Origin of the sequence: Microbacterium azadirachtae (assembly GCF_025583665.1) — a bacterium.
Classification (GTDB): Bacteria; Actinomycetota; Actinomycetes; order Actinomycetales; family Microbacteriaceae; genus Microbacterium; species Microbacterium azadirachtae.
On sequence record NZ_CP099706.1, the window covers coordinates 2,601,122 to 2,655,234 of the forward strand.

At 71.5% G+C, this 54,113-nt stretch carries 59 protein-coding genes, 3 tRNA genes and 1 riboswitch (2 of these 63 running past the window's edge); of the genes, 28 read left to right on the forward strand and 34 right to left on the reverse strand.

Features of this window, described 5'->3' with window-relative positions:
• From NFX31_RS12280 to NFX31_RS12290, 3 genes are all read left to right on the forward strand, one after another.
• On the forward strand, nt 1-112 hold the final stretch of the coding sequence (locus tag NFX31_RS12280; RefSeq protein ID WP_175491274.1) for an FHA domain-containing protein. The gene continues 410 nt to the left of window position 1, outside the view; the window shows 112 of its 522 coding nt (coding positions 411-522); its start codon lies off the left edge, out of view; it ends in the stop codon at nt 110-112.
• Nucleotides 113-222: 110 nt separating this feature from the next.
• Nucleotides 223-1,236: a glutaminase A gene (gene glsA / locus NFX31_RS12285; protein ID WP_374700571.1), complete on the forward strand. Its 1,014-nt coding sequence runs from the start codon at nt 223-225 to the stop codon at nt 1,234-1,236.
• A gap of 32 nt (nt 1,237-1,268) precedes the next feature.
• Nucleotides 1,269-2,903: an MFS transporter gene (locus tag NFX31_RS12290; protein ID WP_045249249.1), complete on the forward strand. Its 1,635-nt coding sequence runs from the start codon at nt 1,269-1,271 to the stop codon at nt 2,901-2,903.
• A gap of 7 nt (nt 2,904-2,910) precedes the next feature.
• Here the strand turns inward: NFX31_RS12290 and NFX31_RS12295 are convergent, their stop codons facing one another.
• The 7 genes from NFX31_RS12295 to NFX31_RS12325 form a co-directional block, all read right to left on the reverse strand.
• On the reverse strand, nt 2,911-3,579 hold the full coding sequence (locus tag NFX31_RS12295) for a histidine phosphatase family protein (RefSeq protein WP_091736500.1): 669 nt from the start codon (nt 3,577-3,579) through the stop codon (nt 2,911-2,913).
• Nucleotides 3,554-4,207, reverse strand: coding sequence for a hypothetical protein (locus tag NFX31_RS12300; protein WP_045249248.1), 654 nt, complete (start codon nt 4,205-4,207; stop codon nt 3,554-3,556). The genes NFX31_RS12295 and NFX31_RS12300 overlap by 26 nt, the downstream gene beginning before the upstream one ends.
• A gap of 56 nt (nt 4,208-4,263) precedes the next feature.
• Complete coding sequence (locus NFX31_RS12305; RefSeq protein ID WP_045249247.1) at nt 4,264-4,605, reverse strand: DUF202 domain-containing protein; 342 nt, start codon at nt 4,603-4,605, stop codon at nt 4,264-4,266.
• Nucleotides 4,602-4,964 carry a YidH family protein gene (locus NFX31_RS12310; protein WP_045249246.1) on the reverse strand — a complete coding sequence of 121 codons (363 nt, stop codon included), beginning with the start codon at nt 4,962-4,964 and terminating at the stop codon, nt 4,602-4,604. The genes NFX31_RS12305 and NFX31_RS12310 overlap by 4 nt, the downstream gene beginning before the upstream one ends.
• A complete protein-coding gene (locus NFX31_RS12315) occupies nt 4,961-5,953 on the reverse strand; it encodes a formylglycine-generating enzyme family protein (RefSeq protein WP_262955851.1) in 993 nt (330 codons plus the stop codon). Before NFX31_RS12315 ends, NFX31_RS12310 begins: the two co-directional genes overlap by 4 nt.
• A 120-nt stretch (nt 5,954-6,073) precedes the next feature.
• A tRNA-Ala gene (locus NFX31_RS12320) sits at nt 6,074-6,146 on the reverse strand.
• A gap of 84 nt (nt 6,147-6,230) precedes the next feature.
• Nucleotides 6,231-7,097, reverse strand: a complete 867-nt coding sequence (locus NFX31_RS12325; protein WP_262955852.1) for a hypothetical protein — start codon at nt 7,095-7,097, stop codon at nt 6,231-6,233.
• A gap of 223 nt (nt 7,098-7,320) precedes the next feature.
• On the opposite strand from NFX31_RS12325, the gene NFX31_RS12330 reads away from it, so the two are divergent.
• Complete coding sequence (locus tag NFX31_RS12330; RefSeq protein ID WP_262955853.1) at nt 7,321-8,712, forward strand: MFS transporter; 1,392 nt, start codon at nt 7,321-7,323, stop codon at nt 8,710-8,712.
• Nucleotides 8,713-8,746: 34 nt separating this feature from the next.
• Here the strand turns inward: NFX31_RS12330 and NFX31_RS12335 are convergent, their stop codons facing one another.
• Nucleotides 8,747-9,370 carry a GNAT family N-acetyltransferase gene (locus NFX31_RS12335; RefSeq protein ID WP_045250693.1) on the reverse strand — a complete coding sequence of 208 codons (624 nt, stop codon included), beginning with the start codon at nt 9,368-9,370 and terminating at the stop codon, nt 8,747-8,749.
• Nucleotides 9,371-9,395: 25 nt separating this feature from the next.
• Complete coding sequence (galU, locus tag NFX31_RS12340) at nt 9,396-10,292, reverse strand: UTP--glucose-1-phosphate uridylyltransferase GalU (protein WP_045250611.1); 897 nt, start codon at nt 10,290-10,292, stop codon at nt 9,396-9,398.
• A 104-nt stretch (nt 10,293-10,396) separates the two neighbouring features.
• Here galU and NFX31_RS12345 point away from each other — a divergent pair, with 104 nt between their 5' ends.
• Genes NFX31_RS12345 through mscL form a run of 3 tightly spaced genes read left to right on the forward strand, consistent with a single transcriptional unit; the run spans nt 10,397 to nt 11,732 of the window.
• Entirely contained in the window at nt 10,397-10,987 is a 591-nt protein-coding gene (locus NFX31_RS12345) for a 5-formyltetrahydrofolate cyclo-ligase (protein ID WP_262955854.1), read from the forward strand.
• A gap of 30 nt (nt 10,988-11,017) precedes the next feature.
• The gene (locus NFX31_RS12350; RefSeq protein ID WP_045250613.1) at nt 11,018-11,293 is read left to right on the forward strand and encodes an FmdB family zinc ribbon protein; all 276 of its coding nucleotides are present in this window, start codon (nt 11,018-11,020) and stop codon (nt 11,291-11,293) included.
• A gap of 28 nt (nt 11,294-11,321) precedes the next feature.
• A complete protein-coding gene (gene mscL, locus NFX31_RS12355; protein ID WP_045250614.1) occupies nt 11,322-11,732 on the forward strand; it encodes a large conductance mechanosensitive channel protein MscL in 411 nt (136 codons plus the stop codon).
• 64 nt (nt 11,733-11,796) lie between these two features.
• On the opposite strand, the gene NFX31_RS12360 is transcribed toward mscL, so the two are convergent.
• Entirely contained in the window at nt 11,797-12,012 is a 216-nt protein-coding gene (locus NFX31_RS12360) for a hypothetical protein (protein WP_045250615.1), read from the reverse strand.
• Nucleotides 12,005-15,664: an AAA family ATPase gene (locus NFX31_RS12365; RefSeq protein WP_262955855.1), complete on the reverse strand. Its 3,660-nt coding sequence runs from the start codon at nt 15,662-15,664 to the stop codon at nt 12,005-12,007. Before NFX31_RS12365 ends, NFX31_RS12360 begins: the two co-directional genes overlap by 8 nt.
• Nucleotides 15,665-15,864: 200 nt before the next feature.
• Here NFX31_RS12365 and NFX31_RS12370 point away from each other — a divergent pair, with 200 nt between their 5' ends.
• Nucleotides 15,865-16,422 (forward strand): methylated-DNA--[protein]-cysteine S-methyltransferase, encoded by a 558-nt coding sequence (locus NFX31_RS12370; protein WP_045250617.1) that lies wholly within the window; start codon nt 15,865-15,867, stop codon nt 16,420-16,422.
• Nucleotides 16,423-16,442: 20 nt separating this feature from the next.
• On the opposite strand, the gene NFX31_RS12375 is transcribed toward NFX31_RS12370, so the two are convergent.
• Nucleotides 16,443-18,071, reverse strand: coding sequence for a solute symporter family protein (locus NFX31_RS12375; RefSeq protein ID WP_091479225.1), 1,629 nt, complete (start codon nt 18,069-18,071; stop codon nt 16,443-16,445).
• Nucleotides 18,068-18,415: a DUF485 domain-containing protein gene (locus NFX31_RS12380; protein ID WP_091479227.1), complete on the reverse strand. Its 348-nt coding sequence runs from the start codon at nt 18,413-18,415 to the stop codon at nt 18,068-18,070. Before NFX31_RS12380 ends, NFX31_RS12375 begins: the two co-directional genes overlap by 4 nt.
• A gap of 116 nt (nt 18,416-18,531) precedes the next feature.
• Between NFX31_RS12380 and NFX31_RS12385 the strand changes: the two genes are divergently transcribed.
• From NFX31_RS12385 to NFX31_RS12395, 3 genes are all read left to right on the forward strand, one after another.
• A complete protein-coding gene (locus tag NFX31_RS12385) occupies nt 18,532-19,386 on the forward strand; it encodes a LuxR C-terminal-related transcriptional regulator (RefSeq protein ID WP_045250620.1) in 855 nt (284 codons plus the stop codon).
• 64 nt (nt 19,387-19,450) lie between these two features.
• A riboswitch (guanidine-III (ykkC-III) riboswitch) is annotated at nt 19,451-19,515 on the forward strand.
• A gap of 11 nt (nt 19,516-19,526) precedes the next feature.
• Nucleotides 19,527-19,853 (forward strand): DMT family transporter, encoded by a 327-nt coding sequence (locus NFX31_RS12390; protein WP_045250621.1) that lies wholly within the window; start codon nt 19,527-19,529, stop codon nt 19,851-19,853.
• A 54-nt stretch (nt 19,854-19,907) separates the two neighbouring features.
• On the forward strand, nt 19,908-20,252 hold the full coding sequence (locus NFX31_RS12395) for a histone-like nucleoid-structuring protein Lsr2 (protein WP_045250622.1): 345 nt from the start codon (nt 19,908-19,910) through the stop codon (nt 20,250-20,252).
• Nucleotides 20,253-20,311: 59 nt separating this feature from the next.
• On the opposite strand, the gene NFX31_RS12400 is transcribed toward NFX31_RS12395, so the two are convergent.
• The 5 genes from NFX31_RS12400 to NFX31_RS12420 form a co-directional block, all read right to left on the reverse strand.
• A tRNA-Arg gene (locus NFX31_RS12400) sits at nt 20,312-20,385 on the reverse strand.
• Nucleotides 20,386-20,417: 32 nt separating this feature from the next.
• Nucleotides 20,418-20,915 (reverse strand): HNH endonuclease, encoded by a 498-nt coding sequence (locus tag NFX31_RS12405; protein ID WP_045250623.1) that lies wholly within the window; start codon nt 20,913-20,915, stop codon nt 20,418-20,420.
• 306 nt (nt 20,916-21,221) lie between these two features.
• A complete protein-coding gene (locus tag NFX31_RS12410; RefSeq protein WP_262955856.1) occupies nt 21,222-22,064 on the reverse strand; it encodes a M23 family metallopeptidase in 843 nt (280 codons plus the stop codon).
• Between the two features lie 252 nt (nt 22,065-22,316).
• Nucleotides 22,317-23,132, reverse strand: coding sequence for a M23 family metallopeptidase (locus tag NFX31_RS12415; RefSeq protein WP_258955418.1), 816 nt, complete (start codon nt 23,130-23,132; stop codon nt 22,317-22,319).
• 282 nt (nt 23,133-23,414) lie between these two features.
• Nucleotides 23,415-24,107: an iron-dependent transcriptional repressor DtxR gene (locus NFX31_RS12420; RefSeq protein WP_045250625.1), complete on the reverse strand. Its 693-nt coding sequence runs from the start codon at nt 24,105-24,107 to the stop codon at nt 23,415-23,417.
• 176 nt (nt 24,108-24,283) lie between these two features.
• On the opposite strand from NFX31_RS12420, the gene serC reads away from it, so the two are divergent.
• Nucleotides 24,284-25,396: a phosphoserine transaminase gene (gene serC / locus NFX31_RS12425; protein ID WP_091479229.1), complete on the forward strand. Its 1,113-nt coding sequence runs from the start codon at nt 24,284-24,286 to the stop codon at nt 25,394-25,396.
• Between the two features lie 72 nt (nt 25,397-25,468).
• On the opposite strand, the gene NFX31_RS12430 is transcribed toward serC, so the two are convergent.
• Together NFX31_RS12430 and NFX31_RS12435 are read right to left on the reverse strand one after the other, a co-directional pair.
• The gene (locus NFX31_RS12430; RefSeq protein WP_262955857.1) at nt 25,469-26,200 is read right to left on the reverse strand and encodes a DUF3027 domain-containing protein; all 732 of its coding nucleotides are present in this window, start codon (nt 26,198-26,200) and stop codon (nt 25,469-25,471) included.
• Nucleotides 26,193-26,573, reverse strand: a complete 381-nt coding sequence (locus NFX31_RS12435) for a cold-shock protein (protein ID WP_045250627.1) — start codon at nt 26,571-26,573, stop codon at nt 26,193-26,195. The genes NFX31_RS12430 and NFX31_RS12435 overlap by 8 nt, the downstream gene beginning before the upstream one ends.
• 117 nt (nt 26,574-26,690) lie before the next feature.
• Between NFX31_RS12435 and NFX31_RS12440 the strand changes: the two genes are divergently transcribed.
• From NFX31_RS12440 to NFX31_RS12450, 3 genes are all read left to right on the forward strand, one after another.
• Nucleotides 26,691-26,966, forward strand: coding sequence for a hypothetical protein (locus NFX31_RS12440; protein ID WP_045250628.1), 276 nt, complete (start codon nt 26,691-26,693; stop codon nt 26,964-26,966).
• A gap of 21 nt (nt 26,967-26,987) precedes the next feature.
• Nucleotides 26,988-28,754, forward strand: a complete 1,767-nt coding sequence (locus NFX31_RS12445) for a helicase-associated domain-containing protein (RefSeq protein WP_262955858.1) — start codon at nt 26,988-26,990, stop codon at nt 28,752-28,754.
• A 69-nt stretch (nt 28,755-28,823) separates the two neighbouring features.
• Nucleotides 28,824-30,467 carry a DNA repair helicase XPB gene (locus NFX31_RS12450; RefSeq protein WP_045250630.1) on the forward strand — a complete coding sequence of 548 codons (1,644 nt, stop codon included), beginning with the start codon at nt 28,824-28,826 and terminating at the stop codon, nt 30,465-30,467.
• 14 nt (nt 30,468-30,481) lie between these two features.
• Here the strand turns inward: NFX31_RS12450 and NFX31_RS12455 are convergent, their stop codons facing one another.
• Nucleotides 30,482-31,372 (reverse strand): alpha/beta fold hydrolase, encoded by an 891-nt coding sequence (locus NFX31_RS12455; RefSeq protein ID WP_262955859.1) that lies wholly within the window; start codon nt 31,370-31,372, stop codon nt 30,482-30,484.
• A gap of 110 nt (nt 31,373-31,482) precedes the next feature.
• Here NFX31_RS12455 and NFX31_RS12460 point away from each other — a divergent pair, with 110 nt between their 5' ends.
• Nucleotides 31,483-32,019 carry a TetR/AcrR family transcriptional regulator gene (locus tag NFX31_RS12460; RefSeq protein ID WP_045250696.1) on the forward strand — a complete coding sequence of 179 codons (537 nt, stop codon included), beginning with the start codon at nt 31,483-31,485 and terminating at the stop codon, nt 32,017-32,019.
• Nucleotides 32,020-32,034: 15 nt separating this feature from the next.
• Here NFX31_RS12460 and NFX31_RS12465 read toward each other — a convergent pair whose 3' ends face one another.
• Nucleotides 32,035-32,628: an NADPH-dependent FMN reductase gene (locus NFX31_RS12465; RefSeq protein ID WP_262955860.1), complete on the reverse strand. Its 594-nt coding sequence runs from the start codon at nt 32,626-32,628 to the stop codon at nt 32,035-32,037.
• 88 nt (nt 32,629-32,716) lie between these two features.
• Here NFX31_RS12465 and NFX31_RS12470 point away from each other — a divergent pair, with 88 nt between their 5' ends.
• From NFX31_RS12470 to NFX31_RS12480, 3 genes are all read left to right on the forward strand, one after another.
• Nucleotides 32,717-33,409 carry a response regulator transcription factor gene (locus tag NFX31_RS12470; RefSeq protein ID WP_045250633.1) on the forward strand — a complete coding sequence of 231 codons (693 nt, stop codon included), beginning with the start codon at nt 32,717-32,719 and terminating at the stop codon, nt 33,407-33,409.
• A gap of 3 nt (nt 33,410-33,412) precedes the next feature.
• The gene (locus NFX31_RS12475; RefSeq protein ID WP_091479238.1) at nt 33,413-35,119 is read left to right on the forward strand and encodes a sensor histidine kinase; all 1,707 of its coding nucleotides are present in this window, start codon (nt 33,413-33,415) and stop codon (nt 35,117-35,119) included.
• Nucleotides 35,120-35,255: 136 nt separating this feature from the next.
• The gene (locus NFX31_RS12480) at nt 35,256-35,543 is read left to right on the forward strand and encodes a WXG100 family type VII secretion target (protein ID WP_045250635.1); all 288 of its coding nucleotides are present in this window, start codon (nt 35,256-35,258) and stop codon (nt 35,541-35,543) included.
• Nucleotides 35,544-35,634: 91 nt separating this feature from the next.
• On the opposite strand, the gene groL is transcribed toward NFX31_RS12480, so the two are convergent.
• From groL to NFX31_RS12495, 3 genes are all read right to left on the reverse strand, one after another.
• Nucleotides 35,635-37,254 carry a chaperonin GroEL gene (gene groL, locus NFX31_RS12485; RefSeq protein WP_262955861.1) on the reverse strand — a complete coding sequence of 540 codons (1,620 nt, stop codon included), beginning with the start codon at nt 37,252-37,254 and terminating at the stop codon, nt 35,635-35,637.
• Between the two features lie 118 nt (nt 37,255-37,372).
• Nucleotides 37,373-37,978 (reverse strand): LytR C-terminal domain-containing protein, encoded by a 606-nt coding sequence (locus NFX31_RS12490; protein ID WP_045250637.1) that lies wholly within the window; start codon nt 37,976-37,978, stop codon nt 37,373-37,375.
• Nucleotides 37,979-38,040: 62 nt separating this feature from the next.
• Entirely contained in the window at nt 38,041-38,298 is a 258-nt protein-coding gene (locus NFX31_RS12495) for a DUF3263 domain-containing protein (protein ID WP_262955862.1), read from the reverse strand.
• A 107-nt stretch (nt 38,299-38,405) separates the two neighbouring features.
• On the opposite strand from NFX31_RS12495, the gene msrB reads away from it, so the two are divergent.
• Nucleotides 38,406-38,822 carry a peptide-methionine (R)-S-oxide reductase MsrB gene (gene msrB, locus NFX31_RS12500; RefSeq protein ID WP_045250639.1) on the forward strand — a complete coding sequence of 139 codons (417 nt, stop codon included), beginning with the start codon at nt 38,406-38,408 and terminating at the stop codon, nt 38,820-38,822.
• Nucleotides 38,819-39,352: a nitroreductase family protein gene (locus tag NFX31_RS12505; RefSeq protein WP_045250640.1), complete on the forward strand. Its 534-nt coding sequence runs from the start codon at nt 38,819-38,821 to the stop codon at nt 39,350-39,352. Before msrB ends, NFX31_RS12505 begins: the two co-directional genes overlap by 4 nt.
• Here the strand turns inward: NFX31_RS12505 and NFX31_RS12510 are convergent.
• The gene (locus tag NFX31_RS12510) at nt 39,349-40,308 is read right to left on the reverse strand and encodes a DMT family transporter (protein WP_420847439.1); all 960 of its coding nucleotides are present in this window, start codon (nt 40,306-40,308) and stop codon (nt 39,349-39,351) included. The two genes, NFX31_RS12505 and NFX31_RS12510, sit on opposite strands and share 4 nt — an antisense overlap.
• Before the next feature lie 114 nt (nt 40,309-40,422).
• Between NFX31_RS12510 and NFX31_RS12515 the strand changes: the two genes are divergently transcribed.
• A complete protein-coding gene (locus NFX31_RS12515) occupies nt 40,423-41,055 on the forward strand; it encodes an SOS response-associated peptidase (protein ID WP_262955864.1) in 633 nt (210 codons plus the stop codon).
• Nucleotides 41,056-41,077: 22 nt separating this feature from the next.
• Here the strand turns inward: NFX31_RS12515 and NFX31_RS12520 are convergent.
• A tRNA-Thr gene (locus NFX31_RS12520) sits at nt 41,078-41,150 on the reverse strand.
• A gap of 82 nt (nt 41,151-41,232) precedes the next feature.
• Nucleotides 41,233-42,195: a DsbA family protein gene (locus tag NFX31_RS12525; RefSeq protein WP_262955865.1), complete on the reverse strand. Its 963-nt coding sequence runs from the start codon at nt 42,193-42,195 to the stop codon at nt 41,233-41,235.
• Between the two features lie 281 nt (nt 42,196-42,476).
• Here NFX31_RS12525 and NFX31_RS12530 point away from each other — a divergent pair, with 281 nt between their 5' ends.
• Together NFX31_RS12530 and NFX31_RS12535 are read left to right on the forward strand one after the other, a co-directional pair.
• Nucleotides 42,477-43,580: an ABC transporter ATP-binding protein gene (locus tag NFX31_RS12530; protein ID WP_045250643.1), complete on the forward strand. Its 1,104-nt coding sequence runs from the start codon at nt 42,477-42,479 to the stop codon at nt 43,578-43,580.
• A 97-nt stretch (nt 43,581-43,677) separates the two neighbouring features.
• Nucleotides 43,678-44,982 carry a DUF4032 domain-containing protein gene (locus NFX31_RS12535; RefSeq protein WP_262955866.1) on the forward strand — a complete coding sequence of 435 codons (1,305 nt, stop codon included), beginning with the start codon at nt 43,678-43,680 and terminating at the stop codon, nt 44,980-44,982.
• 16 nt (nt 44,983-44,998) lie between these two features.
• On the opposite strand, the gene NFX31_RS12540 is transcribed toward NFX31_RS12535, so the two are convergent.
• The 5 genes from NFX31_RS12540 to ispD form a co-directional block, all read right to left on the reverse strand.
• A complete protein-coding gene (locus NFX31_RS12540; protein ID WP_262955867.1) occupies nt 44,999-45,640 on the reverse strand; it encodes an NAD(P)-dependent oxidoreductase in 642 nt (213 codons plus the stop codon).
• A 167-nt stretch (nt 45,641-45,807) separates the two neighbouring features.
• On the reverse strand, nt 45,808-46,815 hold the full coding sequence (gene rlmB, locus NFX31_RS12545) for a 23S rRNA (guanosine(2251)-2'-O)-methyltransferase RlmB (protein ID WP_045250646.1): 1,008 nt from the start codon (nt 46,813-46,815) through the stop codon (nt 45,808-45,810).
• A complete protein-coding gene (gene cysS, locus NFX31_RS12550; RefSeq protein WP_262955868.1) occupies nt 46,808-48,220 on the reverse strand; it encodes a cysteine--tRNA ligase in 1,413 nt (470 codons plus the stop codon). Before cysS ends, rlmB begins: the two co-directional genes overlap by 8 nt.
• A 154-nt stretch (nt 48,221-48,374) precedes the next feature.
• Nucleotides 48,375-49,352, reverse strand: a complete 978-nt coding sequence (locus NFX31_RS12555; RefSeq protein ID WP_262957211.1) for a zinc-binding dehydrogenase — start codon at nt 49,350-49,352, stop codon at nt 48,375-48,377.
• A gap of 98 nt (nt 49,353-49,450) precedes the next feature.
• Entirely contained in the window at nt 49,451-50,650 is a 1,200-nt protein-coding gene (gene ispD, locus NFX31_RS12560) for a 2-C-methyl-D-erythritol 4-phosphate cytidylyltransferase (protein WP_262955869.1), read from the reverse strand.
• A 212-nt stretch (nt 50,651-50,862) separates the two neighbouring features.
• On the opposite strand from ispD, the gene NFX31_RS12565 reads away from it, so the two are divergent.
• From NFX31_RS12565 to NFX31_RS12580, 4 genes are all read left to right on the forward strand, one after another.
• Nucleotides 50,863-51,204 carry a PadR family transcriptional regulator gene (locus NFX31_RS12565; RefSeq protein WP_045250649.1) on the forward strand — a complete coding sequence of 114 codons (342 nt, stop codon included), beginning with the start codon at nt 50,863-50,865 and terminating at the stop codon, nt 51,202-51,204.
• A 4-nt stretch (nt 51,205-51,208) separates the two neighbouring features.
• Complete coding sequence (locus NFX31_RS12570; protein WP_262955870.1) at nt 51,209-52,090, forward strand: permease prefix domain 1-containing protein; 882 nt, start codon at nt 51,209-51,211, stop codon at nt 52,088-52,090.
• Nucleotides 52,091-52,178: 88 nt separating this feature from the next.
• Nucleotides 52,179-53,195 (forward strand): ABC transporter ATP-binding protein, encoded by a 1,017-nt coding sequence (locus tag NFX31_RS12575; RefSeq protein ID WP_091479605.1) that lies wholly within the window; start codon nt 52,179-52,181, stop codon nt 53,193-53,195.
• A complete protein-coding gene (locus NFX31_RS12580) occupies nt 53,192-54,010 on the forward strand; it encodes an ABC transporter permease (protein WP_262955871.1) in 819 nt (272 codons plus the stop codon). The genes NFX31_RS12575 and NFX31_RS12580 overlap by 4 nt, the downstream gene beginning before the upstream one ends.
• 61 nt (nt 54,011-54,071) lie before the next feature.
• Here NFX31_RS12580 and NFX31_RS12585 read toward each other — a convergent pair whose 3' ends face one another.
• A protein-coding gene (locus NFX31_RS12585) for a CarD family transcriptional regulator (protein WP_045250651.1) crosses the window boundary here: on the reverse strand, nt 54,072-54,113 show its 3' end. Its footprint extends 441 nt past the window's final position; the window shows 42 of its 483 coding nt (coding positions 442-483); its start codon lies off the right edge, out of view — the gene reads right to left on this strand; the stop codon is at nt 54,072-54,074.

Genomic DNA, 54,113 nt, shown 5'->3' on the forward strand with positions numbered 1-54,113 from the left:
GCGCCGTCAGCCCCCTCGCCCCGACTACGAGGCCGAAGGGCACACCGGCGCGATGCCCGCACCGCCGGAACCTCCCGTGATCGCACCCGAGGACGGGCTCCCCTCCGACTGAGCCGAGGACCCGCTGCTCGGCACGCTGTGCCCTGTCGAGGGCGCTCCCTGTCGCAGGCGCTGTCGCCCGTCGGCGGTCTGCGGAATACTGGTGCCGTCCGAGGAGGCGACGTGTTCCAGACCGACGTGACCGATGTCCCGCAGCTGAGCTTCACCGGCGCCATGCCCGGCGCGGGGCGGATCGACCAGCTCGTCGCGGAGGCGCATGATCGATACTCCGGCCAGGACGACGGCACCGTGGCCGACTACATCCCCCTGCTGGCGGAGGCGGATCCGGCGTGGTTCGGGTTGTCCGTGGTCGACGTCGACGGAGGCACCCACGCAGCCGGGGACGTCGACATCGCCTTCTCGATCCAGTCGATCTCCAAGGCCTTCGTCTTCGCGCTCGCGGCCGACGAGATCGGCCACGACACCATCGTGGAGACGGTGGGCGTGAACAACACCGGCCTCGCCTTCAACTCCGTCGTCGCCGTCGAGCTCAACGACGGCAGCCCGATGAACCCGATGGTCAACGCGGGGGCGATCGCCACGACCGCCCTGGTGCCCGGGGCGCATGCGGACGAGCGCTGGCAGCGCATCCGCGACGGACTCAGCCGCTTCGCGGGGCGTCCCCTCGCGCTCGACGGCGAGGTGTACCGGTCCGAGTCGTTCACGAATCATCGGAACCAGGCGCTGGCCCTCCTGCTGCAGAGTTACGGGCGCCTGGCGATCGCGCCGGACGAGGCGACCGACATCTACACACGGCAGTGCTCGCTGGCGGTGACGGCGCAGGACCTGGCCGTGATGGGGGCGACTCTCGCCGACGGAGGCGTGAACCCGGTGACCGGCGAGCGCGTGGTCTCCGCCGAGACGGCCCGCGACACGCTCGCCCTCCTCGCGTCCTGCGGGATGTACGAGCGCAGCGGGGAGTGGCTGTTCGAGATCGGCCTTCCCGCGAAGTCCGGCGTTTCGGGAGGCATCGTCGCGATCGCGCCGGGCAAGGGCGCTGTCGGCACGTTCTCCCCCCGCCTCGACGAGGCGGGCAACAGCGTGCGCGGGCAGCGTGCGTGCGCGTTCCTCTCCCGCGCGCTCGGCCTCAACCTCTTCGCCTCGGCGCCCCGCGCCGCAGGCCCATCCCCCGCGTGACAGGATCCGATCCCCCTTCGAAGGAGCCGTTCATGACCGCCGCCACCGCCACCGAGCACGTCGAGGAGCGCCGCTCCTGGGCGCCCATGGTCGGGCTCTTCCTCGCCCAGGTACTGATGTCGTTCAACGTCGCCGCCCTGCCGATCTCGCTCGGCGGGATGGTCGAGGACTTCGGCGTGCCGCCCACCACCGCCAGCTCGACGATCGTGGTCTATGGTCTCGCCGTCGCAGCCCTCGTCATGACCGGCGCCAAGCTCGGGCAGAGGGTCGGCTGGGTGCTGATCTTCCGCGTCGTGGTGGCCGTGTTCGCGGTGAGCAGCGTGATGATGATCACCGCCTCGTCCATCGGCTGGGCGATCGGCGGCCAGGTGCTCGCGGGCGCCTCCGCGGCCATCATCGTCCCCTCGCTCGTCGCGCTCATCGCCGAGAACTATCGCGGCGCACAGCAGGCGACCGCCGTCGGCTCCCTCGGCTCCGCGCGGGCCTTCTCCGGCATCAGCGCGTTCCTCATCGGCGGAACCCTGGGCACCCTCGTCGGCTGGCGGCCGGTGTTCTTCATCACGCTCGCCCTCGCGGTGGCGGTGTTCGCCCTGAGCTTCGGGCTGCGCGGCGACCGCGGCAACCCGGCGATCCGGATCGACCTCGTGGCGTCGGTGCTGATCGGCGCCGCGGTCGTGCTGCTCACCCTGGGCTTCAACAACCTCAACGCCTGGGGGATCGTCCTCGCCGAACCCGGGGCGCCCTTCTCCGTCCTCGGGCTCTCCCCCGCCCCGGTCTTCGTCGTGGTCGGCGTGATCTTCGGACAGGCGTTCTTCCTCTGGACCCGGCGCCGGATGAGGATCGGGAAGGTGCCGCTCGTCGACCTGAGCGTGCTCGGCAAGCGCTCGGAGCGCGCCGCGGTGTACGCGATGTTCATCATCGTGGCGATGGAGGCGGCGGTGAACTTCACCGTGCCGACCTACATCCAGGTGGTGCAGGGACGGACGCCGTTCGACACGTCCCTCGCGATGATGCCGTTCAACCTCACCGTGTTCGTGACCGCGACGCTCATCGTGCGCTTCTACAAGCGCTTCGCCCCGCGGACCATCGCACTGTTCTCCTTCACCCTGACCACCGCCGCCCTCGTCTGGCTCTCGATCGTCGTCACGAACAACTGGGAGACGTTCCCGACGATCCTCGGTCTCGTCGTCTTCGGCATCGGTCAGGGATCGCTCGTCACGCTCGTGTTCAACGTGCTCGTCACCGCGGCGCCGAAGAGCCTCGCCGGGGACGTGGGATCCATCCGCGGCACGACGCAGAACCTCGCGAGCGCGGTGGGGACGGCGGTCATGGGCGCCCTGCTGGTCACTCTCCTGAGCATGGGATTCACCCGGGCCGTCGCCGAGCACGACGAGCTGCCGCCGTCGATCATGACGCAGGTCGATCTGGACCAGGTCAACTTCCTCAGCAACGACGCGCTCAAGGCGAAGTTCGAGGAGACGGACGCGACGCCGGCGCAGATCGACGCCGCCGTGGCGATCAACGAGGAGCAGCGCCTGCGCACGCTCCGGCTCGGCTTCCTCGTGCTCGCCGGCATCAGCGCGATCGCCGCCCTCCCGGCGTCTCGCCTGCCGCGCTACCGCCCGGAGGAGATCCCGGCGCCGGACAACCTGCCCGACGAGGACTGAGCGGCGCTCAGGACTCGGACGGCTGCAGCGGCAGCTGCGGGCCGTGGTTCCAGGCCAGGATGGCAGGCTGCTCGCGCGAGTATCCCAGCACCGAGACGGATCCGGCGTCGAGCGTGATCGCGGCGCCGAAGCGCGGGGCCTGGCGCAGGAACACGGCGGTGAGGATCCGCAGGTAGTGGCCGTGGGCGATGAGCGCCACGTCGCCGTCGACCATCGCCGGCAGCACCCGGGTGAGCACCCGCGAGGCGCGGGCGGCGACCTCTTCGACGGTCTCCCCCGGCGTCTCGCCACGGATCACGCCGTGCGTGAACGCGCTCCAGTCATAGCCGAGCTCCGCGCGGATGTCCTTGGTGGTGCGCCCCTCGTAGCCGCCGTAGTCCCACTCCACCAGCAGCGGGTCGACGTCGGCCTCGAGACCGGCCAGCTGCGCCGTGCGGCGGGCGCGCTGCAGCGGCGAGGAGAGCACGAGCCGGAAGTCGTAGCCGGTGACGAGCGCGCCGGCCAGACGGGCCAGCTCCTCCCCGCGCGGCGTGAGCGGGATGTCGGTGCGCCCGGTGTGCCGACCGCTGCGCGACCACTCGGTCTCGCCGTGCCGCAGCAGCACGAGCTTGCCCTGCGGGTTGTCCGGGGCGGGACGGTCGGGCAGCGGGTCAAGGGGCGTCGCGAGGTTCTGCACCCTGCAACGGTACGCTCCCGCGCCCGTCCTCCTCCCGGACGACAGGCGGTCGCGCGGCATCGCGCTGCGCGCGGCGCAGCCGTGTGCAGGCGAGCGGGACGATCCTCACCCCGACGATCATGCTGCGCAGACCGAGCACGATCGTGAGCGCACGCACTCCCCAGGCCGGCAGGAACGCGCAGAGCACCGCGAGCGCGAGGTCGAGAACGCCGAAGACGAGCTCGACCCGGGGCGTCTCGCTCTGCGCCCGCACCACCGCCACCACCTTGGACATGCCGCTGGAGAGATAGACGAGCGCGGCGATCAGGACCAGGCCGTCGTCGGGCACCGCCCCCGCGCACAGGGCGGCGCCGCCCGCCACCGCGAGCAGACCGCTCACGACGCTCAGGATCCGTCCCCGGCCACGCGTAAGCGCGGAGCCGAGATCGTCGATCCCCGACAGCAGGAAGCCGAGGCCGATCAGGAGGCGCAGCCGCAGCAGCACCGCGTCCCCCTCAGCGATCAGCAGCACGACGCCCGAGAGCAGCGAGACCGCTCCCGCCGCGGCGACGAGCCACCACGGCAGCCCACGGAGCCGAGCGGCGAGACGCTCGCGAAGGGTCCAGGCACGGTCATGCAGGGCGGGCACCTGAACATGCTACGGGCGCCAGGACAGTGCCACGAGGGCGAGGACCCGGCTTCGCGTCAGCCGCGCAGCAGCACGAACAGCAGGCAGAGCACGCCGACGAGCAGGGTCGCGGCCGTCAGCGCCACCACCGGCAGGCCGGAGCGCAGCACGACCGGCTCGGTCGAGGTGAGCGCCCTGTGCTGTCGCCGGTACCGCCGATGGGATCCGACCAGCACCACGAGCGCGAGCACGAGCCCCGCGAATCCGAGCACGAGCGCGACCCCGCCGATGACCGAGGGCAGGATGCGCATGATGACCACCGACCCGCCGGCGAGCGCGAGCGCGGTGCGCCGCCACGCCAGGGCGGTGCGCTCGGGCTGCAGTCCGGGGTCGAAGACCCGCTCGGGTTCGCCGGTCACGCCAGGAGCACCCCGAGGAGCACCAGCACGCCGGTCGCCACCACGACCAGTGCCAGCGGGATCGCGATCCACGGCGGTCCGAGCGGGGTCGACTCGCGCAGCGCCCGCTCGGTGCGCATCCACCCGAACCACGCCTGCACCGGGGTGAGCAGCCCCGCGACGATGAGCAGGATCGACGCCGCATGACGGAATCCCGGATGCATGCCGAGCCCCAGCGCCTCCAGCGCGACGCCGCCCGCGAGCAGGGCGAGGGAGGTGCGGATCCAGGCCAGGAACGTGCGCTCGTTCGCGAGCGTGAACCGGGCATCCGGCTCCTCGCCGCGGTCGTAGACACGCCGGGGGAATCGGCTGCTGGTCATGCGTCCTCCGTTCGGAGCGAGACGGTGCGGAATCCCGCGTTGCCCATCGACGAATCCGGGGTGTTCGAGCTGCGGGCCGAATTGCGGTAGCGGTTGCAGTACGAGCTGTGGCACAGGTAGCTGCCGCCGCGCAGCACGCGCGCCGCGCCGAGCGACGGGCCGCGGGGATCCTGCTCCGCCGAGCGCTCGTAGGCGCGCGGGTCGAACCAGTCGGCGCACCACTCCCACACGTTGCCGACCGGCTGGTGCAGTCCGTAGCCGTTGGCGGCGAAGGCCCGCACGGGAGCGGTCGTCAGCCAGCCGTCGTCCAGGGTGTTCGTACGGGGGAAGTCCCCCTGCCAGATGTTCACGCGCCAGCCGCCGTCGTCGGGCTGCTCGTCACCCCACGGGTAGGTCGCCCCCTCGAGCCCGCCCCGGGCCGCATACTCCCATTCGGCCTCCGTGGGCAGGCGGCGGCCCGCCCAGCCGCAGTAGGCGACGGCGTCGTTCCAGCTCACGTGCACCACAGGGTGGTCCGCCAGTCCGTCGAGATCGGAGCGCGATCCGCCCGGGTGCGCCCAGTCGGCTCCCCGCACGCCGAACCACCACGGGGTGCCGGCGGCCGGCCCCATGACGTCGGCATCGGGCGCGGCGACCGCGAGGTGGAACACGGCCGAGAAGCCGAAGGTCTCCGCCTCGGTGCGGTAGCCGGTCGCCGCGACGAAACGCGCGAAGTCCGCGTTGGTCACGGTGGTCGCATCGATGTCGAACCCGCGGAGCGTCACGCGGTGCCTCGGCGTCTCGCCGTCGCCGCGGTTCTCGTCCCCCGAGGAGTCGCCCATGACGAAGGTTCCGGCGGGGATCCGAGCCTGCGCGATGCGGTGTCCGTCACGTCCGTCGAGGGAGTCGTCGACGGGAGTCCCGAGCAGCGGGAGCGCCGTCCGTCCGCCCGGCAGCGCCTCGCGCGCGGGCCCCCCGCATGCGCACTCGGGACCGCAGGATTCACCCATGGCACCATCTTCCTCGCCCCGTGGCGCGCAGGCGAATCGAGCGGCTCGCCCCGCGGCCCGACACACGCGCGGCGGACACGAAGAAGGCCCCGAGCGACTGCTCGGGGCCTTCTGTTCCGGTGGACCCAAGGGGATTTGAACCCCTGACCTCCTCGATGCGAACGAGGCGCGCTACCAACTGCGCCATGGGCCCGAGAACTCCCTCAGCCTATCACGCCGACGCAGACGGGTCCGACTCGGCGGCCGAGCCTGCGCACACCGGGCGTGTCGGAGGGTGTCAGCCGGCCGCGCGCTGCGCGAGCAGACGCCGCACGTGCGCCTCGATCTCGGCGTCGTCGACGTAGCCCATCCGGGCGTACGGCGACTCCCCCGCGGCGGCGGGCGCGGGCAGCTCGACGGGCGCCGGCGGCGCGAGCTCCTCCGCCTTGCGCTGCAGCTCGGCGGCGCGGGCGGCTTCGCGCGCCAGCGTCTGGGCGTCGATCGTGGCGCGTGCGGCGTGCGCGCGGGAGCCGGCGACCGAGACCATCGGCTCGGGCAGGGTGCGCGGGGTCCACGTCCGCGGACCCTGATCGTGCAGCTCGGCCTCGCGCGCCGGCGCGGCGACGGCCGGGGCGGCCTCGACGCGCACGGCACGACGGGCGGCGCGGCGGGCGACGGCGGCCATGCGCTGCAGCATGCCCAGGGCGAGGACGGCGACGACGCCGGCCGCCCACAGCAGTGCCGAGGATCCGCCTTCGACGACCTGCCACACGCCGACGCCGACGGCGGCGAGCGCGAGGAGCAGGAGGACGGTGGCGACCAGGCGTGTGCGACGGCGCGCACGCGCGCGACGGAAGGCGGGGTCCGCATGCGTCGCGGCGAGCTGCTCGCGCAGCCGCTGCAGCTCCGCCTGCTCCCGGTCGGACTGCAGGCGACGCGCGAGCTTCTGCTGCGCGAGGGCCGTGCGGGCGTTGAGCTCCAGCTGCACCTCGCGCGGAGCCTCGCTGGTCTCCGCCAGCACGCGCAGCGCGCGGTTGAGCCGCAGCGCGTTGCGCTCCGCCGCGTCGTACTGGTGCTGTCCGCGCCACGACGGCAGGAAGTACAGCAGCCACAGCAGCGCCGCGACCAGGACGATCACGCCCCCGCTCAGCACCGGCCCGTTCATGCCCTCCACGGTATGCGACACACTGTCTGCGGCGCCGCAGACACGCGCATGCGCCCGCGGCGGACGCGCGCTCGCGCGGGCACGCTCGCACGACCGCGCGACGCCTGCAGGACCGCGCGACTCTGGCAGGACCGGATCCCGGATCTGATCCTGCGGGCGTGCGGGAGTCCTGCAGGCGTCGCCGCGCGGCCCCCGTGTCCGCCCGGGCGAGTAGGGTCGGCACGTGACCCCGTTCACCCCTCTGCACCGGCTCGTCATCGCGGTCGCCGTCCTCGCCTCGTTCGTGACGTTCCTCGACGGCACGGTCGTGACCGTCGCACTTCCCGCGATCAGCCGCGAGCTCGGCGGCGGCATCACCACGCAGCAGTGGGCGGTCGACGCGTACCTGATCACCCTGAGCGCGCTCATCCTGCTCGCCGGATCCGTCTCCGACGCCTACGGGCGCGTGCTGGTGATGCGGATCGGGCTTATCGCTTTCGGCGTGGCCTCCGTCGCCGTGGCCGCCGCCCCCACTCCCCTGGTGCTCATCATCGCGCGTGCCGCCCAGGGCGCGGCCGGCGCGCTGCTCGTGCCGAGCTCCCTGGCCCTGATCACCGCCGTGATGCGCGGCGAGGTGCAGTCCAGGGCGATCGGGGTGTGGACCGCGTTCACCACCGCCGCGCAGCTCGTGGGCCCGCTCCTCGGCGGCCTGTTCGTCGACCTGCTCTCCTGGCGCTTCGTCTTCCTCATCAACGTGCTGCCGATCGCGGTGACGCTGGTGCTGCTGTCCCGCCTGCATCTGCCCGACCCCCCGCGCACGGTGCGGGTCGACTGGCTCAGCGGCGCGCTGTGCGCGATCGGCCTCGGCGGTGTGGTCTACGCGCTCATCGAGCAGCCGCACCAGGGCTGGTCGTCCCCCGCCATCCTCCTCACCGGGATCGGCGGCGCCGCCCTGCTGGCCCTGTTCCTGCTGCGGCAGCGGCGTCCGCAGCCGCTCATGCCGCTGTCGCTGTTCCGGGTGCGCAATTTCGCGTGGGGCAATCTGGCCACCCTGTTCGTGTATGCGGCGCTGTCGCTGAACGGCTTCGTGCTCGGCGTCTACCTGCAGCAGGGCGCGGGGCTCAAGGCCACCGAGGCGGGGCTGGCCAGCCTGCCCATCACGATCCTGATGATCCTGCTCAGCTCCCGCGCCGGCCGGCTGGCCGGGCGTCTCGGACCCCGGCTGTTCATGGCGGCCGGTCCGCTGATCATGGCCGCGGGGGTGCTCCTGCTCCTGCTCGTCGCCGAGCAGTTCGACTACTGGTGGCAGGTGCTCCCGGCGATGATCGTGCTCGGCGTGGGGCTCTCCGTCACGGTCGCGCCCCTCACCTCGGCGATCCTCGGCTCGATCGATGAGAGCCGATCCGGCATCGCCTCGGCGGTCAACAACGCCGTGTCGCGTGTGGCCGGGCTCCTCGTCGTCGCGATGCTGTCCACGATCGTGGGCGGCACGCTGAACCTCGCGGGCTTCCACACGGCCACGATCGTCACGGCTGCGCTCTTCGCGATCGGCGGGATCGTGTCCTGGATCGGGATCCGACGTCCCGCGGCCGAGCCGGCGATGCCGGATCCTGCCGTGTCGGATCCGTCCGCCTGAGCCCCGCGGCCCGGAGCGGCCGAGCGGGAGCGGGTCAGAGCGGCAGATCCGTGTGCGGCAGGTCGGTCGGCGGCACCGCCGCCCAGTCGGCCGGGACGCGCCCCTCGGTCCACCGGTTGAGCACACCGCCCGGCACGTCCTCGCGCACGAGCGAGAACGCGAGGTGGTCGCGCCAGTCGCCGTCGATGTGGATGAACCGGCGTCGCAGCCCCTCGTAGCGGAAGCCGAGCTTCTGCACGACGCGCAGACTCGGCCGGTTCTCCGGGCGCAGACAGATCTCGATGCGGTGCAGCCCGAGGTCCGTGAAGGCGAGATCGGTCGCCATCGCGACCGCCGCCGGGGTGATCCCGTGCCCGGCGAAACGCTCGCTCACCCAGTAGCCGATGGTCGCGGAGCACAGCGAGCCCCGCATCACGCCCCAGATGTTGAGCTGGCCGGCGATGACCCCGTCGTACTCCATCACGAACGGGTAGCCGGTGCCGTCGCGGTACTGCTGCAGTAGACGGCGGATGCTGACCCGCATGTCGATGCCGGTCTGCAGGCCGGGCAGCGTCGCCTCCCACGGCTGCAGCCAGCGCCGGTTCGTGACCAGCTCATGCTGCAGCGGGCGCGCGTCCTTCGGCCGGATCAGCCGCAGCTCCACCGGTCCGTGCCGCATCGGGGCCGAGATGTCCACGAGCCGCTCAGATCCCCTCGGCGAACTCCTTGAGCCAGACGCGCAGGTCCGGCCCGAGGTCGTCGCGGTCGGCGGCCAGCTGCACGATCGCCTTGATGTACTCGAGGCGATCGCCGGTGTCGTAGCGGCGGCCGCGGAAGATCAGGCCGTGCACGCCCGGGCCGTCCGGGTCGGCGGCCAGCTCCTGCAGCGCGTCCGTGAGCTGGATCTCCCCTCCCTTGCCCGGCGGGGTGCGCTCCAGGATGTCGAAGACGGCCGCGGGCAGCACGTACCGGCCGATCACGGCCAGGTTCGACGGCGCCTCCTCGCGTGCCGGCTTCTCGACCAGCCCCGTCACGTGGCGGACGTGGTCCGGTGCGCCCTCGGGGATCCCGTCGACGGCCGCCGTGCCGTACAGGTGGATCTGCTCCGGCTCCACCTCCATGAGCGCGATCACGGCCGCGCCGGAGCGCTCGTGCTCGGCGATCATCTCGGTGAGCAGCGGATCGCGCTCGTCCATGAGGTCGTCGCCGAGGAGCACCGCGAACGAGCTGTCGCCGACGTGGGTGCGGGCGCGGAGCACGGCGTGCCCCAGTCCCTTGGGCTCGCCCTGCCTCAGATAGTGGATGTCCGCCAGGTCGCTGGATGCGACGACGCGAGCCAGGCGGCTGTGGTCGCCCTTCTGGCTCAGCTTGCCCTCGAGCTCGGGGACGGAGTCGAAGTGGTTCGAGATCGCGTTCTTGTTCCGGCCGATGATCACGAGGATGTCCTCGATGCCCGCGGCCACCGCCTCCTCGACGACGTACTGGATCGCCGGCTTGTCGACGACGGGCAGCATCTCCTTGGGCATCGCCTTCGTGGCCGGGAGGAACCGCGTGCCCAGACCCGCCGCAGGGATCACGGCCTTGATGCGTGCCTTCGTCATCTGCTCAGCTTAGGGCGCGTCGCGCGCGTCGAACCCTGCGTACAGCGCGGACGGCGCGGATCGCCTCGCGTCCGCACGTGCGCCCCGCCGGTAGAATCGGGGCCATGCCGGGCGCCATCGACCATGCGAAACGCGCGCTGCGCGCCGACCTGCGCGAGCGTCGCGCGCTGCTGTCCGACGCGCAGCGGGCTGCGGCGGAGGCGGCCCTCACGGCACGTCTGAACGATCTGGTCGCGACGACCGGCGCCCGCTCGGTCTCGTGCTTCCTGTCCACCACGACCGAGCCCGGCACCCGCACCTTCATCCGGGAGGCCGTCGCGCGCGGGATCCGGGTGCTGCTGCCCGTCACCCGCGAGGACGGTCTGCTGGACTGGGCCGTCGCCGGCGACGAGGACGAGATCACGACCGGGCTGCACGGTCTGCCCGAGCCGACCGGCGAGATCCTGAACCCCATGGCGCTCGACGAGGTCGACCTGCTCCTGGTCCCCGCGGCCGCCGTTGACCGCACCGGGATGCGCATGGGCTGGGGCCGCGGGTACTTCGACCGCACGCTCGGCTCGATGCAGAAGTGCCCGCCCGCGTACGCCGTCGTGTTCGACTCCGAGATCCTCGACGAGGTCCCCCGGGATGTGCACGACCAGCCGGTCACCGGCGCGGTCACGCCCGAGCGCACCGTCGTCTTCCCCCTGACCTGACCCTTCCTCACCGAGACCCTGCGAGGCCCCATGCCCACCTACTCCTACGCCTGCACCGCCTGCGGCCACCGCTTCGACGCCGTGCAGTCGTTCTCCGACAGCGCGCTCACCGAGTGCCCCGAGTGCCACGGGCGGCTCCGCAAGGAGTACGGATCGATCGGCGTGACGTTCAACGGCTCCGGCTTCTATCGCACCGACTCGCGGTCCGGATCCGGCTCGTCGTCCTCCTCGGGTGCATCATCGAAGGCTGAATCGACGGCGAGCGCCAAGCCGGCGCCCGCCTCCGCACCGGCCTCGGGATCCTAGGCCGACCTTTCAGGGGAGAGAAAGAACAATGATCAAGGGCTTCAAGGAGTTCATCCTCCGCGGCAATGTCATCGACCTGGCCGTCGCGGTCGTCATCGGGGCGGCGTTCTCGGCCATCGTCGACGCGATCGTCAAGGGACTCATCAACCCGCTCATCGCCCTGTTCTTCAGCGCACAGGATCTCAACCACCTGGTCTGGGAGGTCCCCAACCTGCAGGGCACCACCACCACCTTCGCCTACGGCTCGATCATCGGGGCCGTCATCAACTTCCTCGCCGTCGCCGTCGTCATCTACTTCGCGTTCGTGATGCCGATGAACCACTTCAACCAGCGCCGGGCCGCGAAGGCCGGCGTGACGGAGGAGCCCGAAGCCCTGCCCAGCGAGCAGGAGCTGCTGATCCAGATCCGCGACCTGCTCGAGAAGCAGAAGTCGGCCTGACCTGCATCCTCGACGCCCCGGCGCCCTCGTGGCGACCGGGGCGTCGTCGTCTCGGGACGCACGGTCAGTAGTGCGGCGGCACCTCGCGGCGCATGCGGTCGTCGTTGGGGCCGCCGGTCCCCGTCGCGGGCGCGGAGCCGTCGCGATCGCGCTCGTCGGGTTCGGCGTGCGTCCCCGGTGCGGGGGTCAGCCTCGCGCGCCGCGACCCGCGCACCCGCACGACCCGCTGACGGGAATCGGTGGCGTCGGCCCGCGGCTGCGGGTCAGGATCGTCAGGCATCGTCGACGTCGAGGGGTTGCGTGTCTCCATCGACGCGCGGCGCGTCCAGCGGGACTCCGAGCACGGCGCCGATGCGGCGGGCCACCCCGGCCGGGTCGCTGTACAGGTCGAACGCGTGCACGCGGATGTAGTGCCAGCCCAGGCGCCGCAGCACCTGCGGGCGCAGGCGCAGCGTCTCGCGCAGCGACTCGGGTCGCGACTCCGGATCCGGCTCGATCACCACGGCCTTGCCCGCGTGCTGGGCGACCAGGGGCAGCAGGCCGCGATAGTCGACGTCGACGGCGATGCCCAGGCGGCGCAGCTCACGGGCGAGGGCCAGCGTGAGCGGATCCGCCTGGTCCTCCGCGCGCTCCTCGCGCGCGTGGCCCGCGAGACCGCCGAGGATCAACATGAGCGTGGCGGCGCCGTGATCGAGACGGCCCTCGTCGAACGACGAGGGGCGGATCGAGGAGACGATCACCATCGACCGGCGAGCCCGGGTCATCCCGATCGTGAGCAGGCGGTCGCCGTCGGGCGAGGAAAGGTCGCCGAAGTCGCTGAGAACCCGGCCGTGCTTGGTGACGCCGAAGCCGAGGGAGAAGATCACGCGGTCGCGACTCTCCGCGGCCGCCTCCTCCAGCGTCAGCACGATGAACGGCTCCTGGGTGTCCCTGCCCACGAACTCGGCGACGTCGCTGCGCCCGGCGAAGGCGACCGACACGGCGGCGAACACGCGCTCCGCGTGCGTGCGGCTCGCCGTCACCACCATGAGGGACTCGGTGGGGCGGTGCACCGCGTGCTCCACGACGAGCGTGACCACGCGCGCGACCTCGGCCTCGGGGCTCTCCATCGCGCCGGTGTCGGGGTTCGGGATCCCCACGCCGCCCTCGACGTAGTCGACCGTGAGCGACCCGCGGCCGAGGTACGAGCCGGCCCACGGCAGCGACACGATCTCGCCGCCGTAGAACGCGTCGTTGATGAGCGAGGCGAGGTCCTCTCCCCCCGCGCGGTAGCTGCGGGTGAGCGTGACGACGGGGAGGACCTCAGAGAGGCGCTCGAACACCGACACCTCGTCGAAGGGCTCCTCCTCGTCCCGGTCGTCGGCGGGCACCGTCGCGACCTGGAAGGGCGTCGGCTTCTGCAGCACGGGATCGCCGAACGCGACGATCTGGCGCGCCCGCCGGATCGCGGGCGTCGCCTCGGCCAGGTTGATCGCAGCGGCGTCGACCAGGATCACGGTGTCGAACTCGACGGAGTCGGGCAGTTCGGGCACCTGGTACGGCGACGCGATCCAGACGGGCGCGAGCACCCGCATGAGGGTCGGGGCCGCGGCCACCAGCTCGGCGACCGTGGTGCGGTGCTGCGTGAGCGCGTGGCGGAGGTTCTGCGCCTCCGTCGCCTCGTCGACGATCGCGATCTTCCACTGCCCGCTCAGCTGCCAGGCCAGCAGCGGCCCGGCGGCTCCGGCGTGCGCCTCGTCCACGAGGCGGAAGTCGCGCTCCAGCTGGTCGACGACGGACGTGTTCGCCCCCAGCAGCGAGCGGTTCTGCCGCAGCGCCTGCTCGAGCAGCGACTGCCACCAGGCATATTCGAGCTCGACGCCGACGCGGTCCTCCGAGAGGTGCCGGGTCGACAGGTCGACCAGCAGCGGCTCCAGGCCGAGCGAGGCCAGCTCGTCGCGGATCCGGGCGCGCTCGATGAGGTTCTCGAAGACGTCCGACTTCGCGGCCAGGCCCGCCAGCGTGCGCACGAGCCTCGCCACCGGAAGCGCGGCGAGCGGCTCGCGCCGCCCCAGGGCCGCGTCGAGCTCGGCGAGCTGGGCGTCGACGTCCCGCCAGGCGACCGAGGCGTCCGCGAGGCCGAGCGGGATCTCGGGCGCGACCCCGGCGTCGACGTAGCGCTGCCACTCGGTGCGCTGCGCCTGGATGCGAGAGAGCGCCTCGTGCATGTCGCCGACGTGCGCGCCGGGCCGCACGTACTCCTTGGCCAGCTGGCGGAGCCGGCGGCGATTGGCCCCGGTCATCGCCGGAGCGTCGCGCCGGCTGCCGTGCGCCTTGATGAGCTCGCCGAGAGGACGCTCGAACACGGCCGGCGTGAAGCGGTCCAGGGAGTCCCGGATGCCCCGGAGCAGGCGCAGGTACTCGCCCAGCTCCGCGATGGTCGCGAACGGGCGCATCCGCGTCTGCGCGATGAGCTCGTAGCCTTGCTCGAGCAGGTCGGGGACCGTGCGGGCGTGCAGGCTCTCCGCGAGCGCGTGCACGCGGTGCGCCTCCTCCGTGGAGGAGAACACCACGCCGTACCACGGGGAGTCGTCCGGCCCGAACCGGAACTCGCCCAGCCGCGCGGCCTGCGCGAGCGCCTCGCCGGCGCGGGTGCGGTCCTCGGCGAGGTTCTGCAGCGCGGTGCGTCCGAGCCGGGCCGTCGTGGTCGGCGGCGTCGGGAGCAGCGCGAGCCGGGTCAGCATGCGGGTGGCGTCGAGCACGCTCGCGCCCAGCGCCGGATCCTTCTCGGTCAGGGCGCGACGGTAGTCGCGCAGAACGGTGCGCAGCCGCACCAGGGCGTCGTCGATCTCGGCCAGCTTGGGGGCCGCGGCCTTCTCGTTGCGGCCGATCGCGCGCACCAGATCCCGGCGCACCGACGCGGGAGACACCGCGAAGCCGTCCAGGCCGATGCCGCTCAGCCGGTGCCGCACGCCGTCGAGCGTGGAGCGCCGCGGCGAGACCACGAGCACGCGCCGTCCTGCGCGCACCAGTTCGCCGATCGCGTTGATCACCGTCTGCGTGCCGCCGGTTCCGGGAAGCGTGGAGACGGTGAGCGAGTGCCCCGCGGCGATGCGGGCGAGCACCTGCTCCTGCTCCTGGTCCGCGTCGAGAAGCAGGTTGTCCGACGCCGGGGCGCGGTCGTCGGGCCCCGCCGCCGAGGGTGTCGGGCCGGGGGCGCTGATGCGTTCGCGATCGGCCGCGTGACCGGCGAGGGCGTTCAGCATCGGGTGGTCGAGGTCGTGCGCGTCACGGGCCATCGCCGTGCCCACGTCGGCGAAGGTGGACACGACCATGCGCGGCTGCACCGAGAACGTGTCGACCGACTTCGTCGCCGCGCGCAGCATGTCGATCGCGGGCTGCGGGGCGAACACGCCGTTCTGGTAGGCGAGGGCCGCCAGCCGCGCGTCATCGATCGTGATGCCGAAGTGGTCGCGCGCGATGCGCACCAGCTCGGGGTTGAGGGAGAACTGGCCGTGCAGCTTGAGCTCGTAGTCGGCGTAGTGACGGCGGATCGCCAGCGGGCGCAGCAGCATCGGCGCGGCGTAGTCGACGCCGCCGATGCGCCAGGTGCACAGGCCGACCGCGAGGTGCACCGCGTCGAGGCCGCGCACCGTGCGCAGTTCGGTGTTCTTCGCCGTGATGCGGTCGGCGGCCAGGCGTGCGTTGCGCAGACCCACCTCGTCGCGGAAAAGGTTGGACAGCAGGGTCGATCGACCGGTGATGAACTGCGGCAGGCTCCCCGGATGCGCCCGCGAGATGTCGATGCCTGCTGCCGCGACGTCGCGATACGCGGTGAGCGGCGAGGGTCCGCCGAGCTCGGCCGCCTCCGCCCTCAGACGCGCGCGCTCGGTCGTCGCCGCATGCGCGACGCGCACTCCCGGTTCTGCCACATCGACGTCGCTGGGCGTCACGGACCTGTCCTCCGCATTCTTCCCGTCACGTCGCCACACACGACAAAGACTAGGCGTGTCGGACGGGTGGAACCGTCAGATCCGCTGGGTTTTGCCGGATTCAGCTCCGTTCTCCCTCCACAGCGGGCCTTTTCCGACTTCTTCCCCCCGTTTGCGCGCTCCCCGCCGGCGGCGTCGGCGGCGTGATCGAGGATGGGGGCATGAGCTTCCGCTACGACTTCGCCGACACCCCGTTCGGGGATGCGCTCCTCGTCTTCTCCGATGACGGACTGGTCGCCTTCGATCTGCCGGAGGGCATGCACCGCGACTCCCCGTGGGCGCTCGAGGCGATCACCCGGATGCTGCACACGCTGCCGGAGCCGGATCCGGGAGCGGGCGCGGAGATCGACGAGCTGCTGCGCGCCTACTTCGACGGGGAGCCGATCCGCTTCGACCAGGAGCTGCGCCTGGACTGGCGGCTCGCGAACGGCTTCACCCGGACGGCCCTGCAGGCGGTGTGCGAGATCCCCTGGGGCGAGACCGCGAGCTACGGCGAGGTGGCGGCGCTCGCCGGGAGCCCCGGGGCGGCCAGGGCCGTCGGCACGGCGTGCCGCACCACACCGTTCTCGATCGTCGTGCCCGTGCACCGTGTGGTGCGCGCCGACGGCTCGCCCGGGCAGTACGGCGCGCATCCCGAGCGCAAGCAGTACCTGCTGGAGCTCGAGTCCGACGCCGCCGCGCATCGCCCGCCAGCGGACGGCGTCCGCCCCGGCGTGTAGGCCGCCGGGGCGGACGCGCCTCAGTGCTCGACCGCCTTCTCCGCGCCGTAGCCGGTGAGCGAGCGCACCTCCATCTCGGCCGCGAGACGACGGTCCTCGGTGCCGCGGTCGAGGACGGATCCGAGCCATCCCAGGAGGAAGCCGAGCGGGATGGAGAGGATCCCGGGATTCTCGAGCGGCCAGATCGCGAAGTCGACACCCGGCAGGAACGACGTCGGCTTCCCCGAGAACACCGGCGAAAGCACGATCAGGATGACCGCCGCCGCGAGCCCGCCGTACATGCTCCAGACGGCACCACGGGTCGTGAAGCGCTTCCAGAACAGCGAGTAGAGGATCGTCGGAAGGTTCGCCGAGGCCGCGACCGCGAAGGCGAGGGCCACGAGGAAGGCGATGTTCTGCCCCTGCGCCCCGATGCCGCCGAGGATCGCCAGCACACCGATGACGATCACCGTGCGGCGTGCCACGCGCACCTCCCCGTTCGGGTCTGATTCCCCGTCGTCGCCCCTGCCGCGCTTGACCACGTTCGCGTAGATGTCGTGCGCGAACGACGCCGCCGCCGTGATCGTGAGCCCGGCGACGACGGCGAGGATCGTGGCGAACGCGACCGCCGAGATGAAGCCCATCAGCACCGGTCCGCCCAGGTGGAGCGCGAGAAGGGGCGCGGCGGAGTTCACCCCTCCGGGCGCCTTCGTGATCGTCTCCGGCCCGACCAGGGCTCCGGCGCCGTAGCCCAGCACCAGCGTGAGCAGGTAGAAGACGCCGATCAGCCAGATCGCCCACACCACCGAGCGACGGGCCTCCTTGGCCGTGGGCACGGTGTAGAACCGCATCAGCACGTGCGGCAGACCCGCTGTGCCGAGCACCAGGGCCAGGGCGAGCGAGAGGAAGTCCCACGGATTGGCGCCGTACTTCAGCCCCGGGCCGAGGATCGCGTCCTTGGGGTCGGACGTCGATGCGGCGACGGCGCTCTCCAGCAGGATGTTCAGGCTGAAGCCGTTCAACGCCAGCACCCAGATCGTCATCGCGACCGCCCCGGCGATCAGCAGGCCGGCCTTGACGATCTGCACCCAGGTCGTGCCCTTCATGCCGCCGATGAGCACGTAGACGATCATGAGCACGCCGACCACGGCGATGATGAGCGACTGGCCCAGCCGGTCGCTGATTCCGAGCAGGAGCGAGACCAGGCCTCCGGCGCCCGCCATCTGCGCGAGCAGATAGAAGAAGCACACGGCGAGGGTCGTCAGGGCCGCCGCCATCCGCACCGGGCGCTGCTGCAGTCGGAAGGACAGCACGTCGGCCATCGTGAACTTGCCGGTGTTGCGCATGAGCTCGGCGACCAGCAGCAGCGCCACCAGCCAGGCGACGAGGAATCCGATCGAGTAGAGGAATCCGTCGTATCCGTTGACGGCGATCGCGCCGCAGATGCCGAGGAACGATGCCGCGGAGAGATAGTCGCCCGCGATCGCGAACCCGTTCTGCGGCCCGGAGAAGCTGCGCCCCGCGGCGTAGTAGTCGGCGGCGGTCCTGTTGTTGCGGCTCGCCCTGATCACGATGAACAGGGTCACCGCGACGAACGCGAGGAACACCGAGATGTTCAGGATCGGATTGCTCTGCTCGAGCGTCGCATCGGCGACGGCGCGGACGCTCATGCGTCGCCCTCCGCGTTCTCCAGCGTCTCGCGAATGCGCGCGGACTGCGGATCCAGGCGGCGATTCGCGAATGCGACATAGCCCATGGTGATGGCGAACGTGGTCACGAACTGGCCCAGGCCGAACAGCAGCCCGATGGTGATGTCGCCCCAGACCCGCTGCGCCATGAACTCCGGCGCGAATGCCGCGAGCAGCACGTACACGAAATACCAGACCAGGAACAGTGCGGCGAGCGGGAACACGAAGGACCGGTGATCCTTGCGCAATCTCTGGAACGGTGGGGACTGCTGCACCTGCAGATAGTCGATCGCGTGCGAACGCCGCGCATCAGTGGATTCGGACATGGGGCCTCCTTGCCTCATATCGGTGTCCTGCGACGCGCCCCGATGCGCGCCGAGGTGATAGCGTCGACGCTACGAAAGGCGGGGACGCGGACGTCACCCCCGGAAGTTGGTAGTCGGTGAGCACCTTCGAGACCATCGGATCCGATGCGGATCTCATCGCGCAGGCCGTGCGCGAGCTCATCCGCCGCACCCGGTTCCCGGTCGCGTTCGGCGGTCTGCTGTCCGGCGGCGAGGTGCCGGTGACATCGATCGTCGGCTCGCGCACCCGCAGCCTGGAGGGCCTGCGCGTGCAGCCTCAGCGCGGACTCGGCGGGCGGGCGATGACCGAGCTGCGCCCGCGCATGACCCACGACTACGGCTCGTCACGGCAGATCACCCACGACTACGACGGCTTCGTGCTCGGCGAGGGGCTGCGCACCCTGCTCGCGATCCCCGTGGTCGTCTCGGGCCGACCGCGCGGCGTCCTGTACGCCGGCGCCTGGGACGAATCACCCGCGGGAGGCGTCGCCGCCGCGCCCGCGATGCAGATCGCCGAGGAACTCGCGGGCGAGCTGCGCATCCGCGAGGAGGTGGAGCGCCGCCTGCGCGCGGCGAACGCCCCCACTCCCCCGCCGGAACTGAGCCCCGCTCAGCGCGAGAGCCTGCGGGAGGGCTTCGCCGAGCTGCGCTCCGTCGCCGCGCTCGTGCAGGATCCGGCGGTGCGCACGCGCCTCGGCGACCTCGAGCGCCGGCTGCTCGCGCTCTCGGCGCCGGCCTCGCCGCCGAATGCGCCGGACGTGCACCTCTCCCCGCGGGAGAGGGATGTGCTGGCCTGCGCCGCCCTCGGGCGCACCAATGCGCAGATCGCGGAGGAGCTGGGGCTGCGCGAGTCGACGGTCAAGGCGTATCTGGGGACCGCGATGGCGAAGCTGGACGCCCCGACGCGGCACGCCGCCGTGGCCGCGGCGCGCCGCGAAGGCCTGATGCCCTGATCGCCGCCGCCAGTGCCCGGGCCCGCGCTGCCCTGCTCCTGCTCAGGTGCACTCGCTACCCTGGAGGCAGCGCGTTGCGCACCCGGACGAGGCGGGCCAGTACCCGGACAGCGAAAAGACTGGCTCTCAGGAGGCCCGCCATGGCGTGGATCGTGCTCATCATCTCCGGACTGTGCGAAGCCGTATGGGCGACAGCGCTCGGCAAGTCCGAGGGATTCACCAGACTCTGGCCGAGCGTCGTGTTCGTCATCGGCCTTGCTGCGTCCATGTTCGGACTCGGCTGGGCGATGCGGGAGATCCCGACTGCCACCGCCTATGCCGTCTGGGTCGGAATCGGCGCGTCGCTCACGGTGATCTGGGCGATGATCACCGGCGATTCCGCGGTTTCCTGGATCCGGATCGTTCTGATCCTCGGATTGGTCGGCTGCATTGTCGGATTGAAACTCATCGACGAAGGCCATGCGTGACATTCCGCATTCCAATGATTGCCCTGCGCATTTCCTGCCCGTAGATTCTTCATCATGGCACGCAAAATCGTTCATCAGCTCGTCGACGATATCGACGGTTCCGTTCTCGAGGTCGGGGAAGGCGAGACCGTGCATTTCTCGCTGGACGGATCCGCTTATGAGATCGACCTGACCAGCGCACACGCGGCAGACCTGCGCGCCGCGCTCGCACCGTACATCTCCTCCGGACGACGCACCCAGCGCGCGGCGACCGGGCGCGCGGTCTCGGCATCCAAGCGTCCGAACCGGAACCCGGAGACCGCGTCGATCCGCGCCTGGGCCGGCGAGAACGGATACAAGCTCTCCGAGCGCGGCCGCATCCCGGCCGACGTGATCGAGGCTTATCGCGCCGCGCACTGATCCCCGACACGAAAGGGACCGCTCCTCGGAGCGGTCCCTTTCGTCATGTCTGCGCGGAGTGCCCCCGACAGGATTCGAACCTGCGACCTGCCCTTTAGGAGAGGGCCGCTCTATCCGGCTGAGCTACGAAGGCGCACTCCCAGTCTAACGATCGGCCGCGCTGCTCTACGCCGCCATCGCCAGGTACGGCTCCCAGCTCGGGTCACTGCGCTCGGATCCGCGCACGGTCCATCCGGTGCCGCGCGGCGGGCCCGGGTTCAGGCGCAGCTCCCAGCCCATCTCCTGCGGCGTGCGGTCGCTCTTCACGTTGTTGCAGCGGAGGCAGCACGCGACGAGGTTCTCCCAGGAGTTCTTGCCTCCGCGCGAGCGCGGGAGGACGTGATCGATCGTGGACGCCGATTTCCCGCAGTATCCGCAGCGGTTGCCGTCCCGGCGCAGCACCCCGCGTCGCGTCACCGGCGCATACCGCGTCCTGGGCATCCGCACGTAGCGGCTGAGCACGATCACGGCCGGGCGGTCGAAGCGTCCGTTCGCGGCCCAGACCGGATCGTCGTCGACGCATTCGACGACGGAGGCCTTCTGGTTCATCACCAGCACGAGAGCGCGTCGGAACGACACGATCGCGAGCGGTTCGTACCCCGCGTTGAGCACCAGTGTGCGCATCCTGCATCCCTTCGATTCGCCCGGGACGGCTTCCCGGGTTCTCGACCGCGCGCAGGCAGAGGGTCCGCTGGATACGAAAACGGCGCTGTCTACGAGAGACAGCGCCGTGAGCGCACGGGGATTCCGTGCAGATCCTGCGGGCAATGCCGAAGGACGAGGCGACCGAGTGCATCCGTGGTTCGGATGGCCGGTATTCGTCCCATCGTGTTCCTCCGCCCTTGCGACGACGGAATCAGGCTAACCCATGCCGCTACGACAGCACGGAGAACTTCCGGTGAACGGCGTCCGTGTCGGCTCTGAGGCCGCTCAGAGCACGTTGGCCTGGAGCCAGGCGAGCGGGTCGATCTCGGTGTTGTTGATCAGCACCTCGAAGTGCAGGCAGGAGCCGGAAACCCACCCGGTGTTGCCGACCTCGCCGAGGTACTGTCCGGCGGTGACGCACTGGCCCACCGAGACCGCGCGGGTGTTCATGTGCCCGTACAGCGTGGAGAGGGCGCCCGAGCCGCTGAGCGCCGGGTGGGAGATCTCGACCGTCTCGCCGTAACCGCCGTAGCCGCCCTGGGAGATGGTGACGCAGCCGTCCGCGATCGCGTAGATGGGCGTGCCGATCGGGGCCGCGAAGTCCTGCCCCATGTGGCTGCGCCCGCTGCGAGCGGCGCCGAAGCCGTCGCTCAGGGTGTAGCTGCCGGCCACCATCGGGTAGATGACCTGACCGGGCTGCGCGATGGACGGCATGCTCGTGCGCACGGAGGCGGTCGTCGCCGAGGCCGAGGCGAGAGCGGCGGCCTTCGCCGCTTCGAGCGCCTTCGCCTGCTCCTCCGCCGCCTTCTTCTGCGCGATCTCGTCGGGCGTCGTCGCGGTGAACTGCTCCCGCGTGCTCGGCGCCTGGGTCGCCTCGGAGGCGACCACGATCGACTGCGCGTTGTGCGCGGCGACCTGCTGCGCCGTCACGGGCGATGCGCCGGCGGACGCGGTCGTGCCGGTGGCGAGCGCCGGGAGGGCGATCGCGGCGACCAGGGCGCCGACCGCGGCCAGGATCGACACGGATCGGATGGATCGGACCACGGACCGTCCGGCCTTGGGGGCGGCCGTGCTCCGGGTCGAGCGGGTCGCCTCGGAGCGCGTGGTCTTTTCGAGTTCTCCAGCCACAGGGCTTTTCCTCCAGGCCTCGGCGCGGTGCGCCGGTTCGTCCGCAGTCGCATGCACGACGTCCTGCATCGTGCTCGGGGTAACCGTGGCGGTGACGAACCGGGAGGCTCCGTCACGGTGATCGTCGGCGGGCTTCTCGCCGACGACCTCCCCGACGTTACCCGATCGTGATGATCGTGTCACCCCTGGATTCGCAGAAAGGTCTCTCACCGGTCGCGGATCGCACTCCGATGCGGGAGCGGAACGACGGGATCAGCCCGCGTTCGCGGCGAGCCAGGGTTCGGGATCGAGCACGGAACCACCGATGCGCACCTCGAAGTGCAGGTGGGATCCGTAGGAGTTCCCGGTGTTGCCGACCAGACCGATCAGCTGACCGGCCGCGACCTGATCGCCGACCTCGACCATCCGGCTCCCGTACACCATGTGCCCGTAGCGGGTCTCGACCATGGTGCCGTTGAGGTTGCTCATGATCATGATCGAGACGCCGTAGCCGCCGATGCTCTCGGCGGAGGCCGTCACGGTGCCGGCGGCCGCCGCGTAGATCGGCGTGCCCTCGGGGGCGATCATGTCCCACCCCTCATGGCCGCGACCGGATCCGGGTCCCTCGCCCGGCGTGAAGCTCGTCACGGGGTAGCGCACCGCGCCGGAGCCCGGCGCCACGAGGGCGAGACCGGCGATCGACGGACGGGAGCTGGACGAGACCGTGGCCGCCGCGGCGGCGGCGCGCGCTGCCGCGGCCTCCTCCGCCTTGCGCTTCTCGATCTCGTCGGGGGTGGTCGCGATGAACTGCTCCCGCGTCGTCGGCGCCTGGGTCGCCTCGGAGGCGACCACGATCGACTGCGCGTTGTCCGCCGCGAGCCGCTCGGCCGTCACGGGGCCGGCGTCGGCGGGCCCGCTGGCCGAGGCGAACGCGGGAAGCGCGATCGCGGCCACCAGTGCGCCGACGGCGCCGAGGATGGCGACGGTGCGCACCGGACGCACCAGGGCGGCGGAGCGGGAGCGCGCCGGCGTGCGGTGCTCGACAGCCGGGCTCGCGGTGGTCGTCGTCTCGATCGTGGTCTCAGGCAAAGTCTGTCCTCCGGCCTCTGCACGTCGCCGCACCGGTCCGTCGTCATACGGTCGGTCCGCACAGGGCGCGGACGCACGTCTGCCCACGGCGGCGACGGGCCGATGAGGCGAGCGCCGTGGACTCCGTCGACGGGTAGAGGACGACGGCCCTTCGACGCTACCCGAAAGTCACGGGCGAGTCACACCGACCTAGGGATCCGCTGAACGTTGATTTCCCGCGGATCCGGCGCCCGGCGCACAGGTGACGCCCAGGCTCCGACGCGGCGGGGCCCCGCGATCCGCTCAGGCGACGAGGAAGATGTGCGAGGCGAGCTCGACGGGCAGTTCGAGGCCCTCGTCCTGTCCGTCCACCTCGATGAGGACGTAGCCCTCGTTGAAGCGGAACCGCCCGCGCGCCCCGGGGACGACGCCGGCGTCCCGCAGCTGCTCCAGCAGCTCCGGGTCGACCTGCGCGGGCTCCGCGAGGCGGCGCACCGTGCCCTCGGTCGGCGTGCCCGCCGTGTTCATGTGCTCGACGAGGCCGATCACGCCCTCGTCGAAGGTGCGCGCGGGAGTGCCGCCGAGCTGGTCGAGGCCGGGGATCGGGTTGCCGTAGGGCGACTCGGTGGGGTGGCCCAGCAGTTCGACGAGCCGGCGCTCCACCTGCTCGCTCATCACGTGCTCCCAGCGGCAGGCCTCGTCGTGCACATAGGCCCAGTCCAGCCCGATGACGTCGGACAGCAGGCGCTCGGCGAGGCGGTGCTTGCGCATGACGTCCACGGCCTTGCGGCGTCCGGCCTCGGTCAGCTCGAGGCGGCGGTCCTCGGAGACCACCACGAGACCGTCGCGCTCCATGCGGCCGACCGTCTGCGACACCGTCGGGCCGGAGTGGCCGAGGCGCTCGGAGATGCGAGCGCGCAGCGGGACGATGTTCTCCTCCTCGAGCTCGAGGATGGTGCGGAGGTACATCTCCGTGGTGTCGATCAGATCGGCCATGGATCCCCCTGGTGTGGTCGTGCCGTACGCGCGGCTGCAAGCTGTTAGGCAAGCCTACCTTCTGCGGATGTGCCCCGGCGCTGTCGCGCCGTGCACCGTCATGACCCTCAGCGCACGCCCGTCGCGGGGCGTCACACGGTCGGGAGAGGCCCCGCGCCCCCGCCTAGAATCTGTGCATGGCGATCGAGATTCCCCGCGAACTTCTGCCCGTCGACGGCCGCTTCGGATGCGGCCCGTCCAAGATCCGCCCGGAGCAGGTGAGCGCCCTCGCCGCCGTCGGATCGAGCCTGCTGGGCACCTCGCACCGCCAGGCGCCGGTGAAGAACCTGGTGCGCAGCGTGCGAGAAGGACTATCCTCCCTGTTCCGCCTGCCCGAGGGGTACGAGATCATCCTCGGCAACGGCGGATCCACCGCGTTCTGGGACGCCGCCGCGTTCGGCCTCATCGAGAACCGCGCGCAGAACCTGGTGTCGGGAGAGTTCGGCGGGAAGTTCGCCAAGGCCGCCGCCGCCCCGTGGCTGCAGGCGCCGGATGTGCGCAACGCCGAGCCCGGCGCGCGCGCGGAGGCCGAGATCGTCGACGGCGTGGACGTGTACGCGTGGCCGCACAACGAGACGTCCACCGGGGTGGCCTCGCCGATCCGGCGGGTCGCGGCCGACGGTGCGCTCACCGTCATCGACGCGACGAGCGCCGCGGGCGGCATCGACTTCGACGTGACCGAGACGGACGTCTACTACTTCGCTCCGCAGAAGAACCTCGGCTCCGACGGCGGCCTCTGGTTCGCCGCGGTCTCGCCGGCCGCGATCGAGCGCATCGAGCGCATCGCAGCCTCCGGCCGGTACATCCCCGAGTTCCTCAGCCTGAAGAACGCGGTCGACAACTCACGCCTCGAGCAGACGCTCAACACCCCCGCGCTCACGACCCTGCACCTGCTCGACTCGCAGCTGCAGTGGATCAACGGCAACGGCGGCCTCGCCTGGGCCGCGGCACGCACGGCCGAGTCGTCGCAGGAGCTGTACCGCTGGGCCGAGGCGAGCCCCGTCGCGACCCCGTTCGTGGCGGACCCGGCCGACCGCTCCCCCGTGGTCGCCACGATCGACTTCGACGACTCGGTCGACGCCGCGGCCGTGGCCAAGACGCTGCGCGCCAACGGCATCGTCGACACGGAGCCATACCGCAAGCTCGGCCGCAACCAGCTGCGCATCGCGACGTTCGTCTCGATTGAGCCCGACGACGTGCGCCAGCTGATCCGCTCGATCGACTACGTCCTGGAGCACCGCGACGCCTGACGGCTGCAGACCGGACATGAGAAAGGGCGTCCCCGGAGGGGCGCCCTTTCTGCTGTCCGCTCAGCCGGAGGATCACTCCTCCTCGGCGTCGTCCTCATCGGAGTCGTCGTCCTCATCCGAGTCGTCATCGTCCGACTCCTCGTCATCAGACTCTTCGTCGTCATCGTCCGCGTCGTCGCCTTCCGCAGCGGCGGACACGTCGAGCTCGTCGATGTCCACGCCGTCCAGATCGCCGGCGTGCAGCCGAGGCCGGTCGCCTTCCTCGTCGTCGAGCTCGTCGTCATCGAGATCGTCGGCGTCCGCGTCGAGCTCTTCGTCCGACCCCGCCGACGCGTCGTCCGCACCGTCATGCTGTGCAGACGCGGCGAGCTCGGCCTGGTGCGCGCGGTACTCCGCGAGGCGCTCGGCCCACGGCACCCACTCAGGAGCGAGCAGCGCGCCGTCGCCGGGGAGCAGCTCGGCCTCGAGCACGGTGGGCTCTTCGTCGTCGACCTGGGCGACGGACACGGTCCAGTACCACCCGGGATACCCGCCGAGGCGGTTCTGGAACCGCAGGGAGATCACGCCGTCGGCCTCCGGCAGATAACCCGCGGGCGGTCCCACCGTCGAGGCCGGGGTGATCTCGTGCAGTGCGGCGAGAGCCAGGTCGCGCGCGCCGAGCAGGCGCTCGTTCGGCAGGGAGACCGGAAGCGGCGTGTCGACCGCGAAGCGCTCCTCGACCGCCGGCGCGACGTCGGCCGGCTGCTCGGCGAGCGAACCGGACGGCTCGAGCGCCTCGAGGCCGGCGGCGTCGGTGTCAGGCATCGAAATCCTCGGCGACGTTGCGCAGCACGGCGGCGATCTTGCGGCCGTGGCTGGAAGACGGGTAGCGGCCGCGACGCAGGTCGCCGCCGATGCCGTCGAGGAGCTTGACCAGGTCCTCGACGATCACCGCCATGTCGTCGGCGGGCTTGCGCTTCGTCTTCGCCAGGCTCACCGGAGCCTCGAGCACACGCACCGAGAGCGCCTGCAGCCCGCGCTTGCCGTCGGCGACGCCGAATTCGACACGGGTGCCGGCCTTGACCGTGGACCCGGCGGGGAGGGACGTGGCGTGCAGGAAGACGTCCTGGCCGTCATCGGTGGTGATGAAGCCGAACCCCTTCTCGTCGTCGTAGAACCTGACCTTGCCGGTGGGCATGGGAGAAACCTCGCTGCATCGTTCGTGGAGATGGATCCGACGGGATCCGATCGGGACGGGTGCGGAAGCTCCGCACCCCACCAGCCTACCGGTCGGCGAGCGGGTAGGCTGGGCGGGATGAGCACTCGGCCGCCAGCCCCCGAACCGGAGATCCGCGGGATCGACCGGTTCCTCACGTTCGGCTCGCTGACGCTGGCCGCCCTCTCGGTGATCTGCTTCTTCACGATCATCCTCGGCACCGCGCTCGGCATGAAGCAGGCCGATTTCACGCACGGCGCCTGGCCGATCGTCGGCGTCTTCCCGTTCTGGGGCCTGCCGATCGCCTTCCTCATGATCGTCGTGCTGCTCATCATGAGCTTCGTGCGGAGAGGCCGCGCAGCCCGGCGTTCCTGACGCCCTGCGAGCTGTTCTCCCATGAGCACCCACGCGCGCCTTCTCGCCGAGGCGCTGTCCGCGCGCACGGACGACCAGCTCGCCGCGCTGTTCCGCCGCCGCGAGGTGCGCCCCGACGCGTCGTGGAACGATTTCTTCGACGCGGCTGAGGCGCTGCTGGATCCGTCGTCCGTGGCGAAGGCCCTCCCCCGCCTGACCCGCCAGGAGGCCGCGGGACTGCGCGCAGCGGCATCCGGCGGCGATGCCGGCGCCGCGGCCGAGGCCTTGCGCGCGCTGGCCCTCCTCCCCCCGGCCGACGGCCCGGTCGCACCGTCGGTCGCCGCGGCGGTCGCCGGGCGGGAGATCCCGCGACCGCACCGGCCGGAGACCCCGCAGGGACTCGATGAGGCCGCCGTCGCGCGCGCGGCGGAGCGCGCCTTCACGACGGTCGCCACCCTCGCCGACGCCCTCCTGCTCGCGGAGGAGGGCCCTCTCGCCCTGCTCGCCGGAGGCACGGTCGGGCTCTCCGAGAAGCGGCGGCTCATCGACCGCGGACTGCCCGACGACGCGGCGCTCCTCGACGACGTCCTGGGCCTCGCCGCCGGAGCAGGCCTGCTGCTGCCCGTCGAGCGCACGCTGCGGCTGTCCGACGCCGGCGCCGTGTGGCTCCGCCTCGCGCGCCCGGAGCGCTGGGCCCAGCTGGTCGGCGGGTTCCGAGCCTCGCTGCCCGCAGCGCTGCGCACGCAGGAGGGCGGCTGGATCCCGCTCGCGGCCTGGCCCGACGAGCACCCGTGGGATCCGTCGTGGTCCGACCGCGCGGCCGCGCTCATCCGCCAGGCCCGTCTGCTGGGCCTCGTCGCCGACGGCCCGGAGCACGCAGCGGGCGGCGTGGGCGCGGAGACCCCGTGGGCCCGCGCCGCGCGGGAGGGCGCGGAGCCGGATCCGCAGGGCCTGAGCGCCTACGTGCCGGCGGAGGTCGATCGGATCTTCCTGCAGAACGACCTCACCGCGATCGCCCCCGGGCCCCTCCTGCCCGCGCTGGATCTCCGCCTGCGCGCGATGGCGACGCGGGAGTCCGCGAGCCAGGCGTCGTCCTACCGCTTCACGGCCGACTCGCTGACCGCCGGCCTGTCCTCCGGCGAGACGGAGGAGAGCGTGCTCGCCTTCCTCGAGGACATCTCGCTGACCGGCGTTCCCCAGCCGCTGCGCTACCTGCTCGCGCAGAGCGCCAGCCGGCACGGGCAGGTGCAGGTCGGGACGGATCCCGGGAGCGGACGCACGCGGGTGCGCAGCGCCGACGAGCACCTGCTGCAGGCGATCGGGGTGGACCAGGCTCTGCGCCCACTCGGGCTCGTGCCGGAGACGACCGCCGACGGAACCGCGGTGCTCACGACCCGCGTGAACCGCGACACGGTGTTCTGGGCGCTCAGCGACGAGCACTACCCGGCGGCCCTCGTCGACGCCGACGGGGCGGTGGAGCGGCCCGTGCGCGCCACCGCGGCGAGCGCGCCGCCATCGCCCGACGACGCCGCGCGCTACGCCGCACTCCTCGCCCGCCTGCGCGAGGCGCGGGAGGAGGACGCCGACGCGGCATGGCTGGAGCGCGAGCTCGAGCACGCGGCCCGGCAGCGCGCCGTGCTCGCCGTGGAGGTCGCCATGCCCGACGGCACCGCGCGCGAGCTCGTCCTCGAGGTGACCGGCTTCGGCGGCGGCCGCCTGCGGGGCCGGGATCGGGCGAGCGACGTGGAGCGCACGCTCCCGATCCGCTCGATCCTGTCGACCCGCCCTCTCGAGGACGCGGGATCCTGAGCGCAGCACGCGTCGCCGACACCACCGGCGCACGCCCCGACCTCGACGCGACCGGTAGACTGATCCGCTATGTCTGATGGCCCGCTGATCGTCCAGAGCGACCGCACCGTGCTGCTCGAGGTCGCGCACGCCGACGCCGAGAGCGCGCGGCACGAGCTCGCGATCTTCGCCGAGCTGGAGCGCGCACCCGAGCACATCCACACCTACCGGATCACCCGGCTGGGCCTGTGGAACGCCCGCGCCGCGGGGCACACCGCCGACGACATGCTCGACACGCTCGATCGCTGGTCGCGCTTCCCGGTGCCGCCCTCCGTGTCGGTCGACATCCGCGAGACCGTGAACCGTTACGGCCGCCTCGTGATCGAGCGCGACGACGAGGGCGTGCTCATCCTGCGCTCCTCGGATCCGGCGGTGCTGACCCAGGTCGCCGGCAACAAGCGCATCCAGCCGCTCCTCATCGGCCACCCGGCCCCCGACGTCTACGTCGTGGACGCCTGGGCGCGCGGGCAGATCAAGCAGGAGCTCCTGAAGATCGGCTGGCCCGCGGAGGACCTCGCCGGCTACACCCCGGGCACCCCGCACGAGATCGGTCTGGCCGAGGACGGCTGGACGATGCGCCCCTACCAGCAGCAGGCGGTCGACGCGTTCGCGAAGGACGGCTCGGGCGTGGTGGTGCTCCCCTGCGGCGCAGGGAAGACGATCGTCGGCGCCGGCGCGATGGCCGCCACCAAGACCACCACGCTCATCCTCGTCACGAACGCGGTGTCGGCGCGGCAGTGGCGCGATGAGCTGATCAAGCGCACCAGCCTCACTCCCGAGGAGATCGGCGAGTACTCGGGGCAGGTGAAGGAGGTCAAGCCGGTCACGATCGCGACCTACCAGATCCTCACCGCGAAGCGGAAGGGCCAGTACGCGCACCTCAGCCTGCTCGACGAGATGGACTGGGGCCTCGTGGTCTACGACGAGGTGCACCTGCTCCCGGCGCCGGTGTTCAAGCTGACCGCCGATCTTCAGGCGCGGCGCAGGATCGGCCTCACCGCGACGCTCGTGCGCGAGGACGGCCGCGAGGGCGACGTGTTCAGCCTCATCGGCCCCAAGCGCTTCGACGCCCCGTGGAAGCAGATCGAGGCGCAGGGCTTCATCTCCCCCGCCGCCTGCTACGAGGTGCGCGTCGACCTGCCGCCGGACGACCGGCTCGAATACGCCGCCGCGACCGACGACGAGCGCTACCGGCTGGCGGCGTCGGCACCGGCGAAGATCACCGCCGTGCGCGAGCTCATCGCCAAGCACCCCGGCGAGCGGATCCTCGTGATCGGGCAGTACCTCGACCAGCTCGAGGAGCTGTCCCAGGCTCTGAACGCGCCGTCGATCACGGGCGCGACCCCGGTCGACGAGCGCGAGGAGCTCTACCGGCAGTTCCGCGAGGGCGAGATCGAGCTGCTCGTGGTCTCGAAGGTCGCGAACTTCTCGATCGACCTGCCCGAGGCCTCGGTCGCGATCCAGGTCTCCGGATCCTTCGGCTCCCGCCAGGAGGAGGCGCAGCGCCTGGGACGGCTTCTGCGGCCGAAGCAGTCGGGGCACACGGCGAGCTTCTACACGCTCATCGCGCGCGACACGGTGGACCAGGACTACGCGCAGAACCGGCAGCGCTTCCTCGCCGAGCAGGGCTACAGCTACACGATCATGGACGCGCACGAGCTCGAGGCGGCCTGACGCACGACGCGGCGTCAGGCCGCGCCGGCGAACCATTCCAACGCCAGCCGGACGACCTCGTCGGGACGGTCATCGGTGAGGAAATGCGCGCCGCCGTCGACGAAAGCGAGCTCGAACCGGTCGGCGTGCTGCGCACTGTTCCGACAGATGCGGCGCACCGTCGCCTCTGCGAACGGGCCGTCCTCGCTGCCGAACACGCAGAGCATGGGCGGGCGGAGGCGCATCCGCTTGTAAACGCCGCCCATCAGCCGCCTCGAGACCGGGATCACCATGCCGCGGTACAGCGCTGCCACGGCACGTTCGATCTCAGGGCGCTCGTGCGCCCGCAGGTAGCCCTCGATCGTTTCGTCGGCCATCCGGTGCGCCGCGTACCTCGGTCCGAACAGATATCGCAACGAGCTCCCCGCGCGGTGCAGGACCAGCGCGGGCATGTGCGAGAACGCCGGCATCAGCCGGGGCGAGAACTCCATGAACCCCGGCGGCACCGCCACCTGCACGATCGCCCGCACGCGCTCCGGGTTCCGGTACGCCAGCTGCATCCCGGAGATGGCTCCCATGTCGTGGCAGAGGAATCGCGCAGCGCCGATGCCGAGAGCGTCCAGCACCGCGGTCACGTCATCCAGCTGGGACTCCGCCCCGAACCGTGCATCGTCGGCCTCGGTCCAGCCTGAGCCGCGCAGATCCGGACAGACCACGTGGTATCCCTCTGCGGCGATCGCCGGCGCGATGGTGCGCCACTGCCACCAGTGCATCGGGAACCCGTGTAGAAGAACGACCGGATCGCCCGTGCCGATCGACGCCACATGGGTGCGCAGACCCCGTGTCATCACCATCGTGTGGGTGAAACCGGCTGCCTCGGGGAGCGGTGGCGACCATTCCGCAGCGACGGATGCGGATGCGTTCATGGCGCGACCTCCCTGTCGTCGCACTGCGCGGACCGCTGCGGTTCGCCCTCTCAGGGTACTACGATCATAGTGTCGTCTCTACTATGAAAATAGTGATCTACGCTCGTCCCATGAGCACTACGCGACGTCGGGCGCTCGATGCCGCTGTGGCGCTGATCGGCACAGAGGGGATCCGCGCGCTCACCCATGGCCGCGTCGACGCTGCCGCCGCACTCCCTCCAGGATCCACGTCGAATCACTTCCGCACCCGGGCAGCGCTCGTCTCCGGTGTCGTCGAGTGGCTGGCGACCCAGGAGCGCGCGGACGCCGGCCTCCCGGACATCGGCTCCGCCGACGACTTCATCGACACGCTCTCCCGAATGATCGAGCTCCAGTCCGGCCCCCTCGCGGCGCGGACCAGGGCGCGCTACGCGCTCTTCCTGGAGGCGGACGAGGACGCCGCGCGACCGCTGCGGGAGCAACGGCTCGGCATGGAGGCCTGGGTGCGCGGGATCCTGACGCAGCTCGGCGGAGATGCAGCGGCGCCCCGCACCGCGTTGGTGATGGCCGCCGGCGACGGTCTGCTGCTGCACCGGGTCACCGTCGATCCCCACGCCCCGATCCGCGAGGTGATCGCGCGTGCCGTGCATGCCGCCCTGGACGACTGAGCGGCCGGTGCCGGCTCAGGCCTGCGGGATGACCGTCAGCACCCGCGCCGTGTACTCCGCGAACGCCGCCATGAACTGACGCAGGAACTCCTCGGTGCCCGGCGTGGTGACGCGTCCGTCGTCGTCGATGAGTCCCGGGGAGTAGTGGATGTAGGCCTCGGGCGCGGTCATCTGCCGTGCGTTGAGGAAGCCGAGCGTCGCCCGCAGCGACTGCTGACCGACCGCGGTGCCGATGGCACCCATGGAGGCGCCGACCACCCCGGTCGGCTTGTGCGCCCACACGTTCTGCCCCCACGGCCTGCTGCCCCAGTCGATCGGGTTCTTGAGCGGCCCCGGGAGTGAGCGGTTGTATTCGGGGGTGACGAACAGCAGCGCATCGGCGCTCGCGACCTGAGCTTTGAAATCGAGCGCGACCTGCGGATAGTCGGCGTCGAAGTCGCGGTTGTACAGCGGCAGGTCGGCGTAGGAGATCTCGAAGAACTCGAACCCCTCGGGAGCGAGATGGGTCAGCGCGTTCGCGAGACGACGGTTGATGGAGTCCTTCGAGAGGCTGCCGACGATGACGCCCACCCGGTACGGGCCCTCGTGTTCGATGATGTCGATCTTCATGGCATCACTCTGCACCCGGCACCCCTGCTTCACCAGAGGAATGGCCCGCAATCAGCCCGAACACGGATCCGGTCACCATAATGGGGGCATGACTGAAGCGCGCATCCTGGTCGTCGACGACGAACCCAACATCCGCGATGTCCTCTCCACGGGCCTGAGCTTCGCCGGTTTCTCGGTGAAGACGGTGGCCAACGGCGCGGCCACGATCTCGGCCGTGCTCGAGGAGGAGCCAGACCTCATCATCCTCGACGTGATGCTGCCCGACATGAACGGCTTCAGCGTGACCAAGCGCCTGCGCGGCGCCGGGTTCACCGCGCCGATCCTCTTCCTCACCGCGAAGGACGACACCGAGGACAAGATCGAGGGGTTGAACGCCGGCGGCGACGACTACGTCACCAAGCCCTTCGCCCTGGACGAGATCGTCGCCCGCGCTCAGGCGATCCTGCGCCGCACCATGCAGGCCGACGAGGAGTCGGTGATCCGCGCCGGCGAGCTGTCCATGGATCAGGACACGCACGACGTGTTCGTCGGATCCAGCCCGATCGAGCTCAGCCCGACCGAGTTCAAGCTGCTGCGGTATCTCATGCTGAACCCCAACCGGGTGCTGTCGAAGGCGCAGATCCTCGACCACGTCTGGGAGTACGACTTCAACGGCGACGCCGGCATCGTGGAGAGCTACATCTCGTACCTGCGCCGCAAGATCGACCCGCACACCGAGGAGCCGGTGATCCAGACCAAGCGCGGCTTCGGCTACATGCTCAAGGTGGGGAAGACCGCGTAGCGGATGGGCGAGCCCGACGCGATCACGCGATGGTGGCGCCGGATCAGCCTTCGCGCGAAGGTCACCGGCGTCACCGTCGGCGTGCTCGCGCTCGGCCTGATCGTCACCGGGATCGGCACCATGCCGATCCTGCGCAACCTGCTGATCGGCAACGTCGAGTCGCAGCTGCCCGCGCTCGTCACCAGTGACCTCGCGACGATCACCCCGAACGCTGCCGGCGGGTTCAGCGCCGCCCTGAAGGACGAGCGGCCCGGGCTGTCGGAGTACTTCGTCGCCGTCTACGACGCCCAGGGCGCCCTGGTGTTCTCCGGCGGTGGCGAGGCCAAGGCCACGAAGCCCGAGTTCCCCACCACGTACACGCTGGCGCGCGCGACCCTGGACGCAGGACGCACCGATCCGATCGTGCTGCGCGGTGCGGACGGGTCCGAGTTCCGCGCGGCGGTCGCCGTGCGCGAGGATCCGACCTCGAACATCACCTTCATCCAGTTCGTCGCGCTCTCGCTGGATGAGCCGGACCGCATCATCGCGACCTTCTTCGGCGTCTTCACGACCGTGGCCCTGGTCACCATCATCGTCGCGGCGCTCGCGACGCGCGGACTGGTCACGCTGACCTTCCGCCGGCTCGGCCGCGTGGAGTCGACGGCGATGGCGATCGCGGCCGGCGACTTCAGCCAGCGCCTCACCGATCTCGAGCCGACCACGGAGGTCGGCCGCCTGAACGGCGCGATCAACACGATGCTCGACCGGCTCGACGCCTCGATCGCGCAACGGGACCGGTCCGTGCAGCAGATGCGCCGATTCGTCGGCGACGCCAGCCACGAGCTGCGCACGCCGCTGGTCAGCGTGCGCGGCTATGCCGAGCTGTACCGGATGGGCGCGATCAAGGGCGACGAGGACACCGCCCGCGCGATGGACCGGATCGAGAAGGAGGCGCTGCGGATGGGCGTGCTCGTCGAGGATCTGCTGGCCCTCGCCCGGCTGGACGAGCAGCGCGAGCTCACCATCGAGCCGCTCGACCTGCGACCGCTCGCGCAGGACGCGGCGCTCGACCTGCGCGCCGCGGCGCCCGAGCGCACCGTGACCGTGGTGGACATGACCGCGGAGGCGCCGCAGGCCGCGGCCGCGGAGCCCTCGGTATCCCCCATCACCCGACCCGCACCCACGGCACGCGCCGCGAACGCCCGCGGCCGCATCCCCGCGATCCTGCGCCGGCGTCCGCGCGAGGACAGCCCGGTGCCGGAGATCGACTTCTCGGAGGCGGTGGTCGCGCCGGTCTCCACTCCGCCGATCGTGCTCGGCGAGGAGAACAAGGTGCGCCAGGTGATCGCGAACCTGCTCGGCAACGCCCGCCGGTTCTCGCCGGGCGACTCCCCGATCGAGGTCGTCGTGGGGGCGGACCGGCATCGCGGGGTCGGCTGGTTCTCGATCGTCGACCACGGCGAGGGTGTGCCGGAGCAGATCCGCGATCAGATCTTCCAGCGCTTCTGGCGCGCCGACTCCTCGCGCACGCGCGACACCGGCGGCGCGGGACTGGGTCTCGCGATCGTGGCGTCGATCGTCCGTGCCCTGAACGGCTCCGTGCAGGTCACGGAGACCGTCGGCGGCGGCGCCACGTTCACCGTCTCGCTGCCGCTCGCGCCCTCGCGCGCCACCCCCGAGCATCTGCTGCAGGACACGCAGCCCATCGAGCCGCTCGACCTGCCGCGCTGAGCCTCGGGAGCCGGCCGACCGGCCCGCACAGGCGTCGCCGCTCACCGTCTGTGCACGCGATGCGCGACCGGCCGTACGGGGGCGGTGCGGGGACCTAGCGTCGGACGCATCCGCTGTCCCGACGAAAGGTTCTCCCATGTCCGTCTTCACCGTCGACACCGACGCCGTCGCCACCACGCGGCTCTCGGTGGGCGCCACCGCCGAACGACTCCAGAACGACGCCGCGGCCATGATGGCGCAGCTCACCCAGCTGCAGTCGTCCTGGACCGGCGCCGCATCCGCCGCCTGCCAGGACGCCGCGGAGCAGTGGCGCGGCGCACAGGCGCACGTCGAGCAGGCGCTCGCGGCGATCGCGCAGGCGCTCGGCTCGGCCGCGCAGTTCTACGCCCAGGCCGAGAGCGACTCGACGGCGCTGTTCCGCTGAGCGAGCACGTCCCTGCGGTGCGGATCGCCCTGCAGGGACGGAGAAGGCCCCCGGGACGGATCCCGGGGGCCTTCTCGATGGAGGTCTGGACTCAGAAGTCCATGCCGCCGGACGGGTCGCCCATCGGAGCGGCGGCCTTCTCCGGCTTGTCGGCCACGACCGCCTCGGTGGTGAGGAACAGGCCGGCGATCGACGCGGCGTTCTGCAGCGCCGAACGGGTGACCTTGGCCGGGTCGATGATGCCCTGTGCGAACATGTCGCCGTACTCGCCGGTGGCCGCGTTCAGGCCCTGGCCCGAGGGGAGCTCGGAGACCTTGTGCGCCACGACGCCGGCCTCGAGGCCCGCGTTGACGGCGATCTGCTTGAGCGGCGCCTCGATCGCGACGCGCACGATGTTCGCGCCGGTCGCCTCGTCGCCCGAGAGCTCCAGACCCGCGAGGGCCTTGGTGCCGGACTGGATCAGCGCGACGCCACCACCGGGGACGATGCCCTCCTCGACGGCCGCCTTCGCGTTGCGCACGGCGTCCTCGATACGGTGCTTGCGCTCCTTGAGCTCGACCTCGGTGGCCGCGCCCGCCTTGATGACGGCCACACCGCCGGCGAGCTTGGCGAGGCGCTCCTGCAGCTTCTCGCGGTCGTAGTCGCTGTCGGTGTTCTCGATCTCGCGACGGATCTGCGTGACGCGACCCTCGATCTGGGAAGCCTCGCCGGCGCCCTCGACGATCGTGGTCTCGTCCTTGGTGACGATGACCTTGCGCGCACGGCCCAGCTCGGCGAGCGTGGTGTTCTCGAGCTTGAGGCCGACCTCCTCGGTGATCACGGTGCCACCGGTGAGGATCGCGATGTCCTGCAGCTGCGCCTTGCGGCGGTCGCCGAAGCCCGGAGCCTTGACGGCCACGGACTTGAAGATGCCCTTGAGCTTGTTCAGCACGAGCGTCGCGAGAGCCTCGCCCTCGACGTCCTCGGCGATGATGACGAGCTCCTTGCCGTCCTGGATCACCTTGTCGACGACGGGCAGAAGGTCCTTGATGTTGGAGATCTTCTGGTTCGCGATGAGGATGTACGGGTCCTCGAAGACGGCCTCCTGGCGCTCCGGGTCCGTGACGAAGTAGGGGTTCAGGTAGCCCTTGTCGAAGCGCATGCCCTCGGTGAGCTCGAGCTCGGTGCCGAAGGTCTGCGACTCCTCGACGGTGACGACGCCCTCCTTGCCGACCTTGTCGATCGCCTCGGCGATGAGCTCGCCGATGGCCGGGTCGGCGGCGGAGATGGACGCGGTGGCGGCGATCTCCTCCTTGGACTCGATCTCCTTCGCGCTGGCGAGCAGCTCCGCGGTGATGGCGGCGACGGCCTTCTCGATGCCCTTCTTCAGGCTGATCGGGTCGGCGCCGGCGGCGACGTTGCGCAGGCCCTCGCGGACGAGCGCCTGAGCCAGGACGGTGGCGGTGGTGGTGCCGTCTCCGGCGACGTCGTCGGTCTTCTTGGCGACCTCCTTGACGAGCTCCGCACCGATCTTCTCGTACGGGTCGTCGAGCTCGATCTCCTTGGCGATGGACACGCCGTCGTTCGTGATGGTGGGGGCGCCCCACTTCTTCTCGAGCACGACGTTGCGGCCGCGCGGGCCGAGGGTCACCTTGACCGCGTCGGCCAGGATGTTCAGGCCGCGCTCGAGGCCGCGACGGGCCTCCTCATCGAAAGCGATGATCTTTGCCATGAGTTCTGTCGTCCCTCCTGGACGTAGACATTGGGTTTAGCACTCAGATCAGTCGAGTGCTAAACCCAGTCTGGCACTCGACCCCTGAGAGTGCAAGCCACGGCGAGCACCACCGCGGTCAGCCCGTGGCGCCGTCCCCGCCCGTGTCCGCGGGAGTCGGCTCGCTCGTGGGCGCGTTCTTCGCGAGATCCCTGCCGATCACCACGGTGAGCTGCTTCTGGCCGGGCACCACGTCGTCCCCGTAGCGGTCGCTCTGCGCGATCTTCGTCGCGCCGAGGAGGGTGGCCAGAGCCTGAGCAGGGGCCTTGTCGGCCTCGGTCTTGTAGTAGACGGTGGTGGTCGGGAAGTCCTGCGTGTCGGCATCGCCCGGCGCCACAGAGCCCGCGGCGAAGCCCGCGTTGACGATCGTGTCCCGCGTCGCCGCCGCCAACCCGTTCACGCCCGTCGCGTTGAGCACGAACACCGCGTAGGTCGTGTCGAGCGCCGGCGGCGCCGAGGTCGCGGTGCGGGAGATCGAGGGCAGAGGCTCGCTCTGGTCGAAGCCGATCTTGCCCATCGTGAGCATCGCGGCGAAGATCCCGACGGCGATCAGCACCACCGTGGCGATCGCCGCCCACAGCAGCACGAACCAGCCGCGCATGCCCGGGTTCTCGGCACGGTGGGCGCCGACGCGTCCCTGCGCGTGCGGGATCACGTCGAATCGGTCGCGGGCGGATTGTGGCATCCCATGATGTTATCCGGCGGGTCCCGTCGGATTCCCTGAACGACAGGCCGACCCGCCGCGGGTCAGCCCGCGGACAGAGCCGTGCGGCCCGCCCGGCGCGCAGCGGCGTCGTCGCGGATCCGGCGCAGCCGGCGCACGAGCATGGGATCCGCCGCCAGGGCCTGCTCCGTGTCGATGACGCGGTCCAGCAGCTGGTAGTAGCGTGCCGGGGTCAGCTGCAGCTCGCCGCGGATCGCCTCCTCCTTGGCGCTCGAGTGCCCGGGACGCCGGGCCTCGAACTCCAGGATCTCGCGCTCGCGGTCGCTGAGGAGGTCGGTCACCTGCCCAGGCTACGTCTGCGACGCCCGCAGGGCGGGGACGACGCGCCCGATGCGCGGCCCGCAGAGCCGGCGGAAGCGGGAGAATGGAAACGACCCCGGGAGGATCCATGTCGCACCGCGTGACCAAGACCGATGCCGAATGGCGTGCCGAGCTCGCCCCGCAGCAGTACGCCGTGCTGCGCGAGGCCGCGACGGAGCGGCCGTGGACGGGCGAGCTGCTCGACGAGCACCGCGCAGGCCTGTACACGTGCGGCGCGTGCGGTGCCGAGCTCTTCCGCAGCGGGACCAAGTTCGACTCCGGCTGCGGCTGGCCGAGCTTCTACGAGTCGGTCCGCCCCGAGGCCGTGGAGCTCATCGAAGACACCAGCCTGGGTATGGTGCGCACCGAGGTGCGCTGCGCCGCGTGCGGCTCGCACCTCGGCCACGTGTTCCCCGACGGCTTCGGCACCCCCACGGGCGACCGCTACTGCATGAACTCGATCGCGCTGTCCTTCCAGCCGGACGAGGGCGCCGCCGAGGCATGAGCGCTCTCGAGGCCGCCCGTCGCCGGCAGTCCTGGTCGAAGGTGACCCCCGAGGCGCCGACGCGCGAGCAGCTGCTCCCGCTCGTCGCCGCGGCCGGCCGCGTGGCGGACCACTCCTCGCTGCAGCCCTGGCGGCTGATCGAGCTGCGCGGAGAGGACCGGATCCGCCTCGGTGAGGCGATCTCCCGGGTGCGCGGCGACGACGAGCCCTCGACCAAGCCGCTGCGCGCCTCCCTGCTCATCGCCGTGGTCGCGAGCTACCGGCCGAGCGAGAAGGTGCCGCGGTGGGAGCAGGAGGCCGTCGCCTCGGGCGTCGCGCACCTGCTCAGCCTGCTGCTGGACGAGGCCGGGTGGGGCGTCATCTGGCGCACCGGCGACTACACCCGCAGCCCCGAGGTGGCCGCGCTGCACGGGCTCGGCGAGGACGAGGCGCTGCTCGGCTGGCTCTACGTGGGCGGCAAGCCCGACCGCTCCCCCGGCTCCCGCCGCACGGTGGATCCGGAGCCGCTGCTGACCGCGCTGCCGCGCTAGACAGCCCCTCCGCGCTCGACGGATCCGCTCTCGCGCCGCCGACGCGGCCAGGGCAGCGCCACCAGCACGGAGAGGCCCGCGGCGAGCACCATCCCGATGACCTGCCACGGCGCGGGACCCGCCGCGGGAGGCCAGAAGAGGTCGATCAGCACCGAGACGACGAGCTGCCCGAGCACGGCGCCCAGCCCCATCAGCAGCACCCCGGTGCGCGCCACGATGACGACGCCCAGCAGGATGTAGGCCGCGCCGAGCAGCCCGCCCAGGTACAGCCAGAGGTCGCCGGGGAACGCGGTCGGGAGCGGGTGCGGTGCACCCCTGACCACCAGGCTCACGGCCACGGACGCGGACAGCACGACCACCCCGCCGAGGAAGCTGATGTACGTGGCGCCGAGCGGCGAGGCGATGCGCTGCCCCAGGCGCCCGTTCACCGCCGACTGGAAGGCGATGCCCGCGCCGGTGAGGAAGGGCAGCACGAGCATCCACAGCGGTGCGCGCGAGAGCACGTCGCCGCCCAGCGAGAACCCGACCGCGACCAGGGCGCACAGTCCGCCGATCAGCCGCCCCGGAGTGATGGCGACCACGCCGGCCGGACCGAAGCCGACCCGGTCGAGCAGCAGGCCGTGCAGGGTCTGACCCGCCACGACGCCGACCGTGAACAGTGCGACGCCGAGGACCCCGGCGACCAGCCCCTGCGTCGACACCGTCAGCGCACCGCACGCGCCGCCGAGCAGCATCCACCAGGGGACGCCGCCGCTGCGCACTCCGCGCCACACCCGGCCCAGGGCCGCCCGGCCGGACCCGCGCAGCAGCACCGGCACGCTCAGCAGCACCAGCCCCACGGCGAAGGACACCCAGCCGGCGAGGACGCCGTTGTCGAGCCGCACGCCGAGCTGGCCGTTCACACGCGCCTGGATCGCGGTCATCGCGCCGATCGCGACCGCTCCGCCGAGCGCCAGCGCGGTGCCGGCACGGGGCGGGCGCGGCGGGCGATCGATCACCGTCCCGAGCCTACTCGGCGCGGATGCGCCGCCGGCCGCGCCGATGTCGGTGCCGCGCGGTACGCTCCAGCCATGTGCGCGAGCTACGGACTGGATCCCCGGTTCAGCGATCAGCAGCTGATCGAGGAGGCCGACGACGAACTGATGGAGGGCATCCGCGCGTGGGCGCGGCGCAACGCCGACGAGGCGGTGCGACCGACCGGACGGCTGCTGCGCAACCTCAATCCGATCCTGCGGCCCTCCGATCCGGCTCCGCTGCTCGAGGAGGCGTGGTGGGGCTTCCTGATCGACGGCAGACCCTCGCGGTTCCCCTCGATCAACACCCGCTCCGAACGGCTGCAGGAGCGCCCCGGCGGGCTGCGCGGCCGGGCGATCGTCCCCGCGACGCGCTGGTTCGAGATGCAGAAGCCGTCGAAGACCTGGCACGAGTTCGCACTGGACGGCGCGCTGTTCGGCATGGCGGCGGTGACGCAGCGCGGCCGCGCCGAAGACGGGTCCTGGTTCACCTGCTATTCGATCGTGATGCAGCCCGCGCCCGAGCGGCTGGCCGGGATCCACGACCGGATGCCGGTGCTGATCCCCGCGGGGTTCGCGAACGACTGGCTGACCGGAGAGCCGACGCGTGAGCTGATGGACGAGGCGCTGCTCGCCTCGTCCGACGCGACCCGGTGGGTGCAGGCCGCCACGATGACGTCGGCGCCCTGAGCGCCCCGCCGGACGGGATCGGAGCCTCCTGCCGGACTCGAACCGGCCACCTGCGGTTTACAAGGCCGCTGCTCTACCAGATGAGCTAAGGAGGCGTACAGCGGTCGCGCTCCACGGCGCGACCGCTCCACAGCGTAGCAAGCGCCCGGCAGGGCCGGTCGCCGTGCGGCCCTGGGATCAGGGCGTGACGGTCGGGCTCGGCGTGGGGGTGATGGTCGGACCGGGCGTCCCGTAGTACGAGTCGCTCGCCACGGACAGCACGAACTGGCTGAACTCGGCGGCGTCCGTGAGGGAGCCGGCGTAGACCTGGCCGTTCACGACGATCGTCGGCGCGCCGCTCAGCGCGGCCTTCTTCGAGCCGGGCAGCGGCCCGTCGACGGCTCGCTGCGTCACATCCTTGACCCAGGAGTCGTAGGTGCCGTCCTCGACGCACCCGCGCATGCCCTCCACGTCCTTGACGCCGCTGTCGACCGCGAGCTTCACGAGCTCCTTGTCGCTCTTGCCGTCCGTGTCCTGCTTGGGCTGATCGATCAGCAGGGCGTGGTTGTAGGCGTAGAAGACGTCGGGCTGCCGCGCTGCGACGCAGGCCGCGGCGGACGCCGCGCGCAGCGAGTACTTGGTGCCGTTGGAGTTGGCCGTGAGCAGCGCGACCGGGTGGTAGGTCACGGTGGCCGCTTCCTGGTCGACCCACGTCGCGAGCTGCTTGGCGTTCGCGCGCTCGAAGTCGCCGGCCCCCGGCGAGAGGTAGTCGACGTACACGTGGATGTCCACCGGGCCGGACGAAGACGTCGGATCCGGGGTCGGCGTCGACGACGCGGTCGCGGACGGCGCGGCGGCGCTGCTCGGGCTGGGCGTCGGAGTGGAGGCGGCGCGGGCCGACGCGAGGTCGCCCTTCGTGACCTCGACGCCGTCGTCCTTCAGGTTCGACGGGCTGAGCGAGGGCTTCGACACCGCCGACCCCACGGCCCACGCCACGGCGCCGCCGGCGGCGCCGACGACGACGATCGCGACCACGGCGATGATCACGCGTCGCATGATCCGGGCGCGGGACTGCTGGGCGTTCACCTGCTGGGCCTTCTCCCGCACGGCCGCACGCGAGTGCGAGGGCGTGGGGACGTTCGGCGTTTCGTCGCTCGACATCGTTCCTCTTGGTTCCTGGGGATGGGCCATCCCGGCGTCCGACCGCCAACGGGCGCGGCACGGCACGGGTTCGATGCTAGCCAGGCAGGCTGAGAAATGCCCAGACGAGGACTGGCCGCTCCCTGCGAGCCCGGAAGCGGAAAGCGCTTCACGGGGATAGACCTCCCCGGACGGCGCATGTCATACTGAACGCGGCCCGACGGCGGGCCACGGCGGGCTCACCCTCGTCGCTTTTTCACTACGGATCGTCCGGCACGTACCTGCCGGTGAAGGAGAAGACAATGGCAACCGTGACCTTCGACGAGGCCACCCGGCTCTACCCCGGCGGCACCCGCCCCGCGGTCGACAAGCTGAACATCGAGATCGCCGACGGCGAGTTCCTGGTTCTGGTCGGCCCCTCCGGCTGCGGAAAGTCCACCTCGCTGCGCATGCTCGCCGGCCTCGAAGAGGTCAACGCGGGCCGCATCCTCATCGGCGACCGCGACGTCACCGACGTCCCGCCCAAGGACCGCGACATCGCGATGGTGTTCCAGAACTACGCCCTGTACCCGCACATGACCGTCGCCGAGAACATGGGCTTCGCGCTCAAGATCGCCGGCGTCGGCAAGGAGGAGCGTGCCGCCCGCGTGCTCGAGGCCGCCAAGCTCCTCGACCTGGAGCAGTACCTCACCCGCAAGCCGAAGGCGCTCTCCGGCGGTCAGCGTCAGCGCGTCGCCATGGGTCGCGCGATCGTGCGTCAGCCGCAGGTGTTCCTCATGGACGAGCCGCTGTCGAACCTCGACGCGAAGCTCCGCGTGCAGACCCGCACCCAGATCGCGTCCCTGCAGCGCCGCCTCGGCGTCACCACCGTCTACGTGACGCACGACCAGACCGAGGCGCTCACGATGGGCGACCGCATCGCCGTGCTCAAGGACGGCCTGCTGCAGCAGGTCGGCTCGCCACGCGACCTGTACGAGAACCCGAGCAACGTGTTCGTCGCCGGCTTCATCGGCTCCCCCGCGATGAACCTCTTCGCCGCCGACCTCGCCGACGGCGGCGTGCAGTTCGGCTCCGAGGTCGTCCCGCTCGACCGCGAGACGGTCAGCGGCGCCACGGGCTCGCAGATCACGGTCGGCGTGCGCCCCGAGGACATCACGGTCGGCCCCGCCGACGGCAAGGGCCTGTCGGTCGTCGTCGACCTGGTGGAGGAGCTCGGCGCCGACGGCTACCTCTACGGGCACACCGAGATCAACGGCAAGCGCACCGACCTGGTCGCGCGCGTCGACGGCCGCAACCACCCGAACGCGGGCGAGACCGTCACGCTGGCCGCGAACCCGGGCCACGTGCACGCGTTCGACCTCGAGTCGGGCGAGCGCCTGAACAAGAAGCCCATCGCGGCTTCCTGATCATCCGATAGCGCGACGCGGCGCGGGGGTTCGTCCCTCGCGCCGCGTCGTCGTCTCCGGGGCGGTCCCGCCCCTGGCTCGAGCCCGAGGAGCAGGCATGAAGGACGCACTGAGCATCACCGCGAGCGCGGTGGATCCCGGGCTGCTGTCGCTGCCGTGGTCGCAGCCGCTTTCCAAGTGGCCGTCGGAGGTGATCGTGTCCCTGCCGAAGGGACTCTCCCGGCACCTGGTGCGCTTCGCAGACCTGAGCGGATCCGTCGTCGCCGTCAAGGAGACGACGGAGGAGATGGCGCGGCGCGAGTACGAGATGCTCGGCAACCTCGCACGGCTCGACGTGCCCTGCGTCTCGCGCGTGGCGGTCATCGCCGGCCGCACCGACAGCCGCGGCAACCCGCTTCCGGCAGCGCTCGTGACCTCGCACCTGAAGTTCTCGATGCCCTATCGCGCGCTGTTCACGCGCGTGCTGCGTCCGGACACCGCCACGCGACTCGTCGACGCGCTCGCGCTGCTGCTCGTGCGGCTGCACAACGTCGGCTTCTACTGGGGCGACGTGTCACTGTCGAACGCGCTGTTCCGCCGCGACGCCGGGGCCTTCGCCGCCTATCTCGTCGACGCGGAGACCGGCGAGCTGCACGAGGAGGGGCTCACCGACGGCCAGCGCGCCTACGACCTGGATCTGGCCCGCACGAACATCGCCGGCGAGATCCTCGACCTCGCCGCCGGCGGGCGGCTGGAGCGGGGCGTGGACGCCGTCGCGATCGCCGACGGGATCGTGTCCTCCTACCGGTCGCTGTGGGCGGCGCTCACGGAGCACGAGTCCTTCGCCGCCGGAGAGGCGTGGCGCATCACCGAGCGGGTGGAGCGGCTCAACGCGCTCGGCTTCGACATCGGCGAGATGTCGATCCAGACGACCGCCGACGGCACCCGGGTGGAGATCGAGCCCAAGGTCGTCGACGCGGGGCATCACCAGCGGCGCCTCATCCGTCTGACCGGGCTGGACGTCGAGGAGAACCAGGCGCGGCGCCTGCTGAACGACCTGGACGAGTTCCGGGCCCGCTCCACCAAGCACTGGGCGGACGAGGAGATGTACGCCCATGAGTGGCTCACGCGCGTCTTCGAGCCCGTCGTGCGCGCGATCCCGTACGACCTGCGCGCGAAGCTCGAGCCGGCCGAGGTCTTCCACCAGGTGCTGGAGCACCGCTGGTACATGTCGCAGGCGCAGGGACGCTCGGTGCCGTTGGCGGAGGTGCTGACCTCGTACATCAACGAGGTGCTGCGGCATCGCCGCGACGAGGCCACCATCATGGGCCCGCCGACGGAGACCATGTCGCTGCCCGTGATCACCGGGAGCGTCCCCGTCGACGACGAGGACGCGGACGTCGACTGGCGCGACCTGGTCTGACCCGCGTCCTTCCGGGTCAGTAGCCGACGGTGAAGCGCTGCCGGTGGTGCGCGCCCTTCTCGATCTCGTCCACGACGGCGACCGCGTAGTCGGCGCCCGAGATGTAGGACTTGCCGTCGGCGTCCTCGACGAACACCTCTCCGCCGTCGCGGTAGGTGCCGGTGCGCTCTCCGGGCACCCAGGCGCCGAACTCCTTCGGCGGGTGCACGTAGAACCAGTCGAGGTCCTCGGGGGTCTCCTGCAGCATCTCGAGCGAGTCGATGCCGAACTTCGCCTCGTGGCGGTACTCCTCGGGGACGCCCAGATCCCACAGACGCGGACCGCCGGGAGCGCTCAGGCTGCCCATCGCGCCGCCCACGACGCCCAGGCGCGTGGACGTGCCGGTCAGCGCCGCCACGAGGGCGCGCACGGCGTCGAGGCCGGAGTCGGTCATGTCCCCGCGCGGCGAGATGGCCGAGACGACCACGTCCGCACCGGCGAAGGTGTCGGCGAGCGATGCCGGGTCCAGGACGTTCCCCTGGACGTACTCGACGCCCTCGATCCGGTCCGTCGGCTCCTTGCGGGAGACCGAGACGACCTCGTGTCCCCGCGACGCCGCCTCCGCGGCGATGTGACCGCCGGCGTAGCCGGTTCCTCCGATGACGATGATGCGGGCCATGCGCTTTCCTTCCATTCCTGCACAGGGTACGGAAGGTGAAAGCCGCCACTCTCCCGACCTATTCCACGCAGCGCGCATCCGTCCACGGATGTGCGCTGCCGGTCAACGCCGTGCGCGGGAGGTCATGCGCGCAGCGCGCAGACCCGTCCCGCGGACGGCGCGGCTGCTCAGCCCTTCGCGGCGCGGACCGTGGACACCTGGTACAGCGCCACGGAGGCCGCGATCCCGGCGTTGAGCGACTCGGTCGCCGCCGAGATCGGGATCGACACGATCTGGTCGCAGGTCTCCGTGACCAGGCGCGAGAGCCCCTTGCCCTCGGAGCCGACGACGATCACCACAGGACGGTCCGCGAGCTGGACCTCGGGCAGCGAGACGTCGCCGCCGCCGTCGAGACCGAGCACGAACACGCCCTGCTTCTTGAACTCCTTGAGCATCGTGGTGAGGTTCGCCGCGAGGGCGACGGGCACACGGGCCGCGGCCCCCGCGCTGGTCTTCCAGGCGGCCGAGTTGACGCTCGCCGAACGCCGCTGGGGCAGGATCACGCCGTGGCCGCCGAACGCCGCGGTCGAGCGGATGATCGCGCCGAGGTTGCGCGGATCGGTGATGCCGTCGAGCGCGACGAACAGCGGCGTCTGACCGCGATCGATCACCTGCTCGAGCAGATCCTGCGGGTGCGCGTACTCGTACGGCGGCACCTTGAGCGCGACGCCCTGGTGCACGCCGTCGAAGCCCGCCATGCGGTCCAGCTCCTGCCGCGTGACCTCGAGCACCGGGATCTCCCTGTGCCGGGCGATCGCGAGCATCTCCTTGACGCGGTCGTCCATCTCGACGCGTTGCGCGATGTACATCGTGGTCGCCGGGATCTTCGTGCGCAGCGCCTCGAGCACCGAGTTGCGTCCGGTGACGGTCTCGGTGTCGTTCGACGCGGCAGACGACGACACGCGCCGGTTCGGATTGGATCCGCCCTGCGGCTTCTGCCCGACCCGCCCCTTGCCGCCCGCGGCGGCGTAACGCTCCTGGGCGGCCTTGCGCTTGCCGGCCACGTGCCAGGCGCGGTCCTCGGCCTTCGGGGTGTTGCCGCGACCCTCGAGCGCCTTGCGGCCGTTGCCGCCACTGCCCTTGGTCGCGCCCTTCTTCTTGCTGTTGCCCGCTCCGGGCCTGCTCGGCTTAGCCATCGATGCTCCAATGAGTTCCGTCTGGAGTGTCCTCCAGGGTGATGCCCGCGGCGGCGATCGCATCGCGGATGCGATCGGCGGCGGGCCAGTCCTTGTCGGCGCGCGCCTGGGCGCGCTGGGTGATCATCGCCTGGACGAGGGCGTCCAGCGCGGTGGTGGTCTTCGTGTCGGATCCGTCGTCGGCCCACTCCGCTCCGAGGGGGTCGATGCCCAGGATCCGGGTCATCGCCTGCACGTCGGCGAACGCCTCGACCGCCGCCTCGCGGTCGGAGCGGTCCAGCGCCGCATTGCCCGCGCGCACGGTCTCGTGCAGCACCGCGAGCGCCTGCGGCACGCCCAGATCGTCGTCCATCGCCGCGGCGAACGGCGCCGGCAGGTCGCGGCCGGCGTCCGCGAGGTGCGGGCCGTATGCGCGGATCACCCGCTCCTGGAACGTGCGGATCCGGCCGAGGGCGGCCTCCGCCTCGCTCCACGAGGAGTCGGTGAGGTCGAGGCTCGACCGGTAGTGGGCCGCGGCGAGCGCGTAGCGGATCACGAGCGGGTCGTGCGCGGCCAGCACGTCGGCCGCGAGGGTGAAGTTGCCCAGCGACTTGGACATCTTCTGCCCGTCGACCGTGACGAGGCCGTTGTGCACCCAGTACCGGGCGAAGCCGTCGCCGGCCGCGGTCGACTGCGCGAGCTCGTTCTCGTGGTGCGGGAACCGCAGGTCGAGTCCGCCTCCGTGGATGTCGAACTCCTCGCCCAGATAACGGCGCGCCATCGCCGAGCACTCGATGTGCCAGCCCGGCCGCCCGGCGCCCCAGGGCGAGGCCCAGGTCGCGTCGGCGGGCTCCTCGGGCTTGGCGCCCTTCCAGAGCGCGAAGTCCTGGGGGTTGCGCTTGCCGCGCGGGTCCGCATCGGCCGCCGGCTCCATGGCGTCGACGGACTGACGCGTCAGCTCGCCGTACGCCGGCCACGAGCGGACGTCGAAGTACACATCACCGGATCCGTCGGCCGCCGGGTAGGCGTGACCGCGGTCGATCAGGCGCTCGATCAGCTCCTGCATCTGCGGGACCGACGCCGTCGCCCGCGGCTCGTACGTCGGCGAGAGGATCCCGACCGCGGCGTACGCCGCGGTGAACTCCTGCTCCATGCGGTAGGCGAGCCCCCACCACTTCTCGGCGTCCGTCGCGTTCGCGAGCACCTTGTCATCGATGTCGGTGACGTTGCGGACGAAGGTCACGCGCCCGTACCGCTGCTGCAGCCATCGGCGCAGCAGGTCGAAGCTCAGCGCGGCGCGCACGTGCCCGATGTGGGGCCCCGACTGCACCGTGGGTCCGCACACGTACATCGTCACGTTCGAGGGGTCGAGCGGGACGAAGTCGCGCAGTTCCTGCGCGCGCGTGTCATGGAGGCGGATCGTCACCGCTCAAGCCTACCGGGGCGCCCCTGACAGTTTCGGAGCGCGGGACGCCTCCTCCACCTCCGTCTATTTGCGCCGAACCGTGGGATCTGAGGCCCGCAGGCCGCAGATCGGCGCAAATAGACGGATACGGGGACAGGGCGGCGGCGGGGGCGGGTCAGGGACGCAGGAGGATCTTGCCCTCGCGGCCGGCGCGCAGGGTGCCCTCGGACGCCTCGCCGACGCGTTCGAACGGCAGCACCGCCTCGACCGGAAGGGTGAGCGCTCCGTCCCGCAGACGCTGCAGGAGCTCGCCGAACAGCGCGCCGCGCCGCTCCGCAGGCATGGCCGCGGCGACCTTCGATCCCCAGAAGCCGCGCACCGTGAGCTGCTTGAAGATGACGTCGCCGGAGGAGATCCGCATCGTCGGCGACGCCATCGCCCCGAACACGACCAGCAGCCCTCCCTCCCCCAGCATCGCGGCAATCTGACCGCTGCCGTCGCCACCGACGGAGTCGATCCCCGCACGGATCGGGGCATCGCCGGCCAGCGCCCTGACCTGCTCCTGCCAGTCGTCCGCATCGGTCGCGACCACGTTCCGCACGCCCTGCGCGGCCAGCTCGGCGATCCCCTCCGCACGGCGCACCAGACTCACGACGTGCAGACCGCGCGCAGCGCCCAGCTGGGCGACCATGCGGCCGACTGCGCCGTTCGCGGCGTTCTGGATCATCCAGTCCCCCGAGCCCAACCCGAGCGAGTCCAGCACGCTGATCGCGCTGAACGGCATGGACCCGAGCTGCGCGGCCTGCTCGTCCGGCACGTCGTCCGGCACCGGGATCAGGCCCGCCGCGGATGCCAGCACATACTCCGCCCAGGCGCCGAACGCGCCGGCGGCCGTCACCCGGCGACCCACCAGGGCGGCATCCACGCCCTCGCCCACGGCGTCGACCACGCCTACGGCCTCCGTGCCGGAGCGCGCCGGCAGCTCGGGCTTGTACCCGTAGAGGCCGCGCACCGTGAGCAGGTCGTGGTTGTGCACGGTCGCGAGCAGCACGCGCAGCCGCACCTGGCCGGGGCCGGGCTCGGGCAGCGGCACCTCCTGCACCGACAGGACTTCGGCGGGGTCCCCGAACGAGGAGTGGACGAGTGCGCGCATGGTGAGCCTCTTCTCCGGCATGGACGCGGCGGACCGCCGCATGCTCCCAGCGTAGGCAGGAGCGGAGAACGGCGGAACGGGATCCTGCCGTCCCGGATTCAGCTGCGGGCGATCGGGCGCACGCGGGCGATCGGCTGCACGAGCGCCACCGCGGTGACGGAGATCCCCTCCCCGCGCCCCGGGAAGCCGAGCCCGTCGGTGGTCGTCGCCGACACCGCGACGGCGGCGCCGCCGAGTGCCGCGGACAGCGCCTGCTCCGCCTCGGCGCGGCGCGCGCTGAACCGCGGCCGGTTGCCCTGGAACTGCACCGAGACGTTGCCCACGGCGAACCCCGCCTCCGCCAGGATCTCCGCGGTGCGTGCGAGGAACACGTCGCCGTGCGCCCCCGCGTACTCCGGGTGGGCGGTGCCGAAGTGCTGCCCGATATCGCCGAGGCCTGCCGCGCCGAGCAAGGCGTCGACGATCGCGTGCGCCACGGCGTCGCCGTCGGAGTGCCCTTCCAGCGCCGGCTCGCCGGGCCAGTCCAGGCCTGCGAGGCGCAGGGTGCCGCCGGCGGCGAAGGCGTGCACATCGGTGCCGATGCCGATGCGCGGGAGGACGGGCTCGGTCGCTGCGAGGATCATGCGGGCGCGCTCCAGGTCGTGCGGGGTGGTGATCTTGAAGGCCTCTTCGGATCCGGGCACGTGATGGACGGCTCCCCCGGCCGCGGCGAACAGGGCCGCATCGTCGGTGTGCTCCGCCCCCCGCTGCACGGCCTGCGCATACGCCGCTTCGAGCTCGGCGCGCGGGAATCCCTGCGGCGTCTGCGCTGCGGCGAGCTCCGCGCGGTCGACGGGCGCGATGACGACGCCCGCGTGCACTCGCTTCAGGGTGTCGACGACCGGGAGCGCGGGGATCGCGCCGACTCCCGGGGCGACGGCGTCGGCGACCGCGCCGAACTGGGCCGCGGGGGTCAGCGCCCGGGCGGCGTCATGCACGAGAACGGTGTCGATGCCGTCGGCGAGCACGGCGAGACCCGCCGCGACGGAGCGCTGACGGGTGTCGCCGCCCGCGACGACCTGGACAGGGCGGCCGTCCGCCGCCTCCGTCGCCTCGGCCTCCCGCCCGGCCGGGACGACCAGGACCACCTGCGCGGGCTCCGCGGCGAACACGCCGTCGAGCGCGTGCTGCAGGATCGTGCGTCCGGCCAGCGGCACGAAAGCCTTCGGCGCCCCGGCGGCAAGCCGGGTGCCGGACCCCGCCGCCACGACGATCACGGCACTGCGGGTGAGGGGCGAGGACGAGGGCTGGTCGTTCACGCTCTCACGTTAGCGCTCGCCGACTCGCGACGTTGTGCGGGGAGGCGCTGCCGTTCTGCAGGTTCCGCCCTCCTCGCGGGCGCATCACGTCGCGGATCGATGCCGAACGCGCCCTGCGCGGATCCTCATCTCCCTGCATAACGGCCGGGCCTCCCTGCAGAATGTCAAAGTTACTTGCGTGAATGAGTACTTGATCTGATACAGTACTTGACATGAACGAGGACGCCTTCTCCGCCGACCTCCTGCGCGGGCACACCGACACGATCGTGCTCTCCACGCTCCGAGGCGGCGACCGCTACGGCTTCGAGATCTACAAGACCATCCGGGATGCGACCGGAGGGGACCACGAGATCAAGGAGGCCACCCTCTACGCGACCTATCGCCGCCTCGAGAAGGACGGCCTGGTCGAGTCTTACTGGGGCGACGAGACGCAGGGCGGTCGGCGCAAGTACTACCGGATCACCGACGCCGGGCGCGCGGTGTACCGAAGCAACGTCGCGGCATGGGTCGCCACCCGCCGCGTGATCGACACTCTCCTGGACGTGAAGGGCTGACCCCATGAACACCGACATCCACCGCCTCCTGGACGAGGCCTTCGCCGGGATCGAGATGACTCCCGCCGCACAGGATCTGAAGGAGGAGATCCGCGCGAACGTCGCCGCCCAGGTCGACGACCTCGTGGCCGCAGGCGTCTCCCCCGCCGAGGCCGCGCAGCGCGCGATCGCCGAGCTGGGCGATGTGCGTTCGCTGCTGGACGACGCGCCCGCCGCTCCCCTCGGCTGGGAGGCGCTCAGCGCCCGCAACCGGGTGCGGCCGAAGCCCGGGTTCGTCGTGCGCACCGTGCTGCTGAGCGTGCTCGCCGCCGGGGCCCTGATCGGTATCCTGCTCGCGCTGCTGCTCCTGCATCCTGCGGGCCCGGCGCTCGTGGCCGGCCTCGGCGCCGTGGCCGCGGTGTCGCTCGGCGTCGTGACCGCCGACGCGCTGCTGCAGGAGACCACGACGAACCATCCGCTGCCCGCGCGGCGCGCGGTCGGGTTCGGGCTGGCCACGGGCGGGACGCTGCTCGCGCTGGCGCTCGGCGGGGCGTTCGCGTTCGCCCTCGACCAGCTGTGGCTCGTGATCCTCGCCGCCGTGCTGCTCGTCGCCTCGATCGCGCTGTTCTCCTATCTCGGTGCGACCCAGACCAACCGCCACAAGGCCTGGATCCACGGCGCCATGACGCCGATGCCGCCGAACCGCTTCGAGACGGATCCGGAGGCCGCCGCCCGCTTCGGCATCTACACCGCCGTGATCTGGTTCGTCACTCTCGCCGCGATCGTCGTCCTCGTCTTCACCGCCGGCTGGTGGTGGGCTCCCGTCGCATTCGTGGCGGGCCTGGCAGCCATGATGCTGCTCCTCGCCCGCATGCTCTACGCACCGCGCAGCGGCGACCGCCGCTGACCGGTCGGGCGGATCCCGGCACAGAACCGGGACGGATCCGCCCTCCCCCACACGAAGAAGAACCCTCAGAACGGAAGGGATGCTCGTCATGCCTGCAGAACACACCGCCATCGTCGCCGACCACCTCGTGAAGGAGTACCGCGGCCGCGGCCGCCGGCCCGCCGTCCGAGCTCTCGACGGCCTGAGCTTCACCGTCCCGGCCGGACGCGTCTTCGGCCTCCTCGGCCCCAACGGCGCCGGCAAGTCGACCACCACCAAGATCCTCACCACCCTGTCGCGGCCGACCTCCGGACGCGCGGTCGTGGCGGGGCACGACGTCGCATCGGCACCCGGCGACGTGCGCACCGCGATCGGCTACGTCTCCCAGGGGACGGGCACGGATCCGAACCTCACGGCGACGGAGAACCTCGAGATCGCCGGTCGCATGCGCGGTCTCAGCGGATCCGAGGCCCGCGCCCGCTCGGCCCGGCTGCTCACGGAGTTCGACCTCGACGACGCCACCCGGCGCCCCGTGCGCACGTTCTCCGGCGGCATGCGCCGCCGCCTCGACGTTGCTGCAGCGCTCGTTCATCGTCCGCAGGTGCTCTTCCTGGACGAGCCGACCACGGGCCTGGACCCCGAGGCCCGCGCGACGATGTGGGCGGAGATCCGCCGTCTTGCCGGCGAGGAGGCGCTCACGGTCGTGCTCACCACCCACTACATGGAGGAGGCCGATCGACTCGCCGACGAGCTGCTCCTGGTGAACCGCGGGCGGGCCGTCGCCCATGGATCACCGGACGAGCTCAAGGCCGCATTGCACGGCGACGCCGTACGGGTGACGCTCATCGAGCCCGACCCGGTCGCCGTACGCACCGCGGTCGCGGTCGTGCCGGGCCTGCGCGACGTGCTGGTCGAGACGTCCGGCGTCGACGGCCTGCTCGTGGCGCGCACCGACGACGCCGCCTCGGCGGTCGGCGCCGTGATCGCCGCGCTCGACGCCGCAGGAGTCCGCTACGGACAGGTCGCGGCTTCCCACCCCACCCTCGACGACGTGTACCTGCACTTCGTCGGCCACACCTTCGGCGACGCCCCCACGTCCGCCCTCACGGAAGGAGTCGCCGCATGAGCGCGATCGCCCTCTCCCCCGCCCACCAGGCCGCCGCCGCCCAGGCGGGCTGGCTCACGCAGACCGGGCAGGTGTTCCGGCGCTGGTCCATCGTGTCCGTGCGCCAGGCCTGGGGCCCGGTCATGAGCCTGATCCAGCCGGTGATCTGGATCCTGCTGTTCGGCCAGGTGTTCCGCACTCTCGGTGCGCTGCCGGCCTTCGGCGGCCACGGCTACATCGACTACCTCGTGCCGGGGATCCTCATGATGACGGTGCTCTACTCGGGTGCCTGGGCCGGCACCGGCTACATCGAGGACATCGACTCGGGGGTGATGGACCAGTACCTCACGTCTCCCCTGCGGCGCTCGGCGATCATCGCCGGCCAGCTGCTGCAGCAACTCGTGATCAACGTGCTGCAGTCGGTCGTCGTGCTGGGCATCGGCTGGCTCGGCGGTGCGCGCTATCCCGGCGGCGCCGGCGGAATGCTCGCCGCCCTCGCGGTCGCGACCCTGCTCGCGGCGACGTTCTGCTGCGCCTCGACGGCGGTCGCGCTCACGGCGCGCAGCCAGATCGCGCTCATCAGCCTGTCGCAGCTGATCGTGCTGCCGGCCACCTTCCTGTCGACCACGATGATGCCCGCGGCCGCGATGCCGGACTGGGTGCAGAACGTGTCCCGAGGGAACCCGATGACCTGGGCGGTCGAGCTCGGGAGGGGCGGCCTCGCCGGCGCCTTCCCGGCGGACGGCTGGTGGCAGGCCGGCGGCCTCGCCCTGCTCGCGTGCGTCGCCTTCGCCTGGGCCCTGCGGGCGATCCACCGCTACCAGCGCTCGATCTGAGACCGTGCGGGCGCGAAGAAGGGGTGGATGCCGTTCGGCATCCACCCCTTCTCGAAGGATCTCAGGAGGCGAGGACCTCGTCGAGCAGCGATCCGGCCTTCTC

Coding starts and splice junctions, on each gene's coding strand:
- NFX31_RS12290 (WP_045249249.1), top strand. CDS start 1,269: ATGACCGCCGCCACCGCCACCGAGCACGTCGAGGAGCGCCGCTCCTGG.
- NFX31_RS12310 (WP_045249246.1), bottom strand. CDS start 4,964: ATGACCAGCAGCCGATTCCCCCGGCGTGTCTACGACCGCGGCGAGGAG.
- NFX31_RS12315 (WP_262955851.1), bottom strand. CDS start 5,953: ATGGGTGAATCCTGCGGTCCCGAGTGCGCATGCGGGGGGCCCGCGCGC.
- NFX31_RS12325 (WP_262955852.1), bottom strand. CDS start 7,097: ATGAACGGGCCGGTGCTGAGCGGGGGCGTGATCGTCCTGGTCGCGGCG.
- NFX31_RS12335 (WP_045250693.1), bottom strand. CDS start 9,370: ATGCGGCACGGACCGGTGGAGCTGCGGCTGATCCGGCCGAAGGACGCG.
- galU (WP_045250611.1), bottom strand. CDS start 10,292: ATGACGAAGGCACGCATCAAGGCCGTGATCCCTGCGGCGGGTCTGGGC.
- NFX31_RS12345 (WP_262955854.1), top strand. CDS start 10,397: ATGCCGGGCGCCATCGACCATGCGAAACGCGCGCTGCGCGCCGACCTG.
- NFX31_RS12350 (WP_045250613.1), top strand. CDS start 11,018: ATGCCCACCTACTCCTACGCCTGCACCGCCTGCGGCCACCGCTTCGAC.
- mscL (WP_045250614.1), top strand. CDS start 11,322: ATGATCAAGGGCTTCAAGGAGTTCATCCTCCGCGGCAATGTCATCGAC.
- NFX31_RS12360 (WP_045250615.1), bottom strand. CDS start 12,012: ATGCCTGACGATCCTGACCCGCAGCCGCGGGCCGACGCCACCGATTCC.
- NFX31_RS12370 (WP_045250617.1), top strand. CDS start 15,865: ATGAGCTTCCGCTACGACTTCGCCGACACCCCGTTCGGGGATGCGCTC.
- NFX31_RS12375 (WP_091479225.1), bottom strand. CDS start 18,071: ATGAGCGTCCGCGCCGTCGCCGATGCGACGCTCGAGCAGAGCAATCCG.
- NFX31_RS12380 (WP_091479227.1), bottom strand. CDS start 18,415: ATGTCCGAATCCACTGATGCGCGGCGTTCGCACGCGATCGACTATCTG.
- NFX31_RS12390 (WP_045250621.1), top strand. CDS start 19,527: ATGGCGTGGATCGTGCTCATCATCTCCGGACTGTGCGAAGCCGTATGG.
- NFX31_RS12395 (WP_045250622.1), top strand. CDS start 19,908: ATGGCACGCAAAATCGTTCATCAGCTCGTCGACGATATCGACGGTTCC.
- NFX31_RS12405 (WP_045250623.1), bottom strand. CDS start 20,915: ATGCGCACACTGGTGCTCAACGCGGGGTACGAACCGCTCGCGATCGTG.
- NFX31_RS12420 (WP_045250625.1), bottom strand. CDS start 24,107: ATGGCCGATCTGATCGACACCACGGAGATGTACCTCCGCACCATCCTC.
- serC (WP_091479229.1), top strand. CDS start 24,284: ATGGCGATCGAGATTCCCCGCGAACTTCTGCCCGTCGACGGCCGCTTC.
- NFX31_RS12430 (WP_262955857.1), bottom strand. CDS start 26,200: ATGCCTGACACCGACGCCGCCGGCCTCGAGGCGCTCGAGCCGTCCGGT.
- NFX31_RS12435 (WP_045250627.1), bottom strand. CDS start 26,573: ATGCCCACCGGCAAGGTCAGGTTCTACGACGACGAGAAGGGGTTCGGC.
- NFX31_RS12440 (WP_045250628.1), top strand. CDS start 26,691: ATGAGCACTCGGCCGCCAGCCCCCGAACCGGAGATCCGCGGGATCGAC.
- NFX31_RS12445 (WP_262955858.1), top strand. CDS start 26,988: ATGAGCACCCACGCGCGCCTTCTCGCCGAGGCGCTGTCCGCGCGCACG.
- NFX31_RS12450 (WP_045250630.1), top strand. CDS start 28,824: ATGTCTGATGGCCCGCTGATCGTCCAGAGCGACCGCACCGTGCTGCTC.
- NFX31_RS12455 (WP_262955859.1), bottom strand. CDS start 31,372: ATGAACGCATCCGCATCCGTCGCTGCGGAATGGTCGCCACCGCTCCCC.
- NFX31_RS12460 (WP_045250696.1), top strand. CDS start 31,483: ATGAGCACTACGCGACGTCGGGCGCTCGATGCCGCTGTGGCGCTGATC.
- NFX31_RS12465 (WP_262955860.1), bottom strand. CDS start 32,628: ATGAAGATCGACATCATCGAACACGAGGGCCCGTACCGGGTGGGCGTC.
- NFX31_RS12470 (WP_045250633.1), top strand. CDS start 32,717: ATGACTGAAGCGCGCATCCTGGTCGTCGACGACGAACCCAACATCCGC.
- NFX31_RS12475 (WP_091479238.1), top strand. CDS start 33,413: ATGGGCGAGCCCGACGCGATCACGCGATGGTGGCGCCGGATCAGCCTT.
- NFX31_RS12480 (WP_045250635.1), top strand. CDS start 35,256: ATGTCCGTCTTCACCGTCGACACCGACGCCGTCGCCACCACGCGGCTC.
- groL (WP_262955861.1), bottom strand. CDS start 37,254: ATGGCAAAGATCATCGCTTTCGATGAGGAGGCCCGTCGCGGCCTCGAG.
- NFX31_RS12490 (WP_045250637.1), bottom strand. CDS start 37,978: ATGCCACAATCCGCCCGCGACCGATTCGACGTGATCCCGCACGCGCAG.
- msrB (WP_045250639.1), top strand. CDS start 38,406: ATGTCGCACCGCGTGACCAAGACCGATGCCGAATGGCGTGCCGAGCTC.
- NFX31_RS12505 (WP_045250640.1), top strand. CDS start 38,819: ATGAGCGCTCTCGAGGCCGCCCGTCGCCGGCAGTCCTGGTCGAAGGTG.
- NFX31_RS12515 (WP_262955864.1), top strand. CDS start 40,423: ATGTGCGCGAGCTACGGACTGGATCCCCGGTTCAGCGATCAGCAGCTG.
- NFX31_RS12525 (WP_262955865.1), bottom strand. CDS start 42,195: ATGTCGAGCGACGAAACGCCGAACGTCCCCACGCCCTCGCACTCGCGT.
- NFX31_RS12530 (WP_045250643.1), top strand. CDS start 42,477: ATGGCAACCGTGACCTTCGACGAGGCCACCCGGCTCTACCCCGGCGGC.
- NFX31_RS12535 (WP_262955866.1), top strand. CDS start 43,678: ATGAAGGACGCACTGAGCATCACCGCGAGCGCGGTGGATCCCGGGCTG.
- NFX31_RS12540 (WP_262955867.1), bottom strand. CDS start 45,640: ATGGCCCGCATCATCGTCATCGGAGGAACCGGCTACGCCGGCGGTCAC.
- rlmB (WP_045250646.1), bottom strand. CDS start 46,815: ATGGCTAAGCCGAGCAGGCCCGGAGCGGGCAACAGCAAGAAGAAGGGC.
- NFX31_RS12555 (WP_262957211.1), bottom strand. CDS start 49,352: ATGCGCGCACTCGTCCACTCCTCGTTCGGGGACCCCGCCGAAGTCCTG.
- NFX31_RS12565 (WP_045250649.1), top strand. CDS start 50,863: ATGAACGAGGACGCCTTCTCCGCCGACCTCCTGCGCGGGCACACCGAC.
- NFX31_RS12570 (WP_262955870.1), top strand. CDS start 51,209: ATGAACACCGACATCCACCGCCTCCTGGACGAGGCCTTCGCCGGGATC.
- NFX31_RS12575 (WP_091479605.1), top strand. CDS start 52,179: ATGCCTGCAGAACACACCGCCATCGTCGCCGACCACCTCGTGAAGGAG.
- NFX31_RS12580 (WP_262955871.1), top strand. CDS start 53,192: ATGAGCGCGATCGCCCTCTCCCCCGCCCACCAGGCCGCCGCCGCCCAG.